Here is a 57,529-nt window from a genome sequence, read left to right on the forward strand (position 1 = left end):
ATCTTCCCGAACCGGGCGGCGATCATCCGCCTCGTCGGCGCCGTCCTCGCCGAACAGACCGACGAATGGACCGAAGGACGCCGCTACATGGGCTTGGAACTCCTCGCCAAAGCCCGCCACATCATCGTCGAGCCGGACCAACACGACACCGACCACGCCGATCCCAGCCCAATCGCCGCCTAACATCAAACCGGATCCCGCGATGGCCGTCTCTTACACCACCAGCGCGGACGTGACCCCCGCTTACCGCGCACAACCCGGGTGCTGGTCATCGACACCATGACTCGTCCACAGGTTGAACTGTCCTTCATCGTCTCGGCGCAGAACACCAGACCCGACAGCTCGTACTTCCTGGCGGTGCCGTTGCTGAACCCCTTAGCTTGCGCTCCCCGCCCCAACGGCACCCACCAGCACTGACTTTCGTCAGGTCGCCCGGGTCAGCGGATGTAGTCCTCCAGCAGCGCCGGGGTGAGCCCGGCCCGGTGAATGGCCTTCAACGCCGCCAGGAGGTCGTCCATCAGCGCCGGCCTGAAGTGCATCAGCAGCACGTCGCCGGGCTGGACCATCTTCTCCGGGGTCTGGTAGCGCACCTTGCCCTCGTGGACCGTCTCCGACCAGTGCAGGACCGCCTTCGCGCCGCAGTCTCGCGCGGCCCGGAGCGTGGTGCCGTCGTACTCGCCGAACGGTGGGCGGAACAGGGTCGCCCGCTGGCCGAACAGCGCCTGGAGTTTGTCCGCCGACCCGCAGATCTCCTGCTTCTGGTAGTCGTACGACCGGCCGGCCAGCGAGTTGTGCCGGATGGTGTGGTTCTCCACGACCCCACCGGCGATCTGGATCTGGCGGAAGTAGACGTCGTGCTCCTCGGCGGCCGGCGAGTTCAGGAACATGGTGACCGGGATGTGCGCGCGGGCGATGAAGTCGGGCACCGCCGGCGGTCGGGCCAGCCCACCGTCGTCGATGGTGATGAAGGCGACCTTCTGGTCGGTCGGCACGCGGTGCCAGAACGGGATCGCACCCGTCACCGGCAGCGGCACCGGTTGCGGTAGCGGCGCTGCGGGGAAGACCGGCGCCTGCGACACGTACCAGTCCAGGGTCCCGCGTGCCGGCGGGGCGGTCGGCGACGGTGACGCGGTCGGGGACGGTGACGCGGACGGCGAGGCCGACGGGCTCGGCTGGGCCGCGATCTGCCGGGCGTGGAACGCGGGTCCGGCTGCGCAGGCACTCAGCGCCAGCAGGGCCAGAAGCGTTGTGGCGGCGATGATCCGACGGGTGGGGGTGACGGACACGCCCGGAAACATACCGGGCGATTGTCAGGATCCGGTCAGCCCGGTACGTCCGATTGCCGTCGGACCACGAAGGCGTCCGGCATCCGGAAGGTGAGATTGTCCGGGCACCACGGCGGACGGATCACCGTCACCCCGTCGAGCAGCGGCGCGGCCTCGGCCACCACGACGGCCGCCTCCATGCGGGCCAGGACGTCGCCGACGCACCGGTGCGCCCCCGCCCCGAACGCCAGGTGCCGCCGCGACCCGCGCTGCCCGGAAACGAAATCGTCCGGCGCGTCGACGACCGCCGGGTCGCGACCGGCGCGGGCCAGCCACAGCACGATGCTGGTGCCCGCCGGCACGGCCGTGTCGCCGAGAATGCCGTCCGCCGCCGCCACACGCCGCCAGGTGACGATGGGCGGTTCGAGGCGGAGGCCCTCCTCGACGATGTCGGCCACCGCGACGTCGCCGGCGCGCAGCGCGGCGCGTACCGCCGGTTCGCCGGCCAGCCGGTGCAGCAGCAGGGTGAGGAACTGCGAGGTGGTCTCCTGTCCGGCGACCAGCAGGAAGAAGAGCGCGCCGACCACCACGTCGGGCGGATGCCCGGCGGCGCGCAGCTCGGCGGCCAGGCCGCCGCCGGTGGCCGCGAACTCCCGCAGTACGTGGTGGAAGCGGCCCACCTCGGCGGCGAGCGCCACCTGTCGGTCGGCGTCCAGCGGCGCCCAGAACAGCTCCAGCGCCGCCCGGGCGAACTCCTTGACCGCGCCGACCGGCGCGTCCGGCAGGTCGACCAGCCGGGCCAGTACCAGCAGGGGCAGGTCGGCGGCGAGGTCCGCGTACAGGTCGACCGGCGCGCCGCTGTGGAGCGTGGTCCGTAGCCGGGTGACCCGTTCCCGGACCAGGGCCGTGAGCCAGGGGCGCTGCGCGGCGACCTTCGCGGGGTGCAGCGCGTCCGCCACGATGCCCCGGATCTGAGGATGGCTGACGCCGGAGTTGTTCGCCAGGGTCGGCGGCAACCGGAACCGGTGCCCGGCGAGCACCCGCAGCGCGGGCACCGGCATCGGGGTCACCGCGTCCAGGGCGTTGTCCGGCCGGTAGCGCTCCGGATCGGCGAGGACCTGGCGGACCAGCGCGTGGCGGGTGACGACGAGGTGGCGTACGCCGACGTGGTCGGTCACCTCGGCGATGTCCGGCCAGGGTGCCTCGACCGCGGACGACCAGCCGGAGAAGAGCACGCCGACACGCTAGCCGGCAGCTCCGGGCAGGCCCGGGCGCAACCGCCAGACGGTGGTGCGCTTCACGCGAACGCTCTCCAGGGCCTCCGGCACCGGTACGTCGTAGCTGGCCAGCTCGTCGAAGCGATCCCGGGGCAGGAACGCCCGGCCGGGGTCACCGACCAGCGCCGGCGCCCCGGCCCGGGTGGCGCGCAGCAGGAACCGCAGTACCCGTCGGGCCATCGCGTCGCTGTAGAAGACGTCCCCGGCGAGCACCACCTCGGCGTCGCCCGCGTCGCCGTCGAGGATGTCGGCGAACTCAACGTCGACGCGTACCCCGTTGGCTTCGGCATTGAGCGCGACGGCCGCGACCGCCAGTTCGTCGACCTCGACGGCGCGCACGGAGGCCGCGCCGGCCCGGGCGGCGGCGATGGCCACCAGGCCGGAGCCGGAGGCGAGGTCGAGCACCCGCCGCCCGGCGACCAGCTCCGGATGGTCGGTGACGTAGCGGGCCAGCGCCTGCCCGCCGGCCCACGCGAAGGCCCAGAACGGCGGCGGCCGGTCGGTGGAGAACTGGCCCTCGGTCAACTCCCAGAGCCCGATCGGCTCGTCCGCCTGGTGCAGACGCACCTCGGGGACGAAGGGGACCGGGGTCAGCCGGGCGTGCAGCCGGACGAACGTGCTGGAGAGCTCGGACACCTGCCCGATTGTTCCAGCGACCCGACGCCCGGCGTGTCGCGGGGGAGTGGTGACGGGTTCACCACTGTCGGTGAAATGACCCCTCATCCTTGTCGTCCGGTGCGAAGACACCCCTCTGTGTGATCCGCCCGTTTCCTCCTAGCGTCTCCCTACAGGGACGAGAAGGAACGAGGTGGTGGTGATCGTGTGGCGGTACGCGCTGCGGCTCGGGGCGTTGGTTGCCGGCAGTGCCGGGGTGGTGCTCACCCTGGCGGCGCCGGCGCAGGCGGCGTTCGCCACCGAGATCGGCGGCCTGCCGGCCCGGTTCACCGCCGGCGACCAGGTGCGCACGATCTCCGCGGTGGTCTCGCAGACGGACCGGCGCGGCGGGTGCGCGAAGGTGCGCTGGTCGATGGTGCTGCGGGTGGAGGGCATCCGGCTCGACCAGGTGAAGATGGACCGGGTGGAGGAGAACGGCGACTTCCCGGTGGAGATCCGGACCGAGAGTGACGTGGCCCGGTTGACCGACCGGCAACTCGACCCGGGCACTCTCTGCCCGGGCCGCACGGTGACCGCCCGCTACCGGGTGGCCTTCGATGAGGACGTCACGCAGGGGCGGGTCACCCTCGCCGCCGAGGCGTACGACGCCAACCTGCGCCTCTTGGCCCGCCAGACCGCCACCCGATCGGTGGTGGGAGCGAGCGGCGCCGGAGCCCGTACGCCGACGCCGAGCCCGACCCCCGCGCAGCCGAGCGACCCACCGAGCGAACCGGCGCAGGAGGAGAGCACCCAGGCCGAGGAACCGGTCGCGGAGCAGCCGGTCGACGCGGCGCCACCGTCGGCCGGCCGGCCGGTCGCGCAGACCGGCGGGTTCGGTGTGGTGCAGGCGGCGTTCCTGCTCGGCGGGTTGCTGCTCTCGCTCGGGGTGGGCCTGCTGCTGCGACTGCGCCACCTGACCCGCGCAGCGAACAAGGAGACCGAGGACCCGCCGGTGGACCGGCTCTGGGAGCGGCCCGCGCCGACCGGGAGCTGGCACCCGGCACGCCGCTGATCGGGGGTTGTCGGGGCCGGCGGTTCCCCGCCGGCCCCGACGGTGTCACTTCGCGAACGCCTGGAACTCGGCGATCCTGACCTGGGCACGGGACGGGCTGGCCGTGGCGCAGTCGGTCGTCGTGGCCGGGTCGTCGTCCTGCTCACCGGCGTACTGCGGTCCGCCGGTGCACTGACTGGCCAGCACCTCCAAGCGCAGGTGGGTGGCGGTGGTGGTCGGGACCGCGAACGAGCGCAGGTTGATGTCGCGGCTGTACGCCCGGTACGCCCCGCCGGGGAACGCATCGGCCGCGCTGGTGTAGATGCGCCGCCAGCGCGCCGGGTCGGCGCAGTCGGTGGTGGTCGCGTCGCAGGCGGACACGGCGAACGAGCGCAGCGCGCTGAGCGCGTTCTGACTGCCCGTGTCCGCGTCCCCGACGATCGCGGGTCGCAGCATCGCGCTGACGTTCACGCGCTTGACCACCTGTGGGGCGTCACCGGCCAGCGCCACGGTGAGCTGCTTGCCGGCCACCCCGTCCAGCGAGGCCCAGTTCGTCGCCTCGGTGTCGTCGGCCACCCGGTCCAGGTTGACCCCGTCACCGCTGATCGTCGCGCCGGACGCCGTGGACGCGAGGTTGCGGCTCATCCGCAGGTCCACGTAGCCAGCCTTGCCGGCGTCGGCGACCACGCTGAGCCGCTGGTGCCCGAAGCCGGGCGCGACGGCCACCAGGTCGTACGTGCCGGCGACCATCTCCACCGTGTCCGGGATCGGCGTCGCCGGGTCGGTGTCGGCCATCGGTACGGCCCGTGCCTCGTACGCCCCGACGTACACCCGGATCGGCGCGTCGGCGCTGTCCCCACGGGGGCGCAGGGTGAGTGTCGCGTTGCCGCCCCGTGGCGAGGCGAAGCTCGGCGTCGGGTCGGTGTCCGCGGCGCCGTTGGTGGCGGCGTCCCGGCCCATCCCGGAGCGGGCGAACTCGGCCCAGATCAGGTCCTGGTTCGCGCCGCCGAAGCGCAGCAGGTCGGCGGTGAGCATGTTGTCCCGCATGTCCAGCATGCTGACCTGGCTGGCCGCCTGGAGCAGGAACGAGTCGAAGACCAGCTGCGACCAGCGCCGGTTGCCCGGGCACTTGTCGGCGGGCACCGTGCCCTGCGCGCACTCCCGCTGCCGCTGCGGGGTGCCCAGGCCGTACCGCTTGACCAGCGCGGCGCGTACCCGGTAGTTGGTCGCGCCCCAGATCTCGCCGTCGGCGTGCACGGCCGGGCCGGCGGTGTTGTAGCCGATGTCGGAGTAGTTCAGCGGGCTGCGGCTCAGGTCGTAGTTGCGGATGCCGCTGACCAGGTTGCCAGTGACGTAGCCGCCGGTGACGAAGGGCGTTTCGCCGGGAGCGCGCAGGCCGTTCTGGTAGAGGTACTCCGCGGCCATCAGGTCGCCCCACGACTCGCCCATCGCACCGCCCTGGTGGCCGCTGATCCCGCTGTCCGGGCCGGCGATCATCCGGTTGGTGATCGCGTGGGTGTACTCGTGGCCGATCACCGTCATGTCGTAGTCGCCGTCCACGCACGGCGGGTACGGGCCACCGGCCTGCGGCTGCCACAGGTACATGTTGGTGGTCGGCGGCAGACCGTCGCGCGGGGTGCCCTGGTTGGCGTTGTTGCGGTTGCCGGTCAGCGCGCCCTGCTGGGCGCGCCCCTGCTCGGCGTCGCCGCCGAGTCCGGACGGGGTGAGGTTGACGGCCTGGAGGTTCCACGCCGACTCGGTGAAGCCGAGCTGGTACGCCCAGTCGTGCATGCGGTTGTGCATGACGAACAGGTTTGCGATCGCCGCGTCCGCGTCGTTGCGCCGCGTGGACGTGAACACCTCCGGGTTGCACCTCGCCTGGTGCCACTGGTCGGTGAACGGGTACTCGTAGCGGCGCTCCGGGCTGGGTGTGGCCGGCACGACCGGGGTGTTGTTGCCCCAGGAGAGCACGGTGTTCGCCGAGTTGCCGCGCGAGGTGAAGGTGGGTGTGCCGGTGGCCGCGTCGACGTCCCACGGCTGCCCGGTGGCCGGGTCACGGAACGCCGCCTGGCAGTCGGGGGCCGGGTCGCCGCACCAGCGGACCCGGGGGTCCTGGCCGGCGGCGAGGTCGCGGGGTGGGGTGGCCGGGAAGACCGCCCAGCTCGGGTTGTCCGAGTCGAAGTCGACGAGGTCCTCGCGGACCAGCACCTTGCCCGTGCTGCCGTCCACGTAGCTGGTGAACGCCGCCGGGTGGTCGGCGTCCGCGCCGATCATGGTCACCTCGTAGGCGGCCCGGGGTCCGTCCAGCGGGGTGGGCACGGCCGCGGCCCGCACGGTGTGGCTGGCCACGGCCGTCGGGCTCAACCCGGCGCCGGCGAGCGCGTCGGCGTACGCCTGCTCGGCGGTGCGGGTCGCGGGGGCGGGCGCGCGGGTGTCCCGGGCCAGCGAGGAGTTGACGGCGAGCACCGAGCCGCCGCTGACCGCGAGCGTGACCAGACCGTCGTGACCGGCCGGCAGGTCACCGAAGCGTTGCCGCAGGGTCACCACCGCACCGCTGCCGATCGGCCGGACCAGCACCCGGTCCAGGTCGGCGACCGTCGCGGCGTCCATGCCGTACAGGTCGCGGTTGGCGGTCAGGTAGGCGCGCGCGGCGGCCTCCGGGTCCGCGGGCAGTCCGGTGGCGAGGGGGGTACGACCGGGGCCGAGCGCCTGGGGGGTGCCGAGCCGGTTCCACCGCGCGTCGGGGTCCGCCGCGCGGGCCAGCCCGCGCTGCCGGGCGTCGGGTGCCGCCGTACCGGTGCGGTTGTCGAGGTCGGCGGGCTGGTGCCCCTCGGCGAACGGCCCGGACGTGCGCTCGGCGGGAGCGGCGGCGGGTGCGGCGTTGCTCGTGCCGGTGGGTAGCAGCGCGGCGAGGGTCGCCGTCGTCGCCAGGACGGCGATGAGCCGGCGTCGACGCCGGCTCATCGGGGGTGACCACTCCGGTTGTGGCACGGGACCTCCTTGTGGGAGCGGGATGGCCGGCGGCCGCCGACCGGCGATGCGCGGTGACGCATGCGCATCTGTGGATATCAGCCGTCCGAGGAAGCGGCAAGGTCTCGGGCCGGTCGACTCGCCAAATGATCGAGATATGTCGACTTTACAAAATGCTCTCTCTTGTAAAAGGCAGTGATGGGTGTCACAGTCGGTCCATGGCCGTCGACACCGCACCGACCGTCGGACCCGTCGCCTGGCGGGACCGGCGCAAACCCCTCTGGCCGCTCGCGCTGCTGGTGCCGGCGCTACCCTTCGCCGGCCTCGCGCTGTGGCGGAGCACCGGCGGCGCCTGGGCGTGGTGGCTCACCCCGGTCGTCGTGTTCGGTCTGATCCCGGTGATCGACCTGCTCATCGGCGACGACCGGCGCAACCCTCCCGAGGAGGCGGTACCCCGGCTGGCCGCCGACGGCTACTACCGCTGGCTGACCTACCTCTACCTGCCGGCCCAGTACGCCGCCCTGGTGGCCTGCTGCGCGGTGTGGACCCACGACAGCCTCTCGGTCGTCGGTGCCGCCGGCCTGGTCGCCACCGTCGGAGTGGTCGACGGCATCGCCATCAACACCGCCCACGAACTGGGCCACAAACGCGAGCGGGTGGAGCGGTGGCTGTCCAGGGTGGCACTCGCGCCGGCCGCCTACGGGCACTTCCACGTCGAGCACAACCGTGGCCACCACGTACGGGTCGCCACCCCGGAGGATCCGGCCAGCTCCCGACTGGGGGAGAGCATCTGGGCGTTCTGGCCGCGTACCGTCCTCGGCAGCCTCCGCTCGGCCTGGCGGTTGGAGGCCAGCCGGTTCCGCCTTCGCGGCCGGACCCCCTGGACGTACCGCAACGACGTGCTCAACGCCTGGGCGATGACCGTGGCGCTGTACGCGGCGCTCGCCGTGCACTTCGGCCCGGCGGTGCTGCCGTTCCTGGCGCTGCAGGCGCTGGTCGGCTTCTCCCTGCTGGAGGTCGTCAACTATCTGGAGCACTACGGGCTGGCCCGGCAGCGCACCGCGACCGGGCGTTACGAGAAGGTCGACGCCCGGCACAGTTGGAACAGCGACCGCACGGTCACCAACGTCTTCCTCTTCCAGCTTCAGCGACACAGCGACCATCACGCGAACCCGTTGCGCCGCTACCAGACGCTGCGCAGCTACGACACGTCACCGCAGCTGCCCGCCGGGTACGCGACGATGGTGGTCGTGGCGCTGTTCCCACCACTCTGGCGACGGGTGATGGACCACCGGGTGCTCGCCCACTACGGCGGCGACCGGGCGCTGGCCAACACCGGACCCCGACGGTGACGGCTCAGTCGCCGGGCGCCCAGTCGGGGTCGCGTCAGTCGCCGGGCGCCCAGTCCGGGTCGCGTCAGTCGCCGGGCGACCAGTCCGGGTCGCGGCCGAAGGCGGCCAACAGCTGATCCTGCTCGTCGGCGCCGGCGGGCACCTGTGCCGCGTCCCGGACCAGCTTGTCGCGTCGGTAGTCGTCGACCCGGCCGGCGAACCACTGGGCGCACACGTGCACCGCGTCCGGGTCGAACCGTGGGTCGGCGCCGATCGCCACCGCCAGGTCCCAGCCGTGGATCAGGTGTTCGGCGAGGAGCTGTTGGACGTACTCGGCGGCCGGGGTCGGGCCGGCCGACAGGTGCACGGTGCGGTCGATCGTGCCGGGGTGGGTGACGGCGACCTCGGCCTGCGCGGCGGCCTCCCGCGCCGTCGTGATCGGGTCGGCGCCGAGCACGTCACCGTCGAAGCGGTCGCCGACCTCGTCGAGGGTGCGGCCGGCGAGCAGGGGAACGCTCCACCGGTCCTCGCCGACCACGTGGTTGACCAGGGTCCGGACGTCCCAGTCGGGGCAGGGTGTCTCCTCCGACCACTGGTCGGGCCCGATCTGGTCCACCCGGTCGACAAACTCGGCCAGGCTCCGGCGGTACGCGTCGAGCAGATCCATGCCGTCGATTGTTCCGTTCGGCACGCCGGCCGGAGCCGTTTTGCCCGGCCTGGCGTATGGCGCGGTCGGCCGCTCAGTCCAGGTCGGTCGGGTCCAGACCCAGCTCGCGGGCGGTGACCAGGCGTACCCACTCCCCGAACTGTCGCCGGGAGATGACCCGGTCGTGCACCGCGAGCTGCACGGCGAGGCCGTCCATGACCGCGCTGATCCGCCAGGCGGCCCCGTCCGGGTCGGCGCACTGGAAGGTGCCGTCGGCGACCCCGGTGGAGATCACGGCGGCGAGATCCTGTCGCCACCGTAGGTCGAGCCGGCGGGACACCTTCTCCAGCTCGGGGGTGCGCAGCGACTCGGACCAGCCGTCGATCCACATCGACCAGGAGATCGCCCGGCCGGCCGGGGTGTAGAGCTTGAGGATCCGGCGGAGCTTCGTCAGCGGTGGCGCGGAGGAGCGGGTGACCGCGTCCAGCCGGGCCAGATCCTGCTCGACGGCGTACGCGAAGGCCTGCGCGAGCAGCCGATCCTTCGTGGCAAAGTGGTAGAACACCAGTGCCTGGCTCACCCCGGCGGCCTGCGCCACGTCGGCGGTTCGTGTGTTGGCCAGACCGCGCTCCACGATCACGTCGCAGGCCGTGCGCAGCAGGGCATCCAGGCGGATCTCGGCCGCACGTCTCGTCACGACCGTTACCGTAGCCCATCGACCCGAACACGAACAGTTACCGCTACCGTCCGATTCGTGGGGTAAGAGTCGGAAGTTGGACACTTTCCAGGGGCGCCGTGGCTCGTTCACCTGGTGGAGTTCGGCGAGGTGGGCGGCGCGCCGTCGAAGTGCCCCGCCGGCCATGCGCCGCGCAGGCGCCAACCGTCGGGATGATGCCGGAGTGTGACGGCCGAGGGTCAATTGAGACATCAGGTCAGCTGACTAGGAAGCCCGCCGTCGGTGGTGGCCGTCTCCCCGTGCGGCGTCGCACCGGGCGGGATGGGACGCGCCGACACGGACCCCGATTTGGCAGTCGTTCGCCGCTCGGCTAAAGTTCTCATCCGTCACCCGGGAACACCGGGGGCGTGCGGACGTAGCGCAGCTGGTAGCGCATCACCTTGCCAAGGTGAGGGTCGCGGGTTCGAATCCCGTCGTCCGCTCGGAGCTGCCGCCACGCATGACGGGGGCAACCTCGGTGGGGTGGCCGAGAGGCGAGGCAACGGCCTGCAAAGCCGTGTACGCGGGTTCAAATCCCGTCCCCACCTCGGCAAAGAGCACGGGCGATTGGCGCAGTGGGAGCGCGCTTCCTTGACACGGAAGAGGTCACTGGTTCAAACCCAGTATCGCCCACCAGCTGTACGACGTGATCGTTGAGGCCCGTCACCGGATCCGGTGACGGGCCTCAACGCTGTTTTTAAAAGAGAGCTGGCGGCCCGCCCGCACGAAACAGACCTACTCGCCGGCGCGGAGCACCTCGCTCAACCGGTCGCGTCGTCGCAGCGCCGACTCGACGGGTACGACGGTGGCGGCCGCCGCCAGCAGCGCCGCGCCCAGCAGGGCGAGCAACCACCACGGCAGGATCGCCGCCGGGTCGTCGGCCTGGCCGGTGAGCAGCCGCAGGTCGAGAGGGCCGAGCGTCGCGCGTGCGAGCAGGGCCCCGAGGAGCGGGCCGCAGACCGCGACCACCGCGACCGGCGGCAGCAGCTCTCCGGCGGCCACCCAGCGGGCGTCGCGTGGCCGCAGCCCGAGGGTCCGCAGCCGGGTGAGGGTCTGCCACCGTTCGGAGGCCCCGGCGGCGGCGGCGAGCGCCAGGCCGAGGAGCCCCAGCGCCAGCAGCACCGCGGCGGCGGCCCACGTCAGCCGTAGGAGCCCTGCGGTCAGCGGAGCCGCTCGTTGCGTCCGCAGGACGTCGGCGCGCGACACGACATCGGCCGCGACGCCGCTGTTCGACACCGCCCGCGCCGCGCCGGGACCGGTCACCCAGACCGTGTTCGGAACGGCGGGCAGGCCAGCGGTGGCGAGAGCCGCGGCGTCCACGAGCACGACGTCGTCGGCGCCGCCGACCGAGGGCGCGGTACCGACCACGGTGAGGTGGATGGCCGGGGCGTCGGCCCGGGGTAGCTGCAACCGCGTGCCGGCCGGCAGCTCGCCGTCGCTCGATCGGACCAGCGCGGGAACCTCTCCGGGACCGGGACCGGGCGTCGTGAGCCGGGCCAGCGCGGGCGCGTCGGGCAGCGGGGTGGTGGCCAACAGGCGCTGGAACGCTTCGGCGTCCACGATGACCAGGCGCGGGGCGAATGGTGTCGAGTCCGTGAAGACGCGCGCCGAGTCGGTGACCTGCGCGACGACGACCTGTCCTACCCCCGGAGCGGCGGCGATCTGCTCGGCGATGGCGGGCGTGCCGGCCTTGGCGTCCGCGGCGACGTCGAGGCGGGCGTCGGCGCCGACGGTGCTCCACGCGCCGTCGGCGAGGCCCCGGTTGACGGTGGAGCCGAGGATGAGCGCGAACGACGCGAGCGCCGTGGCGCTCACCAGCACCAGTAGCGGCAGCGCGCGCCCTGCCGTCGTGAGCGCCCGGGCGGCACCGAAGACGGCCAGCGGGCGGCGCGAGCGCAGGGCCTGGCGGAGCGCGAGCCGCGCGCCCAGGGGGAGCAGTCGGATCAGGACGAGCGCGCCCACGAGCGCGCCCAGTGCGACGGCGCTGACCGGCAGGATCACGTCCCCGGTCACCTCGCCGGTGTCGCCGTCGGAGGTGACCGGCAGGAGCCCGCGGTGGTGCAGTGTGACGAGGGCGGCGACCGCGCCGATCAGGACAGCGGCCTCCACGACGGCGCGGCGCAACTGCCCGGTGGCCCGCACCCAGCGCCGAGCGGACGGGTTGGCGGGCTGACGCCGATCCCGGCTGGCGCGGCCGGCGGCCAGGGTGCCGAACGCCGGCCCGGCGACGGCACCGGCGAGGACCACGGGAATGGCCCAGCTCCACGAGACGCCCGGCGCCACCACGCGGGCGAGCGCGAGCCCGACCGCAGCGGCCGACAGGGACACCACTGTTGACTCGATGGCCAGTTCCACGCCGAGGTCGGGTAACGCCGCCCCCCGCTGCCGAGCGGCGCTCAGCGCCAGGGTTCGGCGGCGGACCAGCAGGTCGGCGGCGAGCAGCAGGACCAGGACCGTGGCGGTCAGCACGCCGGTGAGCAACACGGCCGCCTGCGCCCGTACGGCGTTGACCCGGGCGCGGGTCGCGCGCAGGGTGGCGTCGAGCTGCGACTCCCACTTCAGGGAGTCGTCGCGGGCGCCCGACGAGCCGGAAGCCGCCTTGAGCGTGACCACCTGGTTGACCAGGGTTGCGCTGGTGGCCCAGGTGAGCGCGTCGGGGTCGGGGGCGAAGTGGATAGCGCGCCGCAGTTGGTCCTCGTCGACGGCGAGACGGGCGTCCGGCAGCGAGTCGCGCGACAGCAGACCCGCGAACCGGGTGATCCCCACGCCGTCGGCGCCGGGCACGGGGCGCCGGAGCGCCGGGGCGAGTCGCCAGGCGGGGTCGGCGGCGTCCGTGGGTCGGTAGATCCCGCTGATCCGGAGGTCCTTGTCACGCCCTCGGCTGTCCTTGGCCGGGATCCGGTCGCCGGGGCCGACATCGAGGGCGGCGGCGTCCGACTCGGAGATGCCGACCTGCACCGGCCAGGGCGGTCCCTGGTAGGGGACTTCGACGAACCCGTCGGGGACGGCCCCGGCGGGCGCGTTTCCGGCGACCCAGGTCACCTCCGGGCCGCCGGCGTCACCGGCCAGGTAGGTGAACTGGAAGGTACGCGGCGCGGTGCCGTCGGTGATGCTCAGGACCGGGCCGTCGACGACGGCGATGGGCGGGAGCAGCGCGGCGTCCAGGTCGGGCCCGAGCGCGTACGTCGCCCGGACACGGAAGTCGTCGACCTCCTTGGCGAGGTTGGCCATCCGTACCCGCCCACCCGTCGGACCGTCGTCGCGTTCCCAGTCGGCGTGTGCGAGGACGTTCGCGTCGTCGCTGCCGCGGCGGACGCTGTCCTGGACGGTCTTGTCGGCGGCCGCGCCAAGCAGCACCGGCACGGCCCCGGCGAGCAGCGCGACAGCAGCGATGACGGCTGCGGAGAGCAGCAGCGGGCCGGCGTCGGCCCGGCTCCGGCCGCGGACGCTGGGCCAGTGCGGCGCCGGGAACCGGCGCGTCAACTGCTTCACGGCGCCACCCGCAGGTGCGCGGCGTCGGCCCGGCGGACCTGGATGCCGACCACGGCGGCGACCGCCAGCAGACACCCGACCAGCAGTACGGCGAGCAGCGCGGCCTCGGCCGGCCACGGCCAGTGTGGCTGGGCGGCCGGGACGGGCGCGGCGCCGGTGTCGGAGCGTACGAGCAGGGGAGCGACGAGGCGGGTGGCCAGCGCGCCGACGGCCGCGCCCGCCGCGAGCAGCGGCAGCAGAACGCCGGCGTGCTGGCCGAGCAGCACGGCCCGGATGCCGCGCCGGGACATCCCCAGACCGCGCAACCGCGCCACCTCGACGGCGCGGAGCTGCAGGTCGCAGGTGACGTGCAGGACGACGCCGGCGAGCAGCAGCAGGGCCGCGGCCGGTACGACGAGCCGGAGCGCGCCCGGCAGCCCGGCGCGCAGCGGGCCGCCGAGGAGGCGGGCGGTCTCCACCTCGCGGGTCGTGACGGTGCCCAGGTGCAGGGCGGTGGCCCGCTCGGCGGCGCCGGGGCCGGCCGGGTGACCGACCCACCAGGCGTCGACCGGGAACGTGAGGTCACCGGCGAGCACACGCGCGCGGGACAGCGCGTCCAGGTCGGCCAGGACGGCGACGGCCCCGGGGGCGGACGGTACGGCCCGCACGACCTCGGAGACGACGACCGGGACGGGCGTGGTGCCGACCGTGATGCTGAGCTTGCTGCCGGGGTGGACGCCGACCTCGCTGGCGAAGCGGGCGGAGACGGCGACCGGCACCTCACCGGGGTCCGGGAAGGCGGTGGCGACGAGGGTCCGGGCGGCATCGTCGGCGCCGTCGAGCTCGACGGTCGCGGCCATCCGCAGCGCGGTTCCGGTCGGCGTGGGGGACAGCCGGACGTTCAGGTCGCTCAGCTTGCTCGGCACCGGCGGAGCGGACGTGGCGGTCCAGTCCGATCCGTCGGTGGACGCCGCCGGCGGCACGGTCAGCGTGACGGCTACGGCCACGGGTCCGGCGGCTACGGGTTCGTCGCCGAAGTCGGCGGCGACCGGTAGCGCGACCGCGACGAGGCGCAGCCCGTCGGCCGTCGCGCAGGCAGGTAGCCGCACCTCGCGGCCGTCGAGCGGTACGGCGGGACCGGTGCAGGACGTGCGGAGGCCGGTGACGTCCTGCAGCAGCAGCCGGGGCGTCACGGTGAGCGGGGTGTCGCCGGCCGCCGTTCCGCTGAGTACGAGCGGTGCGCCGGCCGGGACGGCGAGGCCGGTGACCCGGGTTGGTGGTGCCAGCGCGGCACCCACGTCCGCCCATTCGCGGTCGTTGTCCAGCTGCCCGCGAAGCAGCGCGTCGGCGCGGGTGGTGTCAACGGCGACCAGGCGTGGCGCTTCGCCGGAGGTCCCGAGCCACTGACCGACAGCGATACCGCGGTCGAGGACCGGACTCACCGCCCCCGCGGTGGCCGCGCTGACGAGCGCGCCTTCGCCGGCCGAGGGCGACGTGCTGAGGGTGAGCGCCAGGTCGGTGCCGACCGAGAGCGCGGCCTGGTCGCGCTGCGACTGGTGCCAGGTGGCGTCGAAGGCCAGGCCGAAGGTTCCGGCCGCGCAGGCCAGCCCGACGAGCAGGCCGGCGGCGACCGCCTGGGGCCGGCGGGCGCTCTCGGCGACCGCCAGCGGAAGCGCCAGGCCGCGGGCGCGGTAGGCCAGGCGGTCGGCGCCGCGCAGGGCGGGCAGCACCACCCGGAGCGCCAGGGCGGCGCCGGCGGTGAGCAGGAGCGCCGGAGCGAGCACCCGGACCGCGTCGGCGCGCGGGCTGGCGGCGGTGGGCTGCGCGTACAGCTGCCACCATCCGACGGCGGCGAACACCGCGAGCAGCAGGTCGGCGCCGGAGCGGGCCAGCAGTTCGCGGCGGGTGCGCCGCTCGCCGGCGGCCGGGACGGGACGGATTGCCAGGACGGTGAGGACGGCGGCGAGCAGCAGCGTGCCCCCGGCGACCGCGAGCACCTGGATGGCGGTGATGGCCGGCCGGACGGTCAGGCCGGCGTCGTCCAGCGGCGGCAGGTGGGTCAGGCCGGCGTGCAGGGCCGACGAGGCGGGTATCGCGAGCGCGATGGCGACGGCCGCGACGAGCCCGGCCTCGAGGGTCGCGGTGGCGGCGAGTTGACGACGGCTGGCGCCCAGGGCGGAACGCAGGGCGGTCTCGTCGGCGCGGATGCCGGCGGTCAGGCGGCCGGCGAGCACGAGCGCCGTCGCGGCCAGGACACCGCCGAGGACGGCGATCGCGAGCACGACGGCGGCGGTCACGTGCCGTTGGTCGTCGGCCGACCGCAGGGTCAGCGCCAGGTTGGTGGCGACGCGGGCCATCTGGACGCGGTCGCCGAGAGCGCCGGCCAGCCGTCGGTCGGCAGTGTCGACGGCCCCGGCCAAGGTCTCCAGGTCCCGGCGGTTGGCGTGGCTCAGGTCCGGATGGGCGGTGACCTCCAGGCGGTCGACGGTCGCGCCGGTGGTGACCAGGTCGGCGAGGTCGACGAGGAACGGGCCGTAGGCGTTGACCGGTTGCAGGAAGCGACCGTCCCGGTAGCCGGTGGCGGACCCGGCCCCGGACAGCGGGTCGCGGTCCCAACCGCGCCCGGCCAGCGGGCGTACGACACCGACGACGGTCACATCGATGGCCGGGACGGGCGGGTGGGCCAGCTCGACGCCGAGGTGCACCCGGCTACCGGGAGCGAGACCGAGCAGGTGGGCGGTGGACTCCAGGAGCACCGCGTCGCCGGGGCGCTGTGGCCAGCGTCCGGTGACCAGCTCGGCCCGGGCCGGCAGGTCGTCGAGCCCCGACAGGTACGCCTGTGGGCCGACGGTGGTGCCCGGGGCGAGCGCGGGCGGTAGTGCCCGCAGCACCGTCGACGCCCGCGCGGTGGTGGTCAGCGGGAACGGCGCCAGCGCGGAGGTCACCCCGGCGCGGGTGTCGGCGAGGACCGACGACGCGTCGGGGCCATCCACGGAACCGGTGTAGACGGTCGCGTCGACGGCGGCGGCATCGGCGCGAACCAGGGCGACCTCCAGGGCCCGCTCGGCGGTGCGGGTGACCAGCAGCGTGCAGGTGCCCAGCAGGGTCGCGCCGATCGTGACGACCCCGAGGAGGGCCGCGAGCAACGGCCACTGCGCGCGGGCGCGTCGGCGGACGAGCCTCAGCATCGTCGTGTCACCCGCCGTCCGGCACGGGCTCGTACGCCTGCTCGGCCGCCTGTTCGTCGAGGTGCCCGTCGTGAATGCGGATCACCCGGTCGGCCAGGGCCATCATCACCGCGTCGTGCGTCGACACGAGCACGGTGACGCCCTCGGACTCCGCCACCCCGCGTAGCAGGGCCATCACCGACAGGCCGGTCTCGGCGTCCAGTTGTCCGGTGGGCTCGTCGGCGAGCAGGAGCCGGGGCGACGCGGCCAGCGCGCGGGCGATCGCCACCCGCTGCTGCTGGCCGCCGGACATCTCGGCTGGCCGTTGCTGGGCGTGGTCGGCGAGGCCGACCAGCTCCAGCAGCAACTCGACCCGCCGCTCGCGCTCGACCGGGGCGACGCGGGCCAGCCGTAGCGGCGCGGCGACGTTCTCCGCGGCCGACAGCACGGGGATCAACCCGAAGTTCTGGAAGACGTACGACACCTTCTCGCGCCGCAGCCGGGACAGGCCGTCCTCGTCCAGCGTGGTGACGTCGGTGCCGTCGACGTGCACGGCCCCGGCGTCGGGGCGGTCCAGGCCGCCGATGACGTTGAGCAGGGTGGTCTTGCCCGAGCCGGACCGGCCGACGAGCGCCACCATGGAACCGGCGGTGACCTCGAACGACACGCCGCGCAGGGCGTGCACGACGGTCGGCCCGGCGCGGAAGCTTCGGTGCACGTCCCGAACCCGCAGCAGCGGCTCGCTCATTCGCCGCTACGCGAGTCGGAGCGGATCGTGATGTGGTCGGGTTCCAGGGCCAGCCGGACCCGTCGGGTCAGCGCCAGCGCCTGGCGGAATTCGCGGGGCACCTGGACCCGCCCGGCCCGGTCCATTACGGCGTACTCCTCGGCGGTCATGTGGGTGTCGCCCTCCGCGTTGGTGGTGGTGCGGCGCAGCACCTCGCTGCTGGTACGACCGTCGCGGATCGCGACGGTCCGTTCGACCTGGCCGCTGACCTCCGGGTCGTGGGTGACCACGACGACGGTGACGCCGTAGCGCCGGTTGACGTCGCGCAGTACGCCGAAGACCTCGGCGGACGTGGCGGCGTCCAGCTCGCCGGTCGGCTCGTCGGCGAGCAGGACCCGGGGCTGGTTGGCCAGGGCCACCGCGATCGCCACCCGCATCTGCTGCCCACCGGAGAGTTGGCCGGGGCGGCGGTCCGCGCAGTCGGCGACGCCGAGGCTGTCCAGCAGTTCGGCCGCGCGCTCCTGCCGCTCCTTCTTCGCGGTGCGGGCCGCCGTCATCGGCAGGTCCACCATCTCGCGCGCGGTCAGGTACGGGATCAGGTTGCTCGCCGTCTGTTGCCGGACGAACCCGACGGTGTGCCGCCGGTACTCCACCCGGTCCGCGCGGGACATCGCCAGCAGGTTCCACGTGTCGACCCGGACCCGTCCGGCGGTGGGGGCGTCGATGCCGGCCAGGATGGACAGCAGCGTCGACTTGCCCGATCCGGAGGCGCCGACCACGGCGACCATCTCACCGCTCTCCACGGCCAGGTCCAGTCCCTGGAGCGCCTGCACCTCGACCGAACCGGTCTGGTAGATCCGTACCAGGTTCTCGCAGACGATGAGCGCGTCCCGGCCGAACTCGGGTGCCCGCGCGGACGGCTGCGGCAGGGACAGCGGTGTGGTGGACATTCCCAGCAGTCTCGCAACCGGCGGCTTCGTTGACCATGCCCGCGGGCGGCTTTTCTGGGCCGAGGAACGAGGATCCGCCGTCGGTCGGTCAGAAGGTCAACAGCCGGAACTCGCCCACCGGCCGGAAGCCGAGGCGGCGGTAGATTCCCTCGCCGACGGAGGACGAGGTGAGGGCTGCCGTGTGGGCGCCCCGCTCCCGGGCCAGGTGGAGCGCGGCCCGGGTCATGGCCGTGCCGATGCCCTGCCGGCGCTGTTCGGGCTGCGTGCCCACGAAGTAGAGGGTGACCAGACCGTGGCTGAGCCAGGCGACAGCCGTGCCGACGATTCGGCCGTCGGCGAGGCGACCCGCCAGCCGGATCACTGTGCCGTCGCCACTGAACGCCTTCTCCCGTTCGATCGTCGCCGGGACACCCTCGGCCGGGATGCCGGACACCCGGGCGTAGGCCGGGACGAAGGCGTCGAGGTCGTCGGTCTCGGTGATGCGCACGCCGGTGGGCGTCGGGGCCTCGGCCGCCGCGGTGAGCGCCCTCGTCATGATCGGCATGCGGGCGACCTCGGTCGCGCCGAGGGCGACCAGGCCGTCGGCGGTGCCGACGTCGCTGTCCGGGCCGACCCACCAGACTCGGGGTACGCCCCGCAGGCGTCGCCGGGCCTCGACGAGTGCCTCGCCGGGCGGCGGCCCGGCCACCCGCAGCACCCCGTTGAGGGTGGCGTGCGGCACGTCACTGCGGTAGGTCGGCAGGTCCGGGCCACCGTCCGCGCCGATGTTCCAACCGAGCAGGTACGACCGGTGGGCGACCAGCACCGTGTCGAGGGACTCCATGAGCGCGATCGTAACGCGGGCGCGTATCGGGCCTCACCAGCGCAAACGTGAACGGGCCGGCATCCTCGCAAGGAGGTCGCCGGCCCGTTTCACCGAGCCCTTCACAGCGGCGGGGCGATGTCCCGCCGCTCCTCGACCCGGCGGTACTCGACCGGCTGCTCGGTGGTCGTCACGACCGCGCCACGGCGGCGCTGGAAGATCAACGCCGTCATGATCAGACCGAGGACGCCGGCGCCCATCAGGATCCAGCCGACCACGTCGAGGTTGATGCCGCCGACGCTCGCGTCGAGGGCGAAGGTGAGAATCGCGCCGAGCGCGATCAGGAAGATGCTGGTGCCGATACCCACGACAGCCTCCTTAGGGGGTGTGGTGTGCTGTCGAGGTTCATCAGTACCCCGCCGTCGAGCAGCGCAATCGCGGTCGCCCGAGGGTGCCGCGCCGGCCGATCTTGGCGTCGGGTAGAGTTTGCTCCGTCGCCGGTGGTAGCCGGGGACGTGCGGACGTAGCGCAGCTGGTAGCGCATCACCTTGCCAAGGTGAGGGTCGCGGGTTCGAATCCCGTCGTCCGCTCGCGATCCGTCTCGACGGGCCTGACTGCCGGTTCGAGCGGGCACCATGGGCGATTGGCGCAGTGGGAGCGCGCTTCCTTGACACGGAAGAGGTCACTGGTTCAAACCCAGTATCGCCCACCCCGTAGTTTTGTTACACGTCAGACCGGACGATCAACGTTCGGTCTGACGCGCTTCGTGGATCAGGGTTTTGCTCACCGTAGCCCGTAGCCCGTAGCCCGTAGCCCGTCGCCCTGGACGAATATCTCCCGTCGCTCCTTGGCGCGGCCCCTGCCGTCGAGCACGTACCCCGCAAGCCATAGCCAACCGTGGTAGGTCGGCTTCGGGCAGACTTTGATGACTCTGAACTTGAACCCACGGTCGCCCGCAAACTGAACGCTGGCACCCCGACCTACGTCCAACACATCGCCCGGCCTGGGCGTCGGTAGGTTCGGAGGCATGCGCCGCTGCTCCGGTCGTCCGCTTGGCCTACTGCTCACATTCATCGTCGCCAGTAGTCAGCGCATCTCGCGTGCTGATGGTGCTATCCCGTGCCCTATGGACCTCGGCCGAAGCCCTTGCCGTGGTAGATGCGCCGCATTCCGGGCACCATTGCTCTTTGACTTTGAAGCTGAACAGTCCTGCCAGGAACCCCAGTAGTACGGCGCTGATCAGAGCACCAAGCATCATCACGGTCACCCTTCGCCTGCATAAGGGTTGCTGCCGGACGGACACCGTTGCCGCGGGCCGCCCGGCAGCCTCAAGGGAACCTCGCCACCGAACGGACAGACGTTGATTCGTCATGGCCAGGCAAGTGGTCGTCCGTTCGTCCGTTAGCCAGTGGGCTTCCGGCTCTGGTGCCGTCGCCGGATCCACTGCAACAGCCGCCTTTCGTACCCAGCGTCCGTCTTGCCGAAGTTCCGACTTGACGGTATGAGCGGGCCGTCCACGCCGTCCATGATGTTGCGAACTGTTGCGACGCTATTGGCCAAGTTGATCGATCGTGCGGCCGATCAGCGCCCGCGCCTCCGGCCCATACACAGCCGACACCTGAAGGCGGTCGAACATCCGCGCGTACAGCTCGATCTCTTGCGGTCGGGTGACCTCGATGCTCGCGGTGGGCGTCTCCAGCGCGATCAGGAGGTCGTCGAAGATCCAAAAACCGGTGGATGCGACCGCCGGACGTTCGATCATTAGGGGAATGATGCCCACCGAGACGTTAGGCAGTGACATCACCGCGAGCAGCCGGTCCAACTGCCCGGCCTGGGTGACGGCGTCCCCGAACCAGGTCCGCAGGGCTTGCTCCTCCAGCACCACCACGAACCGCTTGCCGCGCTGGTAGAGCACCCGCTGACGCTCCATCCGCACCGCCACGGCCTCGTCCAGGTCGTTGGGCGTCTCGAGGAAGTCAATCCAGAACGACAGCATCGCCGCCGTGTAGTCGGCGGTCTGGAACAGCCCGGGGATGGCGTTGTGTTCGTAGATCCGGAACACCGATGTCTGCTCGTACAGGGCCAGGGTGTGCGCGCCGAGCACCCGCTTCATGCCTGCTCGGCTCTGGCGCCGGAACTCGAGGTAGGCCGACTCCACCGCCCGCAGCGTGGCGGTTAGATCGGGGATCTGGTCTTCGGCGTTGCAGGCGTGGCACCAGGCCAGGATGTCGTTGTCGGTGGGCGGCTGGACGCCATGCTCGATCTTGCTGACCCGCGTGAAGTGTTGGCCGGTCAAGTCTGCCAGCGCCCGCCCCGTGAGCCCTGCTTCCTTGCGCAGCTCACGGAGACGGACACCGAGCGCCTCCTGGCCCTGGCGGGCAGCGCTAGACGGGTTGGTAGTCACGGTGCGGGATGGCCAACTGCCAGACGGCCTCGAACGCTGATCGGCACAACTGCAGGTCGGTGGGGTCGGTGGACGCCACGCGATCCACAGCCAGGCCGTTGCCTGCGTAGATCAGGAAGACCGCTAGGCGGTCGTCGAACAGGTAGTAATCGTTTCCGGGTAGCGCCAGTGATGACACCAGCCGACGTGGCACCCAGCGGATGTCCTCGCCAGCGTCCACCATGGGCTCAGCAATGCTGTACGACCAGCGCTGATAGTCGCTTAGCGGCTCAGAGACGATGCGCGCCCGGCGCACCGACCGACCTGCCTTGACGTGCTCGTGCAGGCTCTCGCACCAGCCCTGCAGCCAGGCCAAGTCATCCGGCTCGCCGGCGGCCCACTTGGCCATGTAGGGCAGCTCGACCGCAGTGCCGTAGGCGTCGCGCGTCTCCAGGTGGATGGCATCACGCTCAAAGCTCACCAGCAGCCGTTCGAACTCAGCCTCACTGATCGAGGTCACGATCCCCCTGCCTGAAGAACTGGAGCATCCGGTCCGGGATCTCCACGCAGGACTCGCCCTCTGGGATGCTCATCTGTGCCAACACTGCTGGATCCGACACCACCCAACCCTGCACCACCCAGCTCTCCCGGTCAGTGCGGTACACCGTGGGCGAGCCGGTCGGGTTCGACTCCGGATCCTTACCGATCAACGTTAGGCGCATGGTCCACTCCCTGTCCTGTCGGTTGCGGGATGTTGCGACGTGGCCATCCTGAGGGCAGACATGTTCGGCGTCAAGGAGTAGGTGAAGGATTGCGGATGGTGACGGCAAAGGATGGGAGGGTCCTCGGGCCCCCTGAGGAGCGCCGTCCATGCGGCATCGCACCGGCCTCGCCAGCCGCGGATTCCGGCATGCCTGGCAAATAAGGGTCTCGCCACACCGAACCTGCGAGTAACTTGCTTTAGCGTTGGATCGCGGCATGCGCCATGTCCTAGATCCGACATGATCGGCGGCTGTCATGCTGCGTGTTGGCTTGTTTACGTTCGGCTATGGCTCAGAGGCCGCGCAAGCAGAAGATCAAATGCCGGGGTCCGCGTGACGGGGACGGGCGTGCCTGTCAACGGCGGGTCGGCCGCGTCGGTCAGCGGTGTCCGCAGCATGTCGGTCGACCGGAAGTGCCGCCGGGCAAGCGCCTGTCCGAGTACGCCAAGCAGTCTCCCAAGAAGGCCAAGCCGAAATCACCGGCGCGATCTCAACGAGCGGCAAGCCCACCGCGTCCAGCCAGGGCGACGGCTCGGCCGCGTCGCAGACTTTCACCTGCAGCGCGGGACGCCCTGGTGTCCGAAGCAGTCGACTACTTCGAGGCGACGTTGGCGGTGGGAGCGGTCAATGCCGCCGCCGTTCAGGCGGCCAGGTACGCGGGCGACAATGCCTGGAACCGGCTGACGGTTGACTGGTCGGGGCGGAACTGCAAAGGGCTTGCTCGTCTCGCCCGTGCCGCCCTGGACGGCAAGGATTGGCTCCATGACCGGATCGGCGACCTGGTGGGCTTCCTGTTGGAGTGGCTCAGCACGCCCCGCATCGTCAGGGTTTTCGGCAAGGAGATCGCTAAGCGGTTACCGCTGCCCTGGGATCAGCAACTCGTAGCGGTGTCGAGAGGCATGCAGATCGCGGGCATCGCGGTGTGCATGATCAACGGTCGGGAGCTGACGAAGTGTGAGTGCTTCATCGATGTCGTGATCGAGGAGGGCAAGGAGCGTGTGCGCCAGTTGATGGACTGGGCAGCCAAGGACTGGCGAAACCTGGAGCAGTTGGTCCCCGCCGCCTGAGGCGACTGTGCCGGTTCTATCGGGGGTTTTCGTCCCGTGACGCCCACATCTTGGCCATGCCAAGCAGGCGCTTTGCCTCCCAACAAGGGGTGTGCAAGGGCCTCCACGAGTTCCACCAGTTCGTTGACGGCTCGTCACCGGTTCCACGGTGACGAGCCGTTTCGCGTCGGAGCGTCCGAGCGGGCGCGACGCCGGGAATCCGGTGGCGGGGTGGACCAACCGTTGCGAGACTCGGTGCCGTGCCTGAGCCGGACCGCTTCCGAGCCGCCGTGCACCTGTGGGCGGCCGGCGGTCCCGACGCCGCGACGGCCGCCGCGGCCGCCCGGGAGTCGGCGGCCGGCCTGCGTACGGTCGTCCTCGTCGAGGGGGTCAGCGACCAGCGCGCGGTGGAGGTCCTGGCGGAGCGACGACACCGCGACCTCGCCGGTGAGGGTGTCTGCGTGGTGCCGCTCGGCGGCGCGATGAGCGTCGGCCGGTACCTGCGGCTGTTCGGGTCGCAGGGCCTCGCCGTCGCGGTACGGGGGCTGTGCGACGAGGCCGAGGAGGGCTTCTTCCGCCGTGGCCTGGAGCAGGCGGGCTTCGGTGCCGCCCTGGACCGGTCGGCGATGGAGGCGCTCGGTTTCGGGGTGTGCGTGACCGACCTGGAGGACGAGCTGATCCGCGCGCTGGGCAGCGACGGCGTGCAGCGGGTCATCGCGGACCAGCAGGACCTGGCCCGGTTCCGGGTCTTCCAGAACCAGCCGGCCCAACGCGACCGGTCGATCGAGCGGCAACTGCGTCGTTTTCTGGGCACCATGAGTGGGCGCAAGGCGCGCTACGCCGAGGCGCTCGTGCGGGCGCTCGACCCGGATCGCGTGCCCCGCCCACTGGACCGACTGCTCGCCGGCTGAGCCTCAGGCCGGCACGACCGGAAGATCCAGCACGTCGTCAACGGCGCGGCGCGGAGTGGGTCGGCCGGGCTGGCCGTACCCGACGCGCAGCACCATCTGCGGGGTGCCGAACCGCCCCAGCGACACCCGTAGCTGCTCCCGCGCCGTCGGCACCTCGATCGGCTGGGACAACATCGACACGCCCAACCCGGCGTCGACGGCGGTGAGCAGCACCCGTTGCAGGGCCTGACCGGCGACCACCTGGTCGATGGCGGTGTTACCGACCGAGCCGAGCACCCCGACCAGCGGCTCGGGTTCGAAGTCCCGCCCCGGCGCGCGGTCGCGACCGCCGAAGCCGCGCGTCGGCAGCACATCCTGCGGCTCGTGCTGCGGACCGCCGGCCGAGGTGGGTACGCCGTCCGGCGCGGACCCGTGACGCAGCCACTGTTCCCGCTCGGCGCGGTACGCCGGGTCGCGTTCCAGCACCCGGTGCGCGCCACGGGCGATCTCGCCGAACGCGTTCACGGCGCTCACCCCGACCAGTAGCTCCAGCCAGCACCCCTCGGCGCGGGCCGCGTCGCCGAGCCGCCAGCGGGCGTCGGACGGCACCGGGTCCGGCCAGAACGGCAGCCGGTTGCTGAACCGGCGGGGGATGGCCGTGTGCAGGCTCTGCTCGCTGGGGCTGGGCCGGCGCGGGAGGTCCGGCACCAGACGGGCCAGCAGATCCGGCTCGGCCGGTTCCGGACGTAGTCGCACCCGGGCGGGTACGCCGGCCACGGCCAACGCGATCCGCAGGTTGAACAGGGCCGCCCCGCAGGCCACCCGTACGCCCCAGCCGCTGGGGTCGGTCGCCGGCAGCCGCCGTGACGGGTCGGCCAGCACCTCGATCCCGCCGGCACGCAGCCGGAACCGCCACGGCTGTGTGTTGTGCAGCGACGGCGCCCGGACCGCGCTGGCGGCGGCGGTCCGCAGGTGGTTCGCGGTGTAGCCGATGTCCATGGCGGTGCTCCTTCCCCGGGGCCGGTCGTCGAGCCGCGACGGCTGGCACACCCCCACCGTCCGCCGGTCGGGCGGCGGTGAGCAGGGCCGGACGTCCCGACCCGCCGGGCCCGACCGACCCACCGACGGTCGGCCCCTCCGGTCGGGACCTTCGGCCCGTGCACCCGTCGTGGGGCACGGGTAGAAACGAGGGATGATCCGCGTCTTCCTCCTCGACGACCACGAGGTCGTCCGCCGTGGCCTGGCCGACCTGCTGCAGAGCGGCGGCGACATCGAGGTGGTCGGCGAGTCCGGCTCCGCGCAGGAGGCGTCGCGCCGCATCCCGGCGCTGCGGCCGGACGTGGCGATCCTCGACGCCCGGCTGCCCGACGGCAACGGCATCGACGTGTGCCGCGACGTCCGGGCCGTCGACTCGTCCATCAAGGGCCTGATCCTTACCTCGTACGAGGACGACGAGGCGCTGTTCGCCGCGATCATGGCGGGTGCCGCCGGGTACGTGCTCAAGCAGATCCGCGGCACCGACCTGGTCGACGCGGTGCGCCGCGTGGCGGCGGGGCAGTCCCTGCTCGATCCGGCGATCACCACGCGGGTGCTGGACCGCATTCGCAACGGCGTCGAGCAGCCGCGCGAGTTGAAGTCGCTCACCGAGCAGGAGCGGCGGATCCTGGAGTACGTGGCCGAGGGGCTGACCAACCGGGAGATCGCGGGAAGGATGTTCCTCGCGGAGAAGACGGTGAAGAACTACGTCTCAAGCGTGCTGGCCAAGCTGGGCCTGGAGCGCCGCACCCAGGCGGCGGTCCTGGCCACCCGCCTGCTCGGCAAAACCCCCTGAACCACCCCGGTTCCCGCGATCTTGCACTTTCTGCGCCGACGAAACCGACCTAGCACCTCATCTCGTCAACCGAAACTGCAAGATCGGCGCGGTCAGTCGCGCAGGGGCACTGACCAGTGCAGCTCGGTGCCTTGGGGGTCGGCGGGGCGGATCGTGAACAGGCCGCCCCGGCGGTCGGCGCGTTCGCGCAGGTTGACCAGGCCACCCCGGGCGGCGGCCGGGTCGCAGCCCACCCCGTCGTCGGTGACCGTCACGCTCACCTGATCGCCCTCGACGCGTACGGCCACGTCCACGCGGGTGGCCCGCGCGTGGCGGACCGTGTTGGACAGCGCCTCGCGCAGCACGGCGGCCAGCTCCGGGCGGACGGTGTCGGGGACGGCGCTGTCCACCGGGCCGGTCAGTTCCAGGCGCGGCTTGAAACCCAGGGATTCGGCGGCCAGCTCGATCGCCTCGCGGATCTCGGTGCGCAGCGCGGCGGTCATCGGTGTCCGCAGCTCGAAGATGGTCCGCCGGATGTCGCGGATGGTGTCGTCGAGGTCGTCGACGGCGGCGTTGATCCGTTTGGCGACCTCGGGGCGGGTCATCATCGGCGCGGCGCTCTGCAACTGCAGGCCGGTGGCGAAGAGCCGCTGGATCACCACGTCGTGCAGGTCCCGGGCGATCCGCTCGCGGTCCTCCAGAACCACCAACTGCTCGCGCTCCTCCTGACCACGTGCCCGCTCCATGGCCAGCGCCGCCTGGCCAGCGAAGCTGCCCAGCAACGCCACGTCCTCGTCGGTGGCGCCGCCGCCACGCTCCGGCCGGTGCGCCACGATGAGCACGCCGTGCAGAGTGTCGGCGGTGGCCAGCGGTGAGACGATCGCGGGCCCGGTGTGCAGCAGCGCCGGCCAGGGCGCGGCGTGCGCGAGGTCGTCCACCTGGTCGTGCCGTCCCTGCGCCACGGCCGCCCCGAAGCTGGTCTCGGCGGCCGGCAGGACCGTGCCGACCAGCGGCCGGGCCCGATCGTCGACGCCGTCGACCACTTCCACGGTGAACTGCGCGGTGTCGGCGTCGTGGAGCAGCACCAGCGCCAACTCCGCCTCGGCGACCTCCCGGGCACGGCGGGCGACGAGCGCCAACGCGTCGGTGCGACGCACCTCGCCGAGCAGCACCGTGGTGATCTCGGCGGTCGCCGCGAGCCAGCGCTCCCGCCGGTGAGCGAGGGCGTACAGGCGGGCGTTTTCGATGGCCACACCGGCGGCGGCCGCGAGCGCGACGACGATCTCCTCGTCGTCCTCGGTGAACTGCGCGCCGCCCTGCTTCTCAGCCAGGTAGAGGTTGCCGAACACCTGCTCGCGGATAAGCACCGGCACGCCCAGGAAGCTGTGCATGGGCGGGTGGTTGGCGGGGAAGCCGTAGGAGCGCGGGTGCTGGGTGATGTCCGGCATGCGCAGCGGGTGGGGATCGTCGATGAGCAGGCCCAGCACGCCCCGCCCGTGCGGCAGGTCGCCGATCTGCGCGTGCTGCTCGGGCGTGATGCCGTGCACGATGAAGTCGTGCAGCAGACGGTCCGGACCGACCACGCCCAGCGCGCCGTACCGGGCGCCGACCAGCTCGCAGGCCGCCTGGACGATGCGCCGCAGGGTGGTGCGTAGATCCAGGTTGGTGCCGATGCCGACGACGGCGTCGAGCAGCGCCCGCAGCCGCTCCCGGCTGGTCATCACCTCGCCGACCCGGTCCAGCATCTCCTGAAGCAATTCGTCGAGGCGGACCCGGGACAGCGGGCTCAGGCCGAGCGACGGCGTCACCGGGAGTTCCGGGCGAGGCTGCGGGACGCTGCTGGTCACCGCGCGATCGTAGCGTCGGCCGGCGGCGACGATCGACCCGTCAGGCCTGGTCGCCGCGCACTGCGGAGGTGTCGACCACCTGCTCGCCGGCCAGTCGCGGGGTGTGCGGCGGCCCCGCGTGCGCCGGGTCCGCGATCCCCAGGCGCAGCACGAGGTACGGGAAGCCGATGCCGGCGAGCACCTGACGCAGTGCCTGCCGGGTGCCGGGGACCTCGACGACCGCGCTGAGGGGTACCACCGACACGCCGAGCCGGGTCGCGGTCAGCCAGGCGGCGGAGAGGGCCTCGCCGGCACGGAGCCAGCTGTCCCGGTCGTCCTCGTCGCCGTGCAGCAGCGCGTACACCGCCATCCGGTCGTGGCCGGGACCGATCGGCAGGCTGCCGGGGCGGCCGAAGTCGCGGCCCGGCACGGTGGTCTGTGGCGGCTCCGCGGGGAGCACGTCGGCGGGTAGACCGGTACCGGGGTCGGCGCGGCTCGTCCAGTACGCCATCTCGGCGCGCAGCTCCGGGTCCTCGGCCTCGACCGCGCCGGCGTGCCCGGCCGTGGCGGCCAGCTCCAGCACCTGGTCGCGGTCGAGGATCTGCAGGCGGCTGCCCTCGGCGGTGACCGCCCGGGTGACCTCTCCCATCGCGTCGGTGGGCACCGGCTCGTCGCTGACCGGCCGTCGGTCGGTGTGCCGCACCGACATGCACTGCACGAGGCGCATGGCGTCCGGATCGGCCTCGGTCCGGGTGAGGTCGGTCAGACGGGCCACCAGGCTCTCCTCGCCCGGGTCGGGCAGGCGGCGCACCACCACGCGCCAGCCCTCGGCGGCCAGCGCCACCCGGGCGTGGTGCAGGGCGGCGCCGCAACTGACCGCCAGCAGTCGCCCTTCCGGGTCGCCGGCCGCGAGCTGCCGGTCGGCGACCGTGTGCAGTTCCAGCGAGTCGGGGAGTACCCGCCAACGCCAGGGCTGCGTGTTGTGCACCGAGGGGGCGTGGCCGGCGGTGGCGGCGGCCTCCGCCAGCGCGGTGGTCAGCGAATTCTCCTGACTCATCGTCACGACCTTTCCGTCTCGACCATCGTGCCTGACCCGGCGCTGTCGCGCGGTGAGTTGCCCCTTGATCCTGGGCGCCTCGGTCGGCCGCGCGCAGGGGCCATAGGTCCCGAGACCCGGGCCGGTCGGCCCGGCACGACGGTCGACCGTCTCAACGCTCCCGCACGACGGCGACCGGGCAGCCGGCGTGCTGGATGACCTGCTGGCTGACCGAGCCGAGCAGCATCCCGGCCAGCCCGCCCCGTCCCCGGCTGCCGACCACCACCAACTGGGCCGACCGGCTCGCCTCGATCAGCGTCGCCGCCGGACTGCCCCCGACGAGGTCGACCGTGACATCCAGCTCGGGGAACGTCCGCCGCCAGGGTTCGACCGCCTCCTCGACGGCCGCCCGCTCGTCGGGCGTCCCGGCCGCCCCACCCGGGCCCGGCGTCCAGGCGTGCAGCACGCGCAGCGGTACCCGTCGTTGGGTTGCCCGCTCCGCCGCGAAGCCGAGGGCCACCAGCGACGGCTCGGAGGCGTCCACCCCGACCGTCACGGGGTCGGCCGGGCCGTGGGCCGCGCCGTCGCGGACGATGACGACGGGACAGTGGGCGTGCGCGGCGACCGCCACCGCCGTCGAGCCGGCCAGCAGCCCGCCGAACCCGCCGTGGCCCCGGCTGCCCAGCACCAGCATCCCCGCGTCGGTGGAGCGTTCCTGCAACACGAGGGCGGGCGGTCCGTCGTACACCTCGCCGGTGACCGTCAGGGCGGGATGCGCGGCGGCGGCGTCCGCGGCGGCCTTGCGGACCAGGTCGTCCACCTGCCGCCGGGCGGTGTCGTCCGGCCAGATGCCGGGCGCCACGCCGGGACCGACCCAACTGGCCACGGTCAGCCATTCGAAGATGTACGCCAGCCGCACCGGCTGACCGCTGCGCTCGGCCTCGTCCAACGCCCAGTCAAGGGCCACCGACGCGTCGGTCGAGCCGTCGTAGCCGACCAGAATCTCCGCGTCCCGCACGTCGTCCTCCTTCAGGGGTTGGTCGGGTCGGTCTCGCGGACCCAGCGCCACTCGGCGACCTGTGGGTCGTCCTCGCCGTACCGGCGCGTGTAGTCGCGGGCCGCCTGTCGGGCGTCGACCATCTGCTGGCGTAGGTGCGCGGCGCGCGCGCCCAGCCCCGGCACCCGGTCGATGACGTCGATAACGAGGTGGAACCGGTCCAGGTCGTTGAGCATCACCATGTCGAACGGGGTGGTGGTGGTGCCCTCCTCCTTGTAGCCGCGTACGTGCAGGTTCTCGTGGTTGGACCGGCGGTAGGTGAGGCGGTGGATGAGCCACGGGTAACCGTGGTAGGCGAAGATGACCGGGCGGTCCGGGGTGAAGATGGTGTCGAACTCCTTGTCGGGCAGGCCGTGCGGGTGTTCGGTGTCCGGTTGCAGGCGCATCAGGTCGACGACGTTGACCAGCCGCACCTTGAGCTCCGGCAGGTGTTCGCGCAACAGGTCGGCGGCGGCCAGGGTCTCCAGGGTGGGCACGTCGCCGCAGCAGGCGAGGACGACGTCCGGCTCGCAGTCGTCGTCGGTGCTGGCCCACTCCCAGATACCGAGGCCGCGGCGGGTGTGCTGGATCGCCTCGTCGACGGTGAGCCAGTTCGGCGCCGGCTGCTTCCCGGCCACGACCACGTTGATGTAGTGCCGGCTGCGCAGGCAGTGGTCCATGGTTGCCAGCAGGGTGTTGGCGTCCGGCGGCAGGTAGACGCGGACCACCTCGGCCTTCTTGTTGACCACGTGGTCGATGAAGCCCGGGTCCTGGTGGGAGAAGCCGTTGTGGTCCTGCCGCCAGACGTGGCTGGACAGCAGGTAGTTCAGCGAGGCGATCGGCTGTCGCCAGGGGATGGCCCGGGTCACCTTCAACCATTTGGCGTGCTGGTTGAGCATCGAGTCGACGATGTGGATGAACGCCTCGTAGCTCGTGAACACGCCGTGCCGGCCGGTCAGCAGGTAACCCTCCAGCCAGCCCTGGCACAGGTGCTCGGACAGCACCTCCATGACCCGGCCGTCCGGGGAGAGGTGGTCGTCGCCGGGGACCGTGGCGGCCATCCAGGCGCGGTCGGTCACCTCGAAGGCGGCGTCCAACCGGTTGGACGCGACCTCGTCCGGGCCGAACAGCCGGAACGTCTGCGGGTTGGCGGCGATCACGTCGCGGATCCACGGACCGAGCACCCCGGTCGCGCCGGCCATCGGCTGACCCGGTTCGGGTACGTCCACGCCGTACTCGCCGAAGTCGGGCAGGGCCAGGTCGCGCAGGACCACTCCGCCGTTGGTGACCGGGTTGGCGCTCATCCGCCGGTCACCGTGCGGCGGCAGTGTCCGCAGGTCGTCGACCGGAGCGCCGGTGGCGTCGAACAGCTCCTCCGGTCGGTAGCTGCGTAGCCAGCGCTCCAGCTCGGCCAGGTGCGCCGGGTTGTCGCGTACGCCGGACAGCGGCACCTGGTGCGCGCGGTAGGTGCCCTCCACTTCCGTACCGTCGACCTCGCGTGGTCCCGTCCAGCCCTTCGGCGTCCGCAGGATGATCATCGGCCAGCGGGGACGCTCGACGACGCCGCCGGAGCGGGCCCGGCGCTGGATCGTGGCGATCTCGTCCAGCGCCCGGTCCATGGTGGCCGCGAGAGTGCGGTGCACCACGCTCGGGTCGTCGCCGGCCACCACGTACGGCTCGTAACCCGAGCCCCGCATCAGGTCGAGCAGGTCCGTCTCGGGGATCCGGGCCAGCACGGTGGGATTGGCGATCTTGTAGCCGTTGAGGTGCAGGATCGGCAGCACCGCGCCGTCCCGGGCCGGGTTGAGGAAGACGTTCGAGAGCCAACTGCCGGCCAGTGGGCCGGTCTCCGCCTCACCGTCGCCCACCACGCAGGCGACCACGAGATCCGGGTGGTCGAACGCGGCGCCGTAGGCGTGGCTCAGGGCGTACCCCAGCTCGCCGCCTTCGTGGATCGAACCCGGCACGTCCGACGCGACGTGGCTGGGGATGCCGCCGGGGAAGGAGAATTGCCGGAACAGCCGGGCCATGCCGGTCTCGTCGCGTGCGACGTCGTGGTAGCGCTCGGACCAGGTGCCCTCCAGCCACGTGTTGGCCACGATGGCCGGACCGCCGTGCCCGGGGCCGGTGACCAGCATGGCGTTCAGGTCGCGGGCGACGATCACCCGGTTGAGGTGGGCGTAGATCAGGTTGAGCCCGGGGCTGGTGCCCCAGTGCCCGAGCAGCCGGGGCTTGATGTCGTCGGGGGTCAGCGGCTCGCGCAACAGGGGGTTGCCCAGCAGGTAGATCTGCCCGACGGTGAGGTAGTTCGCGGCACGCCAGTAGGCGTCCAGCCGGCGCAGCTCGTCGTCGGTGAGTGCGCGCTGTACGTCTTCAGCGGTGTCCATGATGCCGCCTCTCGCGGGTAGGGGGTGTCCGCCGTCCAGCCTCGCCGCCGCGGACGTGGCCGGTCAGGGTCGTTGGTCCCGGGTCGGGTGGGCGTCGGGCCCGGGGAGCGGCACCTCGGCGAGCCCGCGGACGACGACCACCGGGGCGGGGGAGTGGTAGAGCAGGGACTGGGCGACCGCGCCGAGCATGGCGCGTCCCGGTTCGTCGCCGCGGGCGGCGACCAGTGCCATCTGGACCGACCGTGACGTGTCGATGAGCACCTGCGCGGGGTCGCCGCGGACGACCCGGCACTCGGTGGGCACTCCGGCGTGCCGGCCGACGTGGCGGGCCAGCGCCTCGCCGAGCTGCTCGGTGACCGCGTCGGTGTCCTCGTCGCTCTCCACCACCCGCAGGGCCACGAGGCGCGCGCCGCGCCGGGCGGCGCACTCCACGGCCCACCGCAGGGCGAGGTGGGAGCTGGGCGAGCCGTCCACTCCGGCCAGGACCGGGCCCTGCGGCGGCGGTTCGCGGCGGACCACCAGCAGCGGGCAGTTCGCCCGCGCCGCCAACTGCACGGCGGGCGTGTCGGCCGGTACGCACTGACCGCTGCCGGCCATTCCGCTGTCCCCGACGGCCAGCAGGAAGGCCGTCTCGGACCGGCGGATGAGGGTGGGCAGCATGGCGCTCTCGACGATCTCGGCGCGCACGGTCAGACCCGGTTCGACCTGGTGGGCGAGCTGGGCGGCCCGGGTGATCAGACTCTCGGCGGCGTCGCGGGGCGCGGCCACGGTGTCCGCCGCGAAGGCGGCGTGCCAGTCGAAGGTGTGCACCAGGTGCAGGGGCCGCCCGTGGCCGGCGGCCTCCTGGGCAGCCTGCTCCACGACCGGTAGGTCACCGTCCGAGCCGAGGCCGACCAGCACCTCCGCGTCGGCCGATGCCGCCATCCGATACCACCTCCCGGGCGTCGCGCCCGGCACGACCACGCTGTCCCTGCACCGAGGGTAGTCGCGTGGTCGCGGTGCGTGGGCCGGATCGGCCTGGGCCGTCGAAAGGGTCCAACCCTCATAGAGTACGCGGACCCGAGGCGTCCTGTCAACAAATGTTGACAGGAGTGGCGTTGTCAACGTATGTTGACGGCATGAGTCAGGCGACGGAACTCGCGGCGGCAGCCGGCAGCACCGACCCCCGAGTCGGGCTCCGTGCCGTCCGCGCGCTGCGCCGGCTGCTCGAGCGTCTTGAGGTGGTCCAGGTGGACAACGCCCGTCGACAGGGCTGGTCCTGGCAGGAGATCGCCGACGCGCTCGAGGTCAGCCGGCAGGCGGTGCACAAGAAGCACGCCGGGCGACCGGCGGTCAACCCATCCTGGGAGGCGTGATGTTCGAACGGTTCACCGACCGGGCGCGAGGCGTGGTGCGGCGGGCGCTCGAGGAGGCCCGGGCCGAGGGACGGCGGCCGGTCGGCACCGAACACCTGCTGCTCGCCCTTCTCGCCGACGAGGACGGCCTAGCCGGCCGTGTGCTGGCCGACGCCGGGGTGCGTGCCGACGACCTGCGTGAGCGGGTCCGGCGGCACACCACGGGCGGGGGCGCCGGCCTCGGTGACGCGGACGCGGCAGCGCTGCGCGAGATCGGCATCGACCTCGCCGCGATCGTGGCCCGCATCGAACAGTCCTTCGGCCCCGACGCGCTGCGCGAGGCGGTGCCGGCCCCGCGTCGCCGCTGGGGACGTCGCCGCTACCTGGGCGGCCCGTTCTCGCCCCGCTCGAAGAAGGCCCTGGAGCTGTCGTTGCGGGAGGCGCTGCGGCTGCGGCACAAGCACATCGGCACCGAGCACATCCTGCTCGGGGTGCTGCGTGAGGGTCAGGGACTGGGCGCGCTGGTGCTCACCGAGGCCGGGGTCGACCTCGACGATCTGCGCCGCCGGGTGGAGGCGGCGCTTCGCGCGGCGGCGTGACGGGCACCCGCGAGTTGAAACCTGTCTGTGGCACTTCCGACGCCGACGGTTCGCCGGGTCGCTGACAGCGGCCCGGTGTTGCACACTGACGCCGTGGATGCTGGACAGGACAGGCGCCCCTCAGGTGGCGACGGCGGGCTGCGCTCCGCCGTGGTGGTCAACCCGGCGAAGATCGCCGATCTCGACGAGCTGCGCCGCACCGTGAACGACGCGCTCGCCGCCGCCGGGTGGCCCGAGCCGCAGTGGTTCGAGACGACCGTCGACGATCCCGGCCGGGGCCAGACCGAACAGGCCGTCAAGGACGGCGTCGACATGGTCTTCGCCTGCGGCGGCGACGGCACCGTGATGTCCTGCGTCAGCGCGCTCGTCGGCACCGACGTGGCCCTCGCCGTCCTGCCGCAGGGCACCGGAAACCTGCTCGCCGCCAACCTCGGCCTCTCCACCGACCTCCCGGCGGGGCTCCAGATCGCCGTCGAACGCGGTCGGCGGCTGCTCGACGTCGGCGCGGTGGAGGACCAGTACTTCACTGTGATGGCCGGCATGGGTTTCGACGCCCAGATGCTCGACGCCACCAACGAGACCACCAAGGCCCGCATCGGCTGGCCGGCCTACGTGATGGGCGCCGTGAAGCACCTGCGGGACCGGCCGATGCGGGTGCAGATCCGCGTCGACGACCGGCCCCCGGTGCGCCGCCGGGTCCGCTCGGTGCTGATCGCCAACGTCGGCCGGCTCCAGGGCGGCGTGACTTTGCTGCCCGAGGCCGAGCCGGACGACGGCTGGCTCGACATCGCCGTACTCACCCCGCGTAACCTGCGGCACTGGCTCGCGCTCGGCTGGGCCGTGGTCCGCCGCAGCGGCCAGGTCCCGCAGATGGAGGTGTTCCGCGGCCGGACGGTGGTCGTCAGCAGCAACCGCCCGCAGCCGCGGGAGCTGGACGGCGACCTCATCGCCCCCGGACGGCAGCTCCGCGCCGAGATCCGGCCGCAGGCGCTGTGGCTCTGCGTCCCGCAGCCCGAGGACGCTCCCGACCTGGCCGTCGACGCACAGGGCGCCGGGGAGCGGGGCGAGCAGCTGATCGAGGAAGCGCGCCGTGAGTAGCACCCGGATCGTGCCGGAGACCCGGCTGATGGCCGACGAGGAGCTGTCGGCCGACGACGCCTGGCGCACACTGCGCCGCAAGGGCGGCTGGCACCTGCTGCGGGACGCGTTCATCCGGTTCCGCTACGGCGACGGGTTCAGCCACTCCCGCGCGTTCGCGTTGCAGCTCTGCCTGGCCGTGGTGCCGTTCCTCATCGCGCTCACCGGTCTGATCAGCGAGCTGGGCGTCGAGGAGGGCGGCCGGGTCGTCGCCGACACCGTGCTGGCGCTCACCCCCGGCCAGAGCGCCGAGATGGTCGGCGAACTGCTCGGCGAGGGCGAACGCGTCGAGGACGCGGGGGAGCTGGCGCTCACCCTGGGTCTGCTCACCGGCCTGGTCGCGCTGACCACCACGATGGCCCAGATCGAGCGGGGCGCCAACCGCATCTACGGTGTCGAGCGCGATCGCCCGGCGTTGTGGAAGTACCTGCGGGCGGCCGTCCTGGCGGTCACCGCCGGTCTGCCCGCGCTGGCCGGCTTTTTGATCCTCGTCGGCGGCGGGGCGATGGGCGACTCGGTGCGCGAGCACTACGAGTGGGGCGAGACCGCCAACATCATCTGGAACGTGATCCGGTTTCCGTTGAGCCTCGGTCTGACCGTGCTCGCCGTGGCGGTGCTGTTCCGGCACGCGCCGCGCCGCAACCAGCCCGGCCTTTCGTGGCTGTTCTTCGGTGCCGGCATCGCCACGGCCCTGTGGTGGCTGGCCAGCCTGCTGCTGGCCGCGTACGTCAAGTTCAGCGAGGGCTTCGGGCAGACCTACGGCGCGTTGACCGGCATGATGGCGCTGCTGCTCTGGGCCAACCTGACCGGCATGGCGCTCTTCGGCGGTCTGGCCTTCGCCGCCCAGTTGGAGGCGCTGCGGATCGGCGTGCAGGAGCCGGCGCAGCCCGACCTGTGGGAGCCCGAGGCCGACCGCGCCGAGCTGTTCGACACCGGTGACATGACCGCGCTCTGAGCGCGCCCGGGTGTACGGCGCACGCGGATCGGGTACCTCGCCTCGCCAGGTACGACAAGGGAGGTGCGGGGTGACCGCGGTCAAAGAGGTGGCTCGGCGTCCGATCGGTCACTTTGCCGAACGGAGCATCGCCGGTCTGGTCGCCGTCATCGGCGCCGGTGCGGCGTTCGGACTGTTGCTGTTGCTCGTCCGCTTCCGGTGGAGCCCTTTGCAGGACGCCGACCACGAGCTCGCCGAGTGGTTCAACTCGCTCGTCGCCCCACACCACGCGCTGGTCACCGTGCTCCAGGCGGTGACCGATCTGGGCGGTCGACCGATCCTCATCTGGCTGGTCGCGATCCCCGCGATCGGTCTGCTGATCCGGCGGCAGCCCCGGCTGGCCGTCTACCTGATCGTCACGGGGGTCGGCGGGCTGATCCTTGACCCGTCGCTCAAGGCGCTCGTCGGTCGACTCCGCCCGGTGGTGGACGTCCCGGTCGCCAGCGCTCCCGGCAACAGCTTCCCGAGCGGTCACGCGCTCGGCTCCATCGTCGCGTACGGGGCGCTGCTGCTGGTGTTCCTGCCGGCGATGGCGCCCCGCTGGCGCAAGCCCGCGATCGTCGGCGTCGGCGTGCTGGTGGCGCTGATCGGGTTGACCCGGATCTCGCTGGGCGTGCACTTCGTCTCCGACGTGCTGGGCGCCTGGCTGCTCGGTGCCGCCTGGCTGGGTGTCACCGCGTACGCCTTCCGGCTGTGGCGGCGCGAGCGCGGCAAGCCGGTGCCGCCGCTGACCGAGGGACTGGAGCCGGAGGCGGGGCACGACATCGCCATCGCCCCGGCCGAGGAGCGTGTGCTGGCGCATCCCCGCTCGGCGATGGCCGAGCTGCTGGTCGGTTGGGTGCTGGTGTTCGGCGCGCTGTACGGCTTCGGCATGTTCGTCAGCTACCACGCCAAGGGCACCTTCTTCGCGACCCTGGACACCGTGGTCCCGCGCTGGTTCGCCGACCGGCACATCGACGTGCTGACCGATGTGAGCTGGTGGTGGAGCAAGTTCGGTGACACCCACGCCATCCTGCTCATCTCGCTGGTGTTCTGCCCGCTGGTGCTCGCGGTGTGGCGGCGGTGGCGGCCCGTGCTGTTCGTGGTGCTGGCGATGGTCGGTGAGCTGACCCTCTTCCTCGCCTCGGCGCACGTGGTCGGCCGGCCGCGTCCGCCGGTGGAGAACCTGGACGGGCAGATGCCCACCTCCTCGTTCCCGTCCGGGCACATTGCGGCCACGATCTGCGTCTGGCTGGCGATCACGCTGATCGTGTTCCCGCGTACCGACCGCTGGTGGCGGTGGATCTTCGTGGCGCTGGCCGTGATCATGCCGGCCGGGGTCGCCACCTCCCGGATGTACCGGGGGATGCACCACCCGACGGACTTCATGGGCGCGATCCTCCTCTCCGCGCTCTGGATCGGCCTGCTCTACCTCGTGATCCGCCCCAACGCCGACCTGGCGGAGGGCAACCAACCGGCGATCGAGTCGGAGGACCTGGACACCCTCGACGACGAGCTGGCGCGGGCCGGCCGACCCGACTGAGCGCCGCGATGCTGCGGTTGATGACCTGGAACATCCGTACCGGCGGCCGGGACCGTGGCGGCTCCGACCGGCTGGATCGGGTGGTCCAGGTCGTCGACCAGCAGGCGCCGGACGTGTTGGCGTTGCAGGAGCTGCGCGGCTTCGACCGGGCGGGGCTGATGGACACCATTGCGGACCGGGTCGGGATGACGCCCCACCTGGCCCGGTCCTGCTTCGGGCAGCCGGTGGCGGTGCTGGTCCGGCCGCCGTACCGGGTGCTCGCCGCAGGGCCCCTGCGTCGGCCGTTGCACCACGCCGCGGCCCGCGTCGTGGTGTCCACCCCGGCCGGGCCGCTCACCGTTGTCGGCACCCACCTGTACCCGTACTCCGGAGGCCGTCGACGGATGGAGGTCGACTGGCTGGTCGCTGCCCTGCGCCGCGCCCCCGGGCCGTTGACCCTGCTCGCCGGTGACCTCAACTCGCTCGACCCGACGGTCGATCACACCGCTCGTCTGGACGGACTGCCCGCTCTCTACAAGCGACGGCACCTCCGTCGGCGCGGCGGTGCCGTGGACACCCGCGCGGTCGCCCGGCTGCTCGCCGCCGACCTGGTCGACCTGTGGCCGTGCGCCAACGCCGACGCGCCGGAGGCCGCGGGTCTGACCGTCCCGACCCGGTTCGGCGGCGCGGAATTCGCCGGGATGCGGCTGGACTACCTGTTGGGCAGCCGTGCGGTGGCCGAGCGGGTACGCGGCTGCCGGGTGATCCGCGACGCGGCGACGGACACAGCCTCCGACCACTACCCACTGCTGGCCACCATCGACCTGTGACCGCGCCGGGGCCTCGGCGGATGGCGTCGTCGGGCTACCGTGCCCACCGTGACCGACCGCCCCACCCTCCGTCCGCCGCTGTCCGGGCCGCCGACCGACCGGCCGGCCGCGCCGACGGTGACGCTCGCGGCCCGAGCCCCGTCGGCGGTCGGCACGGCCGAGCCGGACACCGTCGCACTGCCGCTCGTCGCGGCCGTCGCGCGCGGTGTCGCGCTGGTCTTCGTGCTGCCGGTACGCCTGCTCTGGGAGCTGATCGCGGCTGCCGGCCGGCTGCTGGGCCGGTACCTGCTCACCCCGGTTGGACGGTTCCTGCGCGACTGGCTGGTGGCCCCGTTGGTCTGGGCCCTGGACCGGCTGGTGTGGCGTCCGCTGCTCTGGTGCGCCGACCGTCTACTGTGGCGTCCGCTGCGCTGGGTGGCCCGCAACCTGGTGTGGGTGCCGCTGGTGTGGCTGGCCCGGGGTGCCGCGTGGGTGGCCCGCAATCTCGTCTGGGTGCCGCTGGTGTGGCTGGGACGCGGCGTGGCGTGGGTGGCCCGCACGCTTGTCTGGCTGCCGCTGGTGTGGCTGGCCCGCCACGGCCTGCGCCCACCTCTGGTGGCCCTGGGCCGGGTGCTGGTCTGGCTGGCCGAGCACCTGGTCGTGCGGCCGCTGCGCTGGCTGGGCGCGGCCCTCGCCCCCGCCGGGCGGCTGCTGTGGCGCGGCGTCGCCGTGCTCGCCGGGGCGGTGGGCGCCGCGCTCGTCGCGTTGGCGCGGGGGGTCCGGTGGGTCGTGGTCGGCCTGGCGCGGGGAGTCTGGTGGCTCGTCGTCGGGTTCGGCCGGCTGGTCGTGACCGCGCTGGTGGGGGCGTGGCGGACCGCCGGCTGGCTGTTGCGGTGGTTCTACCGACTGCTGCTGCGCCCGGTCGGGCTGGGGCTGCGCTGGCTGTGGCGGCACACCGTACGCCCGCTGCTGTCGGGCATCCGCTGGGTCTGGTCGGTGACTGTCATGCCGGTGGCGCGTGGCCTGCGCGTGGTCTGGCGGGCCACCGTCACTCCGGCGGCCCGGTGGACCCGACGCGCGGTGCTCGACCCGGCCCGGGTGGCCTCCCGCGAGGTGCTGAGCGCACTGGGTCTGCGCCGCTGACGACGCCTCAGAGCACCAGGTTGAGCAGCACGGTCAGCACCACCGAGGCCACGATCGAGAAGAGGATCATCAGGAGGCAGCCGGGGCCACCACCGGGCGGGCGGATCTCCGTGTTACCGAAGCGCATGAGGTTCACCTGTCCGTGAGTGCGGGCTGTGGGCTGAGCAGATGGCGGATCGCGTCCGCGACCGCCGTCGGCGCGGTGGTGACCACGTTGTGCGCGGCACCCGGTACGACGGTCAGGTCGGCGTCCGGCACCAGTCGGCTCGCCTGGTCGCGCCACCGCGCCGGCACCACCGGGTCGCGCTCACCGGCCAGCACGAGGGTCGGCGTGTTGATCCGCACGAGGTCGGCCTCGATCGCGTTGCGCACCGAGTGCGACAGCGTCGCGAAGACCCGCCAGGGCCGGGCGTCCCAGATGTCCCGAACCAGGATCGGCGCCTGCATCGGGGCCTCGCGCAGCGTGTCCACCAGCCACCGGCCGAACAGGGCGCGTCGGGACCGGGCGACCGGGTCACTGGTCGGCCCGGCGAGCACCAGCGCGCGTACCGCGTCCGGGTGGTTCGCGGCGACCGCGGCGGCGACCTCCGCGCCGAACGAGTGCCCCACCAGGCAGACCGGCGGCAGCCGGTACGCGGCCAGCCAGGCGGCCAGGTGGTCGGCGTGCCGCGCGACGTCGTACGCGCCCCGGGGGTGATCGCTCAGACCGAAGCCGGGCAGGTCCGGCACGTACACCGGGTGGGTCCTGGCGAGCGCGACGGCCAGCGGGGTGAGATAGCGGTGCGAGACGGCGAGGCCGTGCACCAGCACCACGGGCGTGGCCCCGGCGTCCGGCGCGGCGCTTCGCCGGGTGTGGGTGCGCAGTCCGTCGACGGGCCGCCAGTCGCTGGTGAGGCCGGCGGCCGGCCGGGGAGCGGCCAGGGCGAACCGCAGCTCGGCCAACCCGAACCGGCCGGCGGGCGTGAGCCCGGCCGGCCGGATCCGTTGGCGGCTCGTCGGGTGGCTCACAGCTCGCGGAGCCGGGGCAGTAGCTGATCCTGTGCCCAGTCCAGGAACATCGGCTGGGTCTCCCCGCCGACCTGGATGATCGCCACGTGCGTGAAGCCGGCGTCGACGAACTTGCGGAACGCGTCGACGTGCGCTTCCACGTCCGGGCCGCAGGAGATGCCCTCGGCGACGTCCTCCTCCCGGACGAACTGGGTGGCGGCGGCGAAGGACTCCGGCCCCGGCAGGTCGGCGTTGACCTTCCAGCCCATCCCGAACCAGCGGAACTGGTCGTGCACGATCTTGCGGCACTCGGCCTCGTCCGGGCCGTAGCAGATCGCCACCTGCCCGTAGCGGGGCTGGCCGGCACCGCCCGCGTCGTCGTACATCCCGATGATGTGCCGGTCGGGCTCGGTGGCGACGAGACCGTTGCCGTACTCGGCGGCGAGCGTGGCGGACTGCCGGCCGGAGGCGGCGATCGCCATCGGGACGGGCCGCTCGGGGCGGTCCCAGACGTAGGCGTCGGGTACGTCGAAGTGGTTCCCGGAGAAGGTCAACGTCTCGCCGTTGAGCAGCGGACGGATGATCTGCAACGCCTCCTCGAACATCTCGTGGCGCTGCTGCACGTGCGGCCAGCCGCCGACCACGTGCTCGTTGAGGTTCTCCCCGGCGCCCAGGCCGAGGGTGAAACGCCCGTCCGAGAGCGCGCCGATGGTGCTGGCCTTCTGGGCGACCACGGCCGGGTGGTAGCGGCGGATCGGGCAGGTCACGAAGGACATCAGCTCCGCGCGGGAGGTGGCGTGCGCGACCGCGCCGAGCACCGACCAGGCGTACGGGGAGTGGCCCTGCGAGTCCAGCCACGGGTAGTAGTGGTCGGACATGACCAGTTGGTCGAAGCCGGCCGCCTCGGCTCGCACCGCGTGGTCCACCAGTTGCTTCGGTCCGGCCTGCTCGCACATCAGGGTGTAGCCGACGCTCACCATCCCGTTATCTCCTTCTCGCCGACGGTTCGTCCCGGGATACCCAGGTCAGCAACGGTCAACCCTCCCGTCCGGTTCGCCCGGGCGATGCTTGACGGATGTCGTGGACCCGCCTACGGTCCTCTTAACCGGTTAAGACCCTCGGTGTGGCGCACATCCTGTGGTGGGGATGACCGCCCCGTGACGGCCCGCGTCCGCGCGGGCCGTCACGGCCGTCCGCCCCTTCGAGCGTTCTACTGAACCGGTTGCGAGGGCTGATCCATCGCCCTAGGCTGATGCGCGCCGCCGGGAGTCGGGCGGCGGCTGTCGGGCTGCAGCCGCCTTCCCCTGTCGTACCCCACCCCTGCCGGGCATCGGGGGTCCTCCCTGAGGAAGGCCATGAAGACTCGACTCTCCGCCGTCGGCGCCGCCCTGCTCGCGCTGCTGCTGGCCGTGCTGGCGTTCGGTCAACCGGCGCACGCCGCGGCCGGCTTCTCCGTCGCGGGCGGCAAGCTGTACGACGCCAACGGCGCCGAATTTGTCATGCGCGGCGTCAACCACGCGCACACCTGGTACCCGCAGCAGACCAGCTCGTTCGCCAACGTCAAGGCGCTCGGCGCGAACACCGTGCGGGTGGTGCTCGCCAGCGGCGACCGCTGGACCCGGAACACCAACGCCGACGTCGCCAACGTCATCTCGCTCTGCAAGGCCAACCGGCTGATCTGCGTGCTGGAAGTTCATGACACGACCGGGTACGGCGAGCAGAGCGGCGCGATCACCCTCGACCGTGCCGTCGACTACTGGCTCAGCCTGAAGGACGTGCTGGTCGGCCAGGAGCGGTACGTCATCGTCAACATCGGCAACGAGCCGTACGGCAACCAGAACTACGCGTCGTGGGCCACCGACAGCGCCAACGCGATCAAGAGGCTGCGGACCGGGGGCCTGACCCACACCATCATGGTGGACGCCCCGAACTGGGGCCAGGACTGGTCGTTCACGATGCGCGACAACGCCGCGTCGGTCTTCGCCGCCGACCCGGCCCGCAACACGCTCTTCTCCATCCACATGTACGGCGTCTTCGACACCGCTGCCGAGATCACCGACTATCTGGGCCGGTTCCGGACGGCGGGGCTGCCCATCGTGGTCGGTGAGTTCGGCTTCAACCACTCCGACGGCGACCCGGACGAGGACACCATCCTCGCGTACAGCCAGGCCAACGGGATCGGTTGGCTCGGCTGGTCGTGGAGCGGCAACGGGGGTGGCGTCGAGTATCTCGACATGGCCACCGCCTTCAACCCGGCCAGCCTGACCACCTGGGGGCAGCGGGTCTTCAACGGCGTCAACGGCATCCGGCAGACGTCCCGCGAGGCCACCGTTTTCGGCGGCACCCCGCCGACCACCACGCCCCCTCCCACCACGCCCCCGCCGACGACGCCCCCTCCCACGACGCCCCCGCCGACGACGCCCCCTCCCACGACGCCCCCGCCGACCACTCCGCCGCCGGCCGGTGGCTGCTCGGCCACGTACACCATCACCAACCAGTGGCAGGGCGGCTTCCAGGGTGAGGTGCGCGTGACCGCAGGAGCGTCGGCGATCACCGGCTGGACCACCCGGTGGACCCTCGCCAACGGCCAGAGCGTCACGCAGTCCTGGAACGCGACGGTCACCAGCAGCGGTTCCACGGTGACCGCGCGGAACGCCGACTACAACGGCCGACTGGCCGCCGGCGCCAGCGCCACCTTCGGCTTCCTCGGCGGCTGGAGCGGCACCAACCCCACACCGCAGGTGAGCTGCACCGCCAGGTGAGCGACCTGCGGCGAGCAAATCCAGATGGCCGGGCCCGCATCGGGCCCGGCCATCGCGTCCTTCGGGTGCCCGAACGCGGTCGCTGCTGCTTCCCGGTCAGTGCTGCTCGCCGGTCAGGTTCACGATGACCACGCCCGCGATGATCAGCGCGATGCCCACGAGCTTGACCGGCCCGACCGACTCACCCAGGAACACCGCGCCGATCGCCACGATGGCCGCGGTGCCCAGGCCCGACCAGAGGGCGTACGCGACACCGACCGGTATCTCCTTGACGGCCTGGGCGAGCAGGAGGAAGGCCAGCACGTAACCGGTGAGGCAGCCCAGTGTCGGCCAGACGCGGGTGAACCCGGCGGTGCTCTTGATCAGGCTGGTCGCCACCACTTCGGCGAGGATGGCGATTCCCAGCAGCACGTACGCCATACGGCCCCTCAGTCCTCGGTTCGCGATCGTCATGCTGCCGGCGGCCAGCCGGCCGTGATCGGAGCGTCGCTACCCAGGCTAATGCCGTCGACCGTCCGGCCGGGCCGTCGCTTCCCTCACGTCGCGCCCCGCACGTCGCGTTGCCCGCGTCACCTCCCCCGGGTCGCGCTGCCCGCCTCTCCGGCGTCGCGTTGTCCGCGTCTTGTCCCCGCCCGGCACACGCCATGCGGGTCCTTTGGAGCTGATGCCGTAAGCGAATCGTGTGGAGAGCGGGCCCGGTCGGGTCAACGCGTGAATCGTCTACGACATCAGCTCCAAAGGCAGCGAGCAGACCCCTACGCCTGGCCGGCGGGGCAAATCCGACCGGAGCTCTTGACGAGGCGAGGTCCGGATCGCTGATGTGGGCGTGGGCGTGATGGGTGGGCCGTCGGGGGCGTGGGCGTGGTGGGCGGGCCGTCGGGGGCGTGGGCGTGCTGAGCCGTCGTGGGGCGAGGGCGTGGTGGCGGGCCGTCGGTGGCGAAGGCTGCTCGGTGACGGGTCAGAACTCGACCCTGCTCAGAGCGCGTCGGGGGATTGCTGCGGCTGCGTCGGCCCTGGTCGACCCCGGGACTCGGCGGCCAGGCGGGCGGCGCGCATGGTGAGGTAGCGCTGTTCGGGGAGGCTGCTCGTGCGGGCGGCGGCATCCCGGTAGTCCGCGATGGCCCGTTCCCGGTCGCCGGCCATCTCGTGCAGGTGCGCGCGGGCGGCGGGCAGCCGGTGGTGTTCTGCCAGCCGGGGATCGTCCGCCAGCGCGTCGAGAGCCCGGAGGCCGGCCGACGGCCCGTGCACCATGGCGATCGCGACGGCCCGGTTGAGTGCCACCACCGGGGTGCCGGCCACCCGTTCCAGCACGTCGTACAGCGCCAGGATCTGGGGCCAGTCGGTCGCGTCGGTGCCGGGAGCCTCGTCGTGCAGCGCGGCGATGGCGGCCTGCACCTGGTAGGGGCCGACCGGGCCGCGCGGCAGCGCCGCCGTGACCAGTGCGATGCCTTCGGCGATGGCCGCCGCGTCCCAGCGGCCGCGATCCTGCTCGGCCAGTGGGATCAGCTCCCCGGAGGGACCGGTTCGTGCCGGGCTGCGCGCCTCCGTGAGCAGCAGCAACGCGAGCAGTCCGGCGGTCTCACTGTCGTCGGGCAGGCGTACGTGCAGCGCCCGGGTCAGCCGGATCGCCTCGGCCGCGAGGTCGACACGGCGTAGGTCCGGGCCGGCGGTGGTGGTGTGCCCCTCGGTGAAGATCAGGTAGAGCACCTGTCGGACGGCCGCCAGCCGATCGGCCCGCTCCGCCTCCTCGGGCATCCGGAACGGCAGCCCGGACGTGCGGATCCGCTGCTTTGCCCGGCTGATCCGCTGCGCCATGGTCGCCTCGGGCACCAGGAACGCGCGGGCGATCTCGGCCGTGCTCAGACCGCCGACCGCGCGCAGGGTCAACGCGACGGCCGACGCCGCGGCGAGCGCCGGATGACAGCAGAGGAAGAGCAGGACCAGGGTGTCGTCCCGCTCGGCGGACAGCTCCTCGTCCGGGGCTGGCGCGTACCGCCGGTCGTCCGGGTCCTGACGGGTGACCAGGTCCTCGCGGCGACGCCGGGCCTGCTCGCCGCGGACCAGCTCGATCATCCGGCGGTAGCCGACCTGGATCAGCCAGCCGCAGGGGTTCGTCGGCAGCCCGTCGGCCGGCCACTGGCCGGCGGCGGCGAGCAGCGCCTCCTGTACGGCGTCCTCGGCGGTGGCGAAGTCACCGAACCGACGGGTGAGCACGCCGAGGACCTGCGGCGCCAGTTCGCGCAGCAGGTCCTCGATGCGAAGGTCGGCGGTCAGCGCTCACAGCTCCTGCGACGGAGCGGACATCACCGGATGCACCTCGATCGGCATGTTCAGGGGCCGGCCACCGGGGCCGGGCGCGGTGGAGATGTGCGCGGCCAAGTCCACCGCCCGCTGCGGGCTCTCGACGTCGACGATCCAGAAGCCCGCGAGGAACTCCTTCGTCTCGGCGAACGGGCCCTCGGTGACGACCGGCGCACCGCCCTCGCCGGCGCGCACGATCCGCGCCTGCTGCGGGCCGCCGAGGCCCTGCGCGTCGACCCACTCGCCATCGGCAGCCAGCTTCTCGTTGACCTCACCCATGAACGCGACGTGCGCCCGGACCTCGTCCTGCGTCCAGGTGTCGATGCCCGGGAAGTCGGTCCCGGTGGCGCTGAACTGCATCAACAGCATGTACTTCATCGTTTCGCTCCTCACGCCCGCGCACCGTGGTCGGTGCTCTCACCCTGAGGTAGAAGCCGACGACACCGTTCTCGACACCCCGGAGGTAAGAAATTTCTAGCCGACCTCGTCGACCTCGAACAGCAGGCTCTGTTCGGGGTGCAGCGCGGGTAGCTGCACGCCCACCCGGGCCAGCGCCGCTCCGCTGAGCGTGACGCCGGACGCCAGCCAGGGCGGCCCGGAAAGGTCGATCGTCGCCGGAGGTGGCACGTCCGGGACCGGGCGCACCCGGTAACGCCGCGCCGGGTCGAGGCCGGGCAGCCGTACCGCGCCCGGGGTCTGCGCCACCGAGGTGGTGAGCCGGGCCACCGCGTACACCGCTCGGGTCTTGTCCTTCTCGACCACGCCGTGCGCCCAGACGGCCGGGTCCGGGTGGTCGACCCGGACCACCCGCCCGGAGTGCAGCAGCGGACGCAGCCGCTTGTGCAGCGCCACCCAGGCGGTCAGCTCGGCCTGTTCGGCGGCGCTGATCGAGGCGATGTCCCACTCGATGCCGTGGTGACCGAACAGCGCCGTGGCCGCCCGGAAACCCAGGTCGTGTACGCGGTGGGTGGTGTGCGAGCGCTGCGGCCCGATGTGCGTGCCGACGAGCTCCGGCGGCAGGAGCAGACCGGTCCAGCGCTGGATGCCGAGCCGTTCCAGGGCGTCGTTGCAGTCGCTGGCCCAGACCCGGTCGGTGCGGGCCAGGATGGCCAGGTCCACCCGGGCGCCCCCGGACGAGCAGCTCTCGATCTCCACGCCGGGGTGGCGTCGACGCAGCTCGTCGAGGAGGCGGTAGACCGCGAGGGTCTGCCCGTGCACCCCGGGTCGGCCGTGGTGCCCCGCCTCGGTGAGGTCCCGGTTGTGGTCCCACTTGAGGTAGCTGATCCCGGGATGCTCGGTGAGCAGCGCGTCGAGGCGTTGCAGCACGTAGTCGTACGCCTCAGTGCGGCCCAGGTCGAGCACCTGCTGTCGGCGCCAGGCGGGCGGCAGCCGCCCCGGCAGGGTCAGCAGCCAGTCGGCGTGCGCGCGGAACAGGTCCGAGTCGGGGTTGACCATCTCCGGCTCCACCCACAGGCCGAACTGAAGGCCGTGGCCGGTCACGTGGTCGATGAGCGGTTGCAGGCCGTCAGGCCAGACGTCCTCGTCGACGTACCAGTCGCCCAGCCCGGCCGTGTCGTCGCGCCGGCCGCGGAACCAGCCGTCGTCGAGCACGAACCGTTCCACGCCGATCTGCGCGGCGCGGTCGGCGAGGGCCCGCAGCCGGTCCAGGTCGTGGTCGAAGTAGACCGCCTCCCAGACGTTGAGGGTCACCGGGCGCGGCGATCGCGGGTGTCCGGGCCGCGCCCGCACGTGCGAGTGGAGTACGTCGCTGAGTCCGTCCAGCCCCTCGTCGGACCAGACGGCGTAGAGCAGTGGAGTCTCGTACGCCTCGCCGGGGGCGAGTCGGATCTCGCCGGGGGCCAGCAGCTCCCCGCCTCCGAGGGTGGAGTCGCCGGTGGGTCGGCGTTCGGCGACGGTGAGGTGGTCGCCGCTCCACGCGGTGTGCACCGCCCAGATCTCGCCGTGGCCGAAATCGAACCCGGCGGTGCCGGCCACCAGCAGCAGTGTGGCGTCGTGTCCGGTGCGACCGTGCCGCCCCTCGCGGACCCACGCGCCGTGCTGCCACGGGTGCCGCTGCGGCGAGCGTTCGCGGCACCAGCGGCCGGTCAGGTCGAGCAGTTCGGTGGCGACCGCCGGCACCGGGAGCACCGGGGTCAGCTCCCGCACCTCGTACGGGCCGTCGCCGTCGTTGCGGAGCCGGTGCCGGATGGTCAGCAGGCCGTACGGGTCGAGCGTGATCTCGATGGTCAGGGACAGCCCGGCGGCCTCGTCCGACGCCCGTACGGTGACCCGGGCCGGGGCGTCGGCCGGCTCGTCGACGGCGAGGCCGTCGAGTCGGAACGCGGTGGACCAGTCCCGCCCGTCGCGGTGCCCGGCCAACCCCGGTCGACCGCTCCAACCGGCGCTCGCCTCCGGCAGCAGCGACAGCACGGGTGGCTCGTCGAAGCTGCTCGGCACCACCGGTGGCACGGTGGCGTCCACGAGGTGGCGCAGGCCGTCGTCGTCCAGGTCGCCGATGTCGCCACCCCAGTGGGCCACGCGGGGCAGCCCCGGGCCGCGCGCGTCGAGTACCAGGCAGGTCCGCCCGCGGCGCAGGTGCAGGATGGTCATCCTTTGGAGGCTCCCAAGGTCAGGCCCCGGACGAAGTGCCGCTGGAGCATAAAGAAGATCACGAGGGTGGGGATCGCGACGAGCACGCTGCCCGCCGAGACCAGGTTGTTGTCGGTGAAGAACTGGCCGCGAAGGTTGTTGAGTGAGCTGGTCACCGGGAACTTGTCACCGGTACGCATGAGGACGGTGGCCCAGAAGAACTCGTTATAGATCCAGGTCACCTCCAGGGTGGCCAGCGCGGCCAGGGCCGGCCGGCACAGCGGCATGGTGATCTGCCAGTACTGCCGCCAGACGCTCGCGCCGTCGACCATCGCCGCCTCGTACAGGTCGTGGGGGAGCGCCTTCATGTAGTTGCTGAGCACGAAGACGCAGAACCCGCACTGGAAGGCGACGTTGATCAGGATCAGGCCCCAGTAGCTGTCGTAGAGCAGCTCGGAGTCGCTCATGAACTCCGGCAACGGCACCTCGGTGAACAGTCGGAACAGCGGGATGAGCAGCGCCTGTTGCGGCAGCAGGTTGGCGGCGGTGAACACCCCGAGCAGGAGCAGGTTGATCTTCCAGCTGAACCGGGCGATGACGAACGCCACGCAGGAGGCGAGGAAGAGCGTCAGCAGCACCGCCGGCACCGTGATGTAGACCGAGTTGAGGAAGTGCTTGCCGAACTCCGCCTGATCCCAGGCCGTGACGTAGTTGTCGATGGTCCAGCCGCCGAACGAGACGTAGCCGTTGGCGGCGGTGTACTGGTACGAGCGGAACGACGTGAGGACCGCCCAGGCGATCGGGAAGAGCCAGATCAGCGCCACCGCGATGAGGAAGCCGTGCAGCAGTATCCGCAGCGGGGTCAGCTTGCGTCGGCGGATCGGGGTGTCGACGCTCATTCCCGGTTCTCCCTCATCACGGTCGCCAGGTAGATGGTGATGAAGACCAGCGAGACGACCAGCATGATCGTCGCCAGCGCCGAGCCGAAGCCGATCCGGCTCGCCTCACCCACCACGTTCTGGGTGACCAGCGCGGAGATCAACTCCAGGCCGTTGCGGCCTTTGTTGACGACCCAGACCAGGTCGAACGCGCGCAGCGACTCGATCACGGTCACCACCAGCACGATGATGTTGATCGGTCGCAGCACCGGGAACACGACCCGGAAGAACGTCCGGACCTCGGAGGCGCCGTCGACGGCGGCGGCCTCGCGCAGCGACGGGTCGACGCCCTTCAGCCCGGCCAGGTAGAGCAGCATGATGTAGCCGACGTGTCGCCAACCGGAGGCGACCATGACCGCCCAGATGTTGACGTTCGAGTCGCCGTACCAGTCGGTGCCGGTGCCGAGGACGGCGTTGATCAGACCCTGGTCACGGGAGTAGAGCAGCTGCCAGACGAAGCCGATCAGCGCCAGCGAGAGCACCACCGGCAGGTACAGCGCCGTCTGGTAGAAGCGGCTGCCGCGTAGCTCCTTGTCGAGCAGTACGGCCAGGAACATGCCGAACGGCGTGGCGACCACGAACAGCACGGCCAGCCAGAGCAGGTTGTGTTGGATCGCCGGCACGAACGGCGGGTAGATGTTCACCACGTCGCTGTAGTTGCGCCCGCCGACGAACTCGATCTCGTTGAGTGGACCGATGCCGTCCCAGTCGGTGCCGGACAGCACCACGGTCGCGAGGGCCGGCAGCCAGACGAGCGCGGTGACGAGCAGCAGTGGGACGAGCACCATCAGCGTGATGACCACGCGGTCGGTGGGGGACAGGAGCCGTAGCCGCCGGCGACGACCACCCGTGGAGGTGGTCGCCGGCGGCGGCGGCACGGCGCGATCCGCTTGGATCAGGGGTAGGTCGGACACGAGGTCCTCCCCCTTCCGCCGTCAGTCAGTGAAGATCGACTTCTTCTGGTTCTCGATGGACGATGTCAGCCCGTCGATGTCCTTCGGGTTCTTGATGAACTGCTGGATCGCCGGGATCATCACCGTGGAGGCGAAGTCCGGCCGGGTGTCCCGGTCGAGGAACTGGGCGATCTCGGTGGCCGACCCGACCAGCTCCGCGGCCTTCTTCTGCAGCGCCGTGTAGCCGCCGACGTCCGCGCCGCTGTTGGCGACGAGGACGGCCGGGTCGTTCTTGAGGTTGATGTCCGCGGCGGCCTTGCCACCGAAGTACTCGAGCAGCTTGCGGGCGTTGTCCTCGTTCTTGGGCTTGCGGGCCATCATGTAGCCGTCGATCGGGGCGTCCAGCGCCTTCGCGCCGATGGCCGGGTCGATCTCGGGGAAGGTGAAGAAGTCGAGGTCGTCCTGCTCTTCGTTGCTGAACTGCTGACCGACGAAGAGGCCCAGCAGGTACATGCCGCTCTTCTTCTGCTGCAACGACTGCGCGGCCTCCTGCCAGGTGCGGCCGAGGCTGTCCGGCTGGTGCAGGGGGAGCAGGCCGGCCCAGGTGTCGAAGACCTTCTTGACCTTGTCGGAGGTCCAGGCCTCCTTGCCGGCCATCAGGTCGACGTGGAACTGGTAGCCGTTGATCCGCAGGTTGAGGATGTCGAACGTGCCCATCGCCGGCCAGCCGTCCTTGTCGGCGAAGGCGATCGGGGTGAGGCCGTCCTTCTTCATCTGCGCGCCGAGCGCGGTGAACTGGTCCAGCTTGGTGGGTACCTGGTAGCCGTGCTGCTGCCAGACCGACTTGCGGTAGAAGACCGCCCACGGGTAGTACGTCCCCGGCACGAAGTACTGCTTGCCGTCGTCGCCGGTGGACGCCTTCTTGAACGCGTCGGAGTAGCCGGAGATCTTGCCCCACACGTCGCTGATGTCGCTGGCCAGGCCCTTGGCGGCGAAGAAGCGCATCCGGTAGCCGGCGAACCAGGTGAAGACGTCGTCCGGCTTGCCCTGCAGGTAGTTGTTGATGTTCTCCTGGAACGTGTTGTGGTCGACCGTGTTGGTCGCGACCTGGACGCCGGACGAGGTCTTGAACCCGTCGGTGATCTTGGCGAGGACGTCCTTGGGCTTCGGGTCGGACTGGTTGGAGCCGAGCGAGACGTCCTTACTGGACCCGCCGGAGCCGGAGTCGTCGCCGCAGCCGGCGAGCAGACCGGTGCTGAGCAGCGCGCCCGTGCCGGCCGCGCCGGCCAGCAGTGACCGCCGGTTGATGCCTGCGACGGAGGGCGGTACGAGCCGAGCCAGGTACTCGGCTTGTGATCGGGGACGGGACATCGGTGCCTCCTGCGGATGAAGAGGTGCTACGTCCAAGGGATCAGGTGTGGTGAGGAGCGGTCGAGCCTGGCAGATACGCATCGTGATCCACCGAGAATCCACATTGGCGAACACGATCGGCCAGTTGGGGCCTCAAGCTACCTCTCCATAGGCCGCTGTCAAGAGGTACTTTCGCCTCTGATAACCTAGTCGTGATCCGGCTGTTACGAGGTAAACGTTGGAAACGAAGTCGATGTTGGAAACTGTTGACTTCGGTGGGTGGCCGGTGCACCCTCACCTGTCATGCGGCGATGGCAGGGTGACGGCATCTACTTCGGAGGCGACTACAACCCTGAGCAGTGGCCCGAACAGACCTGGTCGGAGGACGTCGAGCTGATGCGACGGGCCGGGGTCAACCTGGTCTCCGTCGGCATCTTCTCCTGGGCACGCCTGGAACCCCACCCCGGTCGGTTCGAGTTCGGCTGGCTGGACCGTGTGCTCGACCTGCTGCACGACGGGGGCATCCAGGTCGACCTGGCCACCGCCACCGCCAGTCCACCGTCCTGGCTGTCCCGCGCGCACCCGGAGACGCTGCCCCGACGGGCCGACGGCGCGATCCTCTGGCCGGGCGGACGACAGGCGTACTGCCCCAGCTCCCCGGTTTTCCGCGAGCGCTCCCTGGAGCTGGTGCGCGCGGTCGCCGGCCGGTACGCCGAGCACCCCGCCGTCGTCATGTGGCACGTCTCCAACGAGCTGGGCTGCCACAACGTGCATTGCTACTGCGACGTCAGCGCCGAGGCGTTCCGGGGGTGGCTGCGCGAGCGTTACGGCGACCTGGACCGGCTCAACGACGCGTGGGCCACCGCGTTCTGGAGCCAGCGCTACGGCGACTGGGCCGAGATCAATCCGCCGCGCACCGCGCCGACGTTCGCCAATCCGACGCAGCAGCTCGACTTCCTGCGCTTCTCCTCGGACGAGCAGCGCGCCCAACTACGCGCCGAACGCGAGGCGCTCAAGACGCTGGTCCGCCAACCGATCACCACCAATTTCATGGTCGGTATGGCCAAGCACATGGACTACCACTCCTGGGCCGGCGACGTGGACCTCGTCTCCAACGACCACTACCTGAACGCCGCCGACCCCCGGGCCGACCTCGGGTTGGCGCTCGCCGCCGACCAGACCCGGGGCGTCGCCGGTGGCGAGCCCTGGCTGCTGATGGAGCACTCCACCAGCGCGGTCAACTGGCAGCCGCGCAACGTCGCGAAGCTCCCCGGCCAGCTCCGCCGCAACAGCCTGGCTCACGTCGCCCGGGGCGCCGACGGGGTGCTGTTCTTCCAGTGGCGTGCGTCCCGGGCCGGAGCCGAGAAGTTCCACTCCGCGCTGGTGCCGCACGCCGGCCCGGACACCAAGGTGTTCCGCGAGGTCTGCCAGCTCGGCGCGGACCTCGCGGCCCTCGCCGAGGTACGCGGCAGCCGGGTCGACGCCGAGGTGGCGATCCTGTTCGACTTCGAAGCGTGGTGGGCGGTCGAGTTGGACTCCCACCCGAGCGTCGACGTCACGTACGCCGACCGTCTCAACGCGTTGTACGGCGCGCTGTGGCGGGCCGGCGTGACCGCCGACATCGTCCACCCGTCGAGCGATCTCAGCGGTTACCGACTGGTCCTGGCGCCCACCCTCTACCTCGTCCGGGACGCCGACGTCGAGGCGCTGCGCCGATTCACCGAGGCCGGCGGCACGGCGGCGGTCACCTACTTCAGCGGCATCGTCGACGAGAACGACCACATCCGCCTCGGCGGTTACCCCGGCGCGTTCCGCGACCTGCTCGGCGTCCGCACCGAGGAGTTCTTTCCGCTGCGCGAGGGCGAGCGCGTCGGACTCGACGACGGCGGCACCGTCGACGTGTGGACCGAGTGGCTGCACGCCGACGACGCCGAGGTGCTGGCGTCGTACACCGACGGGCCCTTGCCGGGCGTGCCGGCGCTCACGCGGCGGCCGGTCGGCGCGGGCGCCGCGTGGTACGTCGGCGCCCGGCTCGACGAGCCGGCCACCGACCGGCTGGTCGCCCGGCTGCTCGACGAGGCCGGCGTCCGTCCGGCGGCGCAGGCGCCGACCGGGGTGGAGGTGGTACGACGCCGCGACGGCGAGCGGACCTGGCTGTTCGCGATCAACCACACCTCGTCGGAAGTACGGATCCCGGCGACCGGTGTCGAGTTGTTGACCGGCACGCGGTGCGCGGGTGAGCTGACCCTGCCGGCCGGCGAGGTGGCCGTGGTCCGCGAGGACCGGTCGTAGGGTGGTCGACGGCCACGGCGCGAAGGAGGTTCCCCAGATGCTTGCCCAGCAGCGGCAGAGCGCCATCCTCGACCTGATCCGCCAGCGCGGTGGGGTGCGGGTGAGCCACCTGGTCAGCCGGTTCGGCGTGTCGGACATGACGATCCGGCGCGACCTGGAGGTGCTGGCCGAGCGCGGCCTGGTGGACAAGGTCCACGGTGGCGCGACGCTCGCCGGTCCCGGCTCGGCCGACGAGCCCGGCTTTGCCGCGAAGTCGATCCGTCAGCAGGCCGAGAAGCGGGCCATCGCCGAGCGGGCGGCCACGATGGTGGAGCCGGGGATGGCCATCGCGCTGTCCGCCGGTACGACCACCGCCGCGCTGGCCACCCTGCTGTCCGACGTGCGCGGGCTGACCGTGGTGACCAACTCGATCCCGGTGGCCGACGCGCTCTACCAGAATCCGCGCGCCGACCAGACCGTCGTCCTGACCGGCGGCATCCGTACCCCGTCCGACGCGCTGACCGGCCCGGTCGCCGAGGCGGCGATCAGCGCGCTCAACGTCGACCTGCTCTTCCTGGGGGTGCACGGCCTCAGCCCGCGCACCGGCTTCACCACCCCGAACCTGCTGGAGGCCGGCGTGAACCGGTGCCTCATCGGGGCCGCCCGCCGGCTGGTGGTGCTCGCCGACCACACCAAGTGGGAGACGATCGGCATCGCCACCATCGCCCCGCTGGAGGCCGCCGACGTCCTCATCACCGACGCCGGGATGTCGGCCGAGGCGTGCACCACGATCGGCGAGCAGGTTGGCGAACTGGCCGTCGTCAAGACCGGTTAGGTCAGCGACTTTTCCCACAGCGCCCGAAGATCAGGCCAATCTTCGGTGACCATCTGGGCCGTCAGAGAGTCCAGTTAGGACACTTTTCAATAGCCATCGTCTGTTATCGCTGCTACCGAGAGTGGATGCGCTCAGGGAGCTATCAGCCGGCATTCATCTAGTCAAGATCTTGAGTCTCTTGGAAGGATCTCCGTACTCTCCGCTCGTCATCCGGCGTGTGTGGCGGGGAGGGTGTTGTGCGAACTCAGGCGTGGCCTTCGAGTGTGTTCACCAGGTTGACGCGAGGCCGTGCGGTGGGGTGGGCGTCCAGGCTGGCGATGATGCTGGTCCTGGTACTCGTCGCGACCCTCTCGGACGTGCCGACACGCCCCGCCGAGCCGGCCCGGGCCGCACCCGCCGCCGCGACAGCGCCCAAGCCGACGTGTCCGGACGATCGACCGGACGAGGTGTCGGCGGCGGTGGCGGCGAAGCTCTGCGGTGCACGGGTCGAGATCGCCGGCCGGCGTACGGAGACGACGCAGCTCTTCGCGAACGCCGACGGCACGCTGACCGAGGAGCAGGCGCTCGCCCCGGTCCGGGTCCGCAACGGCGACAAGTGGGTGCCGGTGGACCTGACCCTCCAGGGTCGATCCGACGGCACGGTCGCCCCGATCGCCCACCCGCGAGGGCTGGTGTTCGCCGGTGCCGCGTCGACGAACGGTAAGCACGAGGTCGCCTCCCTCGGCCTCGGCGACGACAAGGTCGGCCTGGCGTGGACCGGAGTCCTGCCGCCACCGGTCCTGTCCGGCCGGACGATCACATACCCGAACGTGCTGCCCAGTGTCGACCTGGTCTTCCACGCCCACGCCACCGGCTACGAACAGCATTTCGTGGTGAAGGACCGGGCCGGACTCGCGCAGGTGCGCAAGCTGACGCTGCCGATCCGGACCGGCAAGCTGACCGCGGCCGGGGACGGCATGGGCGGCCTGTTGTTCAAGGACAAGGCTGGTCGGCAGGTCAGCCGGGCGCAGACGCCGATCATGTGGGACGCCGAGGTCGGTGCCCTGTCCGGCGAGCGACTCAACCGGGCGCCGGTGGGTCTGCGGACGGTCGCGAAGGGCGCGGGTCGTACGGTGGTCGAGCTGACCCCGGACGCGAAGTTCCTCGCCCGCGCGGATCTGACGTTCCCGGTGACGATCGACCCGCCGACGTCGCTGTCGCCGTCCTTCGACGCGTTCGTGCAGAACTCGTACTCCAGTGACCAGTCGGGCTCGGCCGACCTGAAGTTGGGTCACTCCACGGACGGCGGAACGTTCACCGCGCGGTCGTACCTGCGATTCAACACCTCCGGCTTCGCCGGCAGCCAGATCATGAGCGCGAAGCTGAAGTTGTGGAACTACCACTCCTGGTCCTGCACGGCCGCCGGCTGGGAGGCGTGGCGGACCGACTACGTCGACTCGTCGGTGCGGTGGACCGACCAGCCCACGGCGCGGGCGAAGGTGGGCACCTCGTCAGAGACCCGGGGCTACAGCTCCTCCTGCGGTGACGGCTGGGTGTACATCGAGGTCGGTGGCGCGCTGCAGTACAGCGCGGACACGTCCGCGACCAGCGCCAGTGTGCTCCTGCGCGCGACCTCGGAGACCACGACCGCAGGCTGGAAGCGGTTCGATTCCGCCGAGGGCACCCATCCGCCGTCGGTCGCGATCACGTACAACAGCGCTCCGAGTGTCCCGAGCGCGGTCGCGGTGTCGCCGTGTTTCACCGCCTGCGGCGCCGGGGCCCGGACCGCCTCGGTGCGGCCGACGCTGTTCGCGAAGTTGGCCGACGCGAACGCGGGCCAGACGCTGCAGGCCGAGTTCGTCGTCCGCAACAAGGCCACCCAGGCGGTCGTCTCCTCGTCCGGCCTGCGCTCGGGCAGCCCCGCGTGGACCAGCGGCTCGACGGCCTCGTGGCAGGTGCCGGTGGACCTCGTCAACGGCACCCAGTACGAGTGGCAGGTCCGTGGCAAGGACCCGTGGAACTACGGCGGTTACACCGGCTGGACCAGCTTGACGGTCGACACGGACAAGCCGTTGGTGCCGTTCGTCTCCGCCAGCGTGTACCTGAATGACGGCCAGCCGCACGGTGGCGCGGCCGCGGCCGACACGTTCACCTTCTCTCCCGCCTCGGGCACGACCGATCTGGCCGCGTACGTGTACCGGTTCGACTACGACACGGCGGCGACCACGGTCGCGGCGACCGGCACCCATCCGGTCTCGCTGGCCCCACGGGACGGGCATCGCACGTTGACGGTGCAGGCGAAGGACTCCGCCGGCAACCTGTCCAACCCGAACCTGTACGTCTTCGAGGCCGGCAGCGCCGCGCTGGCGCAGCCGCTGCCCGGTGCGACCATCGTCAAGCGGACCAAACTTCAGGTCACCACTCCGGTGGCGGGCTACACCCGGGGCTACTTCGAATACCGGCGTGGCCCCGGCTCGGCGACTCTGCCGGTGCCGTCGGCGAACCTGACCTCGGCCACCGGCGCGCAGATCCTCGCGACCGCCGCGAGTCCGGTGAGCCTGTCCGCGCTCGGCGGGTACGCGGTGTGGAACGCCACCGACACCCTCGGCCTGGTCGGCGGCGTGGTCGAGGTCCGTGCGCAGTTGTACACCGCGACCGGCACGACCCCGGCGTACACGGTGCCGTGGGTCCGGGTGACCGTCGACTCCAGCGGTGACGGAGCCTCGGACGACGAGGTTGGGCCGGGCTCGGTGAACCTGCTCACCGGCGACTACGCCCTCTCCTCGGGTGACGCCGACGAACTCGGGCTGAGTGTCTCCCGCTCGGCGTCGTCCCGGGGCTACCGCGACGGCTACCAGCCGATGGTTCAGCGCCTGACGGCGAACCAGCAGCAGGTCTCCACCGACCTGACGGGGTTCAACGTCCCGTCGACCTCATCGGCGGTCCGGTCGACCGCCAGAGGACAG

Annotated in this window: 48 protein-coding genes and 5 tRNA genes (1 of these 53 cut by a window edge); 23 read left to right on the forward strand and 30 right to left on the reverse strand. The window is 71.9% G+C overall.

What is annotated here, in order from left to right; all coding sequences use genetic code 11:
• Both ACLQ25_RS17460 and ACLQ25_RS17465 read left to right on the forward strand, forming a co-directional pair.
• On the forward strand, window positions 1-183 hold a 183-nt coding region (locus ACLQ25_RS17460), incomplete at its 5' end, for a transposase (protein WP_425731916.1).
• Window positions 184-279: 96 nt separating this feature from the next.
• Complete coding sequence (locus ACLQ25_RS17465; protein ID WP_425731917.1) at window positions 280-417, forward strand: hypothetical protein; 138 nt, start codon at window positions 280-282, stop codon at window positions 415-417.
• Window positions 418-437: 20 nt separating this feature from the next.
• Here ACLQ25_RS17465 and ACLQ25_RS17470 read toward each other — a convergent pair whose 3' ends face one another.
• The 3 genes from ACLQ25_RS17470 to ACLQ25_RS17480 are packed head-to-tail and all read right to left on the reverse strand — an operon-like array spanning window position 438 to window position 3,178.
• The gene (locus ACLQ25_RS17470; protein WP_425731918.1) at window positions 438-1,286 is read right to left on the reverse strand and encodes a polysaccharide deacetylase family protein; all 849 of its coding nucleotides are present in this window, start codon (window positions 1,284-1,286) and stop codon (window positions 438-440) included.
• Window positions 1,287-1,321: 35 nt separating this feature from the next.
• Window positions 1,322-2,500, reverse strand: a complete 1,179-nt coding sequence (locus tag ACLQ25_RS17475) for a cytochrome P450 (RefSeq protein WP_425731919.1) — start codon at window positions 2,498-2,500, stop codon at window positions 1,322-1,324.
• Between the two features lie 9 nt (window positions 2,501-2,509).
• Window positions 2,510-3,178 carry a class I SAM-dependent methyltransferase gene (locus ACLQ25_RS17480; protein ID WP_425731920.1) on the reverse strand — a complete coding sequence of 223 codons (669 nt, stop codon included), beginning with the start codon at window positions 3,176-3,178 and terminating at the stop codon, window positions 2,510-2,512.
• A 175-nt stretch (window positions 3,179-3,353) separates the two neighbouring features.
• Here ACLQ25_RS17480 and ACLQ25_RS17485 point away from each other — a divergent pair, with 175 nt between their 5' ends.
• Window positions 3,354-4,208: a hypothetical protein gene (locus ACLQ25_RS17485; protein ID WP_425731921.1), complete on the forward strand. Its 855-nt coding sequence runs from the start codon at window positions 3,354-3,356 to the stop codon at window positions 4,206-4,208.
• Window positions 4,209-4,253: 45 nt separating this feature from the next.
• Here the strand turns inward: ACLQ25_RS17485 and ACLQ25_RS17490 are convergent, their stop codons facing one another.
• The gene (locus tag ACLQ25_RS17490) at window positions 4,254-7,178 is read right to left on the reverse strand and encodes a M36 family metallopeptidase (protein ID WP_425731922.1); all 2,925 of its coding nucleotides are present in this window, start codon (window positions 7,176-7,178) and stop codon (window positions 4,254-4,256) included.
• A 197-nt stretch (window positions 7,179-7,375) separates the two neighbouring features.
• On the opposite strand from ACLQ25_RS17490, the gene ACLQ25_RS17495 reads away from it, so the two are divergent.
• Window positions 7,376-8,509 carry an alkane 1-monooxygenase gene (locus tag ACLQ25_RS17495; protein WP_425731923.1) on the forward strand — a complete coding sequence of 378 codons (1,134 nt, stop codon included), beginning with the start codon at window positions 7,376-7,378 and terminating at the stop codon, window positions 8,507-8,509.
• A gap of 64 nt (window positions 8,510-8,573) precedes the next feature.
• Here the strand turns inward: ACLQ25_RS17495 and ACLQ25_RS17500 are convergent, their stop codons facing one another.
• Window positions 8,574-9,155, reverse strand: a complete 582-nt coding sequence (locus ACLQ25_RS17500) for a TIGR03086 family metal-binding protein (RefSeq protein ID WP_425731924.1) — start codon at window positions 9,153-9,155, stop codon at window positions 8,574-8,576.
• Between the two features lie 73 nt (window positions 9,156-9,228).
• Window positions 9,229-9,831 (reverse strand): TetR/AcrR family transcriptional regulator, encoded by a 603-nt coding sequence (locus ACLQ25_RS17505; RefSeq protein ID WP_425731925.1) that lies wholly within the window; start codon window positions 9,829-9,831, stop codon window positions 9,229-9,231.
• Between the two features lie 388 nt (window positions 9,832-10,219).
• Here ACLQ25_RS17505 and ACLQ25_RS17510 point away from each other — a divergent pair.
• From ACLQ25_RS17510 to ACLQ25_RS17520, 3 genes are all read left to right on the forward strand, one after another.
• A tRNA-Gly gene (locus ACLQ25_RS17510) sits at window positions 10,220-10,292 on the forward strand.
• A gap of 34 nt (window positions 10,293-10,326) precedes the next feature.
• Window positions 10,327-10,397, forward strand: a tRNA-Cys gene (locus tag ACLQ25_RS17515).
• Between the two features lie 13 nt (window positions 10,398-10,410).
• A tRNA-Val gene (locus ACLQ25_RS17520) sits at window positions 10,411-10,485 on the forward strand.
• 99 nt (window positions 10,486-10,584) lie between these two features.
• Here the strand turns inward: ACLQ25_RS17520 and ACLQ25_RS17525 are convergent.
• The 6 genes from ACLQ25_RS17525 to ACLQ25_RS17550 form a co-directional block, all read right to left on the reverse strand.
• Window positions 10,585-13,341, reverse strand: a complete 2,757-nt coding sequence (locus ACLQ25_RS17525; protein WP_425731926.1) for an FtsX-like permease family protein — start codon at window positions 13,339-13,341, stop codon at window positions 10,585-10,587.
• Complete coding sequence (locus ACLQ25_RS17530) at window positions 13,338-16,508, reverse strand: FtsX-like permease family protein (RefSeq protein ID WP_425731927.1); 3,171 nt, start codon at window positions 16,506-16,508, stop codon at window positions 13,338-13,340. The genes ACLQ25_RS17525 and ACLQ25_RS17530 overlap by 4 nt, the downstream gene beginning before the upstream one ends.
• 7 nt (window positions 16,509-16,515) lie before the next feature.
• Window positions 16,516-17,235, reverse strand: a complete 720-nt coding sequence (locus ACLQ25_RS17535) for an ABC transporter ATP-binding protein (RefSeq protein WP_425731928.1) — start codon at window positions 17,233-17,235, stop codon at window positions 16,516-16,518.
• Window positions 17,232-18,164: an ABC transporter ATP-binding protein gene (locus tag ACLQ25_RS17540; protein ID WP_425731929.1), complete on the reverse strand. Its 933-nt coding sequence runs from the start codon at window positions 18,162-18,164 to the stop codon at window positions 17,232-17,234. The genes ACLQ25_RS17535 and ACLQ25_RS17540 overlap by 4 nt, the downstream gene beginning before the upstream one ends.
• Window positions 18,165-18,252: 88 nt before the next feature.
• Entirely contained in the window at window positions 18,253-18,987 is a 735-nt protein-coding gene (locus ACLQ25_RS17545; protein WP_425731930.1) for a GNAT family N-acetyltransferase, read from the reverse strand.
• Window positions 18,988-19,088: 101 nt separating this feature from the next.
• Window positions 19,089-19,334 carry a DUF6458 family protein gene (locus tag ACLQ25_RS17550; RefSeq protein WP_357122984.1) on the reverse strand — a complete coding sequence of 82 codons (246 nt, stop codon included), beginning with the start codon at window positions 19,332-19,334 and terminating at the stop codon, window positions 19,089-19,091.
• A gap of 149 nt (window positions 19,335-19,483) precedes the next feature.
• Between ACLQ25_RS17550 and ACLQ25_RS17555 the strand changes: the two genes are divergently transcribed.
• Window positions 19,484-19,556: transfer RNA gene (locus tag ACLQ25_RS17555), tRNA-Gly, on the forward strand.
• Between the two features lie 47 nt (window positions 19,557-19,603).
• Window positions 19,604-19,675, forward strand: a tRNA-Val gene (locus tag ACLQ25_RS17560).
• An 840-nt stretch (window positions 19,676-20,515) separates the two neighbouring features.
• On the opposite strand, the gene ACLQ25_RS17565 is transcribed toward ACLQ25_RS17560, so the two are convergent.
• The 3 genes from ACLQ25_RS17565 to ACLQ25_RS17575 are packed head-to-tail and all read right to left on the reverse strand — an operon-like array spanning window position 20,516 to window position 22,071.
• On the reverse strand, window positions 20,516-21,370 hold the full coding sequence (locus ACLQ25_RS17565) for a helix-turn-helix domain-containing protein (RefSeq protein WP_425731931.1): 855 nt from the start codon (window positions 21,368-21,370) through the stop codon (window positions 20,516-20,518).
• On the reverse strand, window positions 21,351-21,869 hold the full coding sequence (locus tag ACLQ25_RS17570) for a DUF6879 family protein (RefSeq protein WP_425731932.1): 519 nt from the start codon (window positions 21,867-21,869) through the stop codon (window positions 21,351-21,353). Before ACLQ25_RS17570 ends, ACLQ25_RS17565 begins: the two co-directional genes overlap by 20 nt.
• Complete coding sequence (locus ACLQ25_RS17575) at window positions 21,853-22,071, reverse strand: hypothetical protein (RefSeq protein WP_278179104.1); 219 nt, start codon at window positions 22,069-22,071, stop codon at window positions 21,853-21,855. The genes ACLQ25_RS17570 and ACLQ25_RS17575 overlap by 17 nt, the downstream gene beginning before the upstream one ends.
• Window positions 22,072-22,685: 614 nt before the next feature.
• Between ACLQ25_RS17575 and ACLQ25_RS17580 the strand changes: the two genes are divergently transcribed.
• Both ACLQ25_RS17580 and ACLQ25_RS17585 read left to right on the forward strand, forming a co-directional pair.
• Window positions 22,686-23,177 (forward strand): hypothetical protein, encoded by a 492-nt coding sequence (locus ACLQ25_RS17580; RefSeq protein WP_425731933.1) that lies wholly within the window; start codon window positions 22,686-22,688, stop codon window positions 23,175-23,177.
• A gap of 239 nt (window positions 23,178-23,416) precedes the next feature.
• Complete coding sequence (locus ACLQ25_RS17585) at window positions 23,417-24,067, forward strand: TOPRIM nucleotidyl transferase/hydrolase domain-containing protein (protein ID WP_425731934.1); 651 nt, start codon at window positions 23,417-23,419, stop codon at window positions 24,065-24,067.
• 3 nt (window positions 24,068-24,070) lie between these two features.
• Here the strand turns inward: ACLQ25_RS17585 and ACLQ25_RS17590 are convergent, their stop codons facing one another.
• Window positions 24,071-25,045, reverse strand: a complete 975-nt coding sequence (locus ACLQ25_RS17590; protein WP_425731935.1) for an Acg family FMN-binding oxidoreductase — start codon at window positions 25,043-25,045, stop codon at window positions 24,071-24,073.
• Window positions 25,046-25,238: 193 nt separating this feature from the next.
• Between ACLQ25_RS17590 and ACLQ25_RS17595 the strand changes: the two genes are divergently transcribed.
• Window positions 25,239-25,877, forward strand: a complete 639-nt coding sequence (locus ACLQ25_RS17595) for a response regulator (RefSeq protein WP_425731936.1) — start codon at window positions 25,239-25,241, stop codon at window positions 25,875-25,877.
• A 92-nt stretch (window positions 25,878-25,969) separates the two neighbouring features.
• On the opposite strand, the gene ACLQ25_RS17600 is transcribed toward ACLQ25_RS17595, so the two are convergent.
• The 5 genes from ACLQ25_RS17600 to ACLQ25_RS17620 form a co-directional block, all read right to left on the reverse strand.
• Complete coding sequence (locus ACLQ25_RS17600; RefSeq protein WP_425731980.1) at window positions 25,970-27,646, reverse strand: GAF domain-containing protein; 1,677 nt, start codon at window positions 27,644-27,646, stop codon at window positions 25,970-25,972.
• A 97-nt stretch (window positions 27,647-27,743) separates the two neighbouring features.
• Window positions 27,744-28,739, reverse strand: coding sequence for an Acg family FMN-binding oxidoreductase (locus tag ACLQ25_RS17605; protein WP_425731937.1), 996 nt, complete (start codon window positions 28,737-28,739; stop codon window positions 27,744-27,746).
• A gap of 151 nt (window positions 28,740-28,890) precedes the next feature.
• On the reverse strand, window positions 28,891-29,736 hold the full coding sequence (locus tag ACLQ25_RS17610) for a universal stress protein (protein ID WP_425731938.1): 846 nt from the start codon (window positions 29,734-29,736) through the stop codon (window positions 28,891-28,893).
• Between the two features lie 11 nt (window positions 29,737-29,747).
• Complete coding sequence (locus ACLQ25_RS17615; RefSeq protein WP_425731939.1) at window positions 29,748-32,141, reverse strand: phosphoketolase family protein; 2,394 nt, start codon at window positions 32,139-32,141, stop codon at window positions 29,748-29,750.
• Between the two features lie 63 nt (window positions 32,142-32,204).
• Complete coding sequence (locus tag ACLQ25_RS17620) at window positions 32,205-33,065, reverse strand: universal stress protein (RefSeq protein ID WP_425731940.1); 861 nt, start codon at window positions 33,063-33,065, stop codon at window positions 32,205-32,207.
• A gap of 194 nt (window positions 33,066-33,259) precedes the next feature.
• Between ACLQ25_RS17620 and ACLQ25_RS17625 the strand changes: the two genes are divergently transcribed.
• The 7 genes from ACLQ25_RS17625 (at window position 33,260) to ACLQ25_RS17655 (ending at window position 39,658) form a co-directional block, all read left to right on the forward strand.
• Window positions 33,260-33,496, forward strand: a complete 237-nt coding sequence (locus tag ACLQ25_RS17625) for an HTH domain-containing protein (protein WP_088946910.1) — start codon at window positions 33,260-33,262, stop codon at window positions 33,494-33,496.
• Window positions 33,496-34,074, forward strand: a complete 579-nt coding sequence (locus ACLQ25_RS17630) for a Clp protease N-terminal domain-containing protein (protein ID WP_355051888.1) — start codon at window positions 33,496-33,498, stop codon at window positions 34,072-34,074. Before ACLQ25_RS17625 ends, ACLQ25_RS17630 begins: the two co-directional genes overlap by 1 nt.
• 93 nt (window positions 34,075-34,167) lie before the next feature.
• Complete coding sequence (locus tag ACLQ25_RS17635) at window positions 34,168-35,172, forward strand: diacylglycerol/lipid kinase family protein (RefSeq protein ID WP_425731941.1); 1,005 nt, start codon at window positions 34,168-34,170, stop codon at window positions 35,170-35,172.
• A complete protein-coding gene (locus tag ACLQ25_RS17640) occupies window positions 35,165-36,166 on the forward strand; it encodes a YihY/virulence factor BrkB family protein (RefSeq protein ID WP_425731942.1) in 1,002 nt (333 codons plus the stop codon). The genes ACLQ25_RS17635 and ACLQ25_RS17640 overlap by 8 nt, the downstream gene beginning before the upstream one ends.
• Before the next feature lie 70 nt (window positions 36,167-36,236).
• Window positions 36,237-37,727 carry a phosphatase PAP2 family protein gene (locus ACLQ25_RS17645; RefSeq protein ID WP_425731943.1) on the forward strand — a complete coding sequence of 497 codons (1,491 nt, stop codon included), beginning with the start codon at window positions 36,237-36,239 and terminating at the stop codon, window positions 37,725-37,727.
• An 8-nt stretch (window positions 37,728-37,735) separates the two neighbouring features.
• Entirely contained in the window at window positions 37,736-38,536 is an 801-nt protein-coding gene (locus tag ACLQ25_RS17650) for an endonuclease/exonuclease/phosphatase family protein (protein WP_425731944.1), read from the forward strand.
• Between the two features lie 48 nt (window positions 38,537-38,584).
• A complete protein-coding gene (locus ACLQ25_RS17655) occupies window positions 38,585-39,658 on the forward strand; it encodes a hypothetical protein (RefSeq protein ID WP_425731945.1) in 1,074 nt (357 codons plus the stop codon).
• A 132-nt stretch (window positions 39,659-39,790) separates the two neighbouring features.
• Here ACLQ25_RS17655 and ACLQ25_RS17660 read toward each other — a convergent pair whose 3' ends face one another.
• Both ACLQ25_RS17660 and ACLQ25_RS17665 read right to left on the reverse strand, forming a co-directional pair.
• On the reverse strand, window positions 39,791-40,666 hold the full coding sequence (locus ACLQ25_RS17660; RefSeq protein ID WP_425731946.1) for an alpha/beta fold hydrolase: 876 nt from the start codon (window positions 40,664-40,666) through the stop codon (window positions 39,791-39,793).
• Window positions 40,663-41,625 (reverse strand): TIGR03557 family F420-dependent LLM class oxidoreductase, encoded by a 963-nt coding sequence (locus ACLQ25_RS17665; protein ID WP_425731947.1) that lies wholly within the window; start codon window positions 41,623-41,625, stop codon window positions 40,663-40,665. Before ACLQ25_RS17665 ends, ACLQ25_RS17660 begins: the two co-directional genes overlap by 4 nt.
• Before the next feature lie 375 nt (window positions 41,626-42,000).
• On the opposite strand from ACLQ25_RS17665, the gene ACLQ25_RS17670 reads away from it, so the two are divergent.
• On the forward strand, window positions 42,001-43,407 hold the full coding sequence (locus ACLQ25_RS17670) for a cellulase family glycosylhydrolase (RefSeq protein WP_425731948.1): 1,407 nt from the start codon (window positions 42,001-42,003) through the stop codon (window positions 43,405-43,407).
• A 96-nt stretch (window positions 43,408-43,503) separates the two neighbouring features.
• Here ACLQ25_RS17670 and ACLQ25_RS17675 read toward each other — a convergent pair whose 3' ends face one another.
• The 7 genes from ACLQ25_RS17675 to ACLQ25_RS17705 all read right to left on the reverse strand — a co-directional run bounded on the left by ACLQ25_RS17675 (window position 43,504) and on the right by ACLQ25_RS17705 (window position 51,499).
• Window positions 43,504-43,827, reverse strand: a complete 324-nt coding sequence (locus tag ACLQ25_RS17675) for a DMT family transporter (protein WP_425731949.1) — start codon at window positions 43,825-43,827, stop codon at window positions 43,504-43,506.
• Between the two features lie 555 nt (window positions 43,828-44,382).
• Window positions 44,383-45,681, reverse strand: coding sequence for an RNA polymerase sigma factor (locus tag ACLQ25_RS17680; RefSeq protein ID WP_425731981.1), 1,299 nt, complete (start codon window positions 45,679-45,681; stop codon window positions 44,383-44,385).
• 3 nt (window positions 45,682-45,684) lie between these two features.
• On the reverse strand, window positions 45,685-46,086 hold the full coding sequence (locus ACLQ25_RS17685) for a YciI family protein (protein ID WP_425731950.1): 402 nt from the start codon (window positions 46,084-46,086) through the stop codon (window positions 45,685-45,687).
• A gap of 96 nt (window positions 46,087-46,182) precedes the next feature.
• Window positions 46,183-48,318, reverse strand: coding sequence for an alpha-galactosidase (locus tag ACLQ25_RS17690; protein WP_425731951.1), 2,136 nt, complete (start codon window positions 48,316-48,318; stop codon window positions 46,183-46,185).
• Window positions 48,315-49,196 carry a carbohydrate ABC transporter permease gene (locus ACLQ25_RS17695; RefSeq protein WP_425731952.1) on the reverse strand — a complete coding sequence of 294 codons (882 nt, stop codon included), beginning with the start codon at window positions 49,194-49,196 and terminating at the stop codon, window positions 48,315-48,317. Before ACLQ25_RS17695 ends, ACLQ25_RS17690 begins: the two co-directional genes overlap by 4 nt.
• On the reverse strand, window positions 49,193-50,149 hold the full coding sequence (locus ACLQ25_RS17700; protein ID WP_425731953.1) for a carbohydrate ABC transporter permease: 957 nt from the start codon (window positions 50,147-50,149) through the stop codon (window positions 49,193-49,195). Before ACLQ25_RS17700 ends, ACLQ25_RS17695 begins: the two co-directional genes overlap by 4 nt.
• 21 nt (window positions 50,150-50,170) lie before the next feature.
• Complete coding sequence (locus ACLQ25_RS17705; RefSeq protein ID WP_425731954.1) at window positions 50,171-51,499, reverse strand: ABC transporter substrate-binding protein; 1,329 nt, start codon at window positions 51,497-51,499, stop codon at window positions 50,171-50,173.
• Between the two features lie 282 nt (window positions 51,500-51,781).
• Between ACLQ25_RS17705 and ACLQ25_RS17710 the strand changes: the two genes are divergently transcribed.
• The 3 genes from ACLQ25_RS17710 to ACLQ25_RS17720 all read left to right on the forward strand — a co-directional run.
• On the forward strand, window positions 51,782-53,770 hold the full coding sequence (locus tag ACLQ25_RS17710; RefSeq protein WP_425731955.1) for a beta-galactosidase: 1,989 nt from the start codon (window positions 51,782-51,784) through the stop codon (window positions 53,768-53,770).
• Window positions 53,771-53,807: 37 nt separating this feature from the next.
• Window positions 53,808-54,584, forward strand: coding sequence for a DeoR/GlpR family DNA-binding transcription regulator (locus ACLQ25_RS17715; RefSeq protein WP_355051810.1), 777 nt, complete (start codon window positions 53,808-53,810; stop codon window positions 54,582-54,584).
• 320 nt (window positions 54,585-54,904) lie between these two features.
• Window positions 54,905-57,529, forward strand: the start of a protein-coding gene (locus ACLQ25_RS17720) for a LamG-like jellyroll fold domain-containing protein (protein WP_425731956.1). The gene runs 5,394 nt beyond the window's last position; the window shows 2,625 of its 8,019 coding nt (coding positions 1-2,625); it begins with the start codon at window positions 54,905-54,907; its stop codon lies beyond the right edge, outside the window.

The sequence above is a fragment of the Micromonospora sp. DT44 genome, assembly GCF_049841635.1.
Lineage (GTDB): Bacteria > Actinomycetota > Actinomycetes > Mycobacteriales > Micromonosporaceae > Micromonospora.

Coding starts and splice junctions, on each gene's coding strand:
- ACLQ25_RS17465 (WP_425731917.1), top strand. CDS start 280: ATGACTCGTCCACAGGTTGAACTGTCCTTCATCGTCTCGGCGCAGAAC.
- ACLQ25_RS17495 (WP_425731923.1), top strand. CDS start 7,376: ATGGCCGTCGACACCGCACCGACCGTCGGACCCGTCGCCTGGCGGGAC.
- ACLQ25_RS17500 (WP_425731924.1), bottom strand. CDS start 9,155: ATGGATCTGCTCGACGCGTACCGCCGGAGCCTGGCCGAGTTTGTCGAC.
- ACLQ25_RS17530 (WP_425731927.1), bottom strand. CDS start 16,508: ATGCTGAGGCTCGTCCGCCGACGCGCCCGCGCGCAGTGGCCGTTGCTC.
- ACLQ25_RS17535 (WP_425731928.1), bottom strand. CDS start 17,235: ATGAGCGAGCCGCTGCTGCGGGTTCGGGACGTGCACCGAAGCTTCCGC.
- ACLQ25_RS17540 (WP_425731929.1), bottom strand. CDS start 18,164: ATGTCCACCACACCGCTGTCCCTGCCGCAGCCGTCCGCGCGGGCACCC.
- ACLQ25_RS17545 (WP_425731930.1), bottom strand. CDS start 18,987: ATGGAGTCCCTCGACACGGTGCTGGTCGCCCACCGGTCGTACCTGCTC.
- ACLQ25_RS17575 (WP_278179104.1), bottom strand. CDS start 22,071: ATGCGCCTAACGTTGATCGGTAAGGATCCGGAGTCGAACCCGACCGGC.
- ACLQ25_RS17590 (WP_425731935.1), bottom strand. CDS start 25,045: ATGGACATCGGCTACACCGCGAACCACCTGCGGACCGCCGCCGCCAGC.
- ACLQ25_RS17595 (WP_425731936.1), top strand. CDS start 25,239: ATGATCCGCGTCTTCCTCCTCGACGACCACGAGGTCGTCCGCCGTGGC.
- ACLQ25_RS17605 (WP_425731937.1), bottom strand. CDS start 28,739: ATGAGTCAGGAGAATTCGCTGACCACCGCGCTGGCGGAGGCCGCCGCC.
- ACLQ25_RS17615 (WP_425731939.1), bottom strand. CDS start 32,141: ATGGACACCGCTGAAGACGTACAGCGCGCACTCACCGACGACGAGCTG.
- ACLQ25_RS17620 (WP_425731940.1), bottom strand. CDS start 33,065: ATGGCGGCATCGGCCGACGCGGAGGTGCTGGTCGGCCTCGGCTCGGAC.
- ACLQ25_RS17625 (WP_088946910.1), top strand. CDS start 33,260: ATGAGTCAGGCGACGGAACTCGCGGCGGCAGCCGGCAGCACCGACCCC.
- ACLQ25_RS17630 (WP_355051888.1), top strand. CDS start 33,496: ATGTTCGAACGGTTCACCGACCGGGCGCGAGGCGTGGTGCGGCGGGCG.
- ACLQ25_RS17650 (WP_425731944.1), top strand. CDS start 37,736: ATGCTGCGGTTGATGACCTGGAACATCCGTACCGGCGGCCGGGACCGT.
- ACLQ25_RS17665 (WP_425731947.1), bottom strand. CDS start 41,625: ATGGTGAGCGTCGGCTACACCCTGATGTGCGAGCAGGCCGGACCGAAG.
- ACLQ25_RS17670 (WP_425731948.1), top strand. CDS start 42,001: ATGAAGACTCGACTCTCCGCCGTCGGCGCCGCCCTGCTCGCGCTGCTG.
- ACLQ25_RS17675 (WP_425731949.1), bottom strand. CDS start 43,827: ATGGCGTACGTGCTGCTGGGAATCGCCATCCTCGCCGAAGTGGTGGCG.
- ACLQ25_RS17685 (WP_425731950.1), bottom strand. CDS start 46,086: ATGAAGTACATGCTGTTGATGCAGTTCAGCGCCACCGGGACCGACTTC.
- ACLQ25_RS17690 (WP_425731951.1), bottom strand. CDS start 48,318: ATGACCATCCTGCACCTGCGCCGCGGGCGGACCTGCCTGGTACTCGAC.
- ACLQ25_RS17695 (WP_425731952.1), bottom strand. CDS start 49,196: ATGAGCGTCGACACCCCGATCCGCCGACGCAAGCTGACCCCGCTGCGG.
- ACLQ25_RS17705 (WP_425731954.1), bottom strand. CDS start 51,499: ATGTCCCGTCCCCGATCACAAGCCGAGTACCTGGCTCGGCTCGTACCG.
- ACLQ25_RS17710 (WP_425731955.1), top strand. CDS start 51,782: ATGCGGCGATGGCAGGGTGACGGCATCTACTTCGGAGGCGACTACAAC.
- ACLQ25_RS17715 (WP_355051810.1), top strand. CDS start 53,808: ATGCTTGCCCAGCAGCGGCAGAGCGCCATCCTCGACCTGATCCGCCAG.